A 57,671-nucleotide genomic window follows, 5' to 3' on the forward strand; every position below is an offset into this window, starting at 1 on the left:
AGGCCCGGCCGCCCGAACCTCTGGAAGTTCTCGTCATGATCAACCATGTCAATCATATTTGTCGTGATGTCATCCAGACTCTTTTCGATCATTTGAAGATTGGAGTTGACCAGATTCTGATACGATTTGGACACCTGCGCGAGCACGACATCCTTGGCATAGTAGCCCGCCGCAAAAAGCACGGCCAGAAGAGGAATCGTTATGGCGGCAAAAAGAAGTATGAGCCGAAAGCCTAATGTATTCGTTTTAATTCTCAAGTCTATCCCTCACCCTCTAATAAGAACGAACCATGCAGCTTCCAGAGTAAGCGTTTACGTTCTTCTCTATATGCTAAACCAAATCAAGAAAAATTACATCAACAAATCTCAGGCGGACACAAAAAAGAAGGCTGCGTAGTTTTGTACGCTGTGCCTTCCTGTTGGAGCAGATGCCTGTTTGCTGTGATGCGCAGGTTTTTGCAATGGCTGTGGCTGTCGCTTGATGGGAATCAGCCTACCGAAACGCTCTGATATGCGCCCCCGGTCCTGCTCAAGCTTTCCGGTCATTTGGCGCCAGCCTGGAATCCTTATCCCGATCCTAATGGCAATTACGTCTGCGGTTTAACCTCCGGCAGCTGTCTGCCTTCCCTAACCAGCTGCACGCCCTCCTGGCATACCCCGTAGGATTTCCACGGACAGGTTACACATAAATTCTCGATGTCGGAAGGCTCTACCTGCCTGGCTACATACCCGCACACCTCCTGCCACTCTCCCCGAAAACCGGGCACAAGTCCGAGCTTGGCCAATACCGCCTGATCCAGTTCATGCACGGTTCCGTCACAATGATTCTCTTTATCCGGCGGATACGCGCGGCAAATGTCATCTACGCCTTTGACAATTTCGATCCGGGTATCCGGCTTCGTTCGAAGGGTCTCATAAATCCCCGTCATGTTCACGCAAAAATCCGCGGAATATCCCATCCCGCGGTATCCCAGCAGGCAGAGCAGGTGGTGCCCGCGCAATCGTATCGTCATTCTGTCTTCCCCCTTATATATTCAGCTTACTGAAACGCTGGGGGTTCTTCAACCATGAATACCGGACTAATCATCCCACTTCAGATCATTGATTTTCCAGCCGCTGTCCGTGTATATGAGGGTAATGATTTCGTCATGGGGAGCATAAAGACCGTCTCCCACCTTGTTGGTGACCGTGACTGTTTTTCCATCTTCCGCCGTATCGATCTTAACCGCAGCTTCATCGATTTCGTTCATAAAAGTCCCCTCCAGAAATTCGCCTCCCTCATTCGCGATGACCCACCGTTCTCCTTGTTTCTTCAGGTTTCCTCCGCCGAGGATCAAACGCTCCACATAACTGCGGGTAAAATACGAATCATAATGGGAAAAGATTTCCTCTTCCGTATGTGACTTCCCGACCGTAAATTGATGATCGATCTCGTTTGCTTCAGATAAAAGCGTCAGGATTTTCTCTTTGTTTAAAGGCTCTACTTCAACTTCCGCGGGCGGCTCTTCCTTGGCGGGCTGGCTCGCCGGGGTTTGACTGCATCCGGCAATCATAAGAGCGAGAGCCAGCAAAGGAAACGTTATAAACTTTATTACTCTCATTCTGAACACCCTCCTTTGATCTGACTACTTATGAAACGTGAAGCTGGAGGGTTTTGTTGCAGATGAACGGTAAGCGTCAAATCTAACCCATCGCCACTATCAAGCCAGCGGGCAGATCATGAAAGTCTGGTGCAGTCGACACGGCTTCACCGCCCGATCCGTTAAAATACTGGCCAAAACAATTGAGTTTACTTGCGCCCTCATCTGATCACAAGGCGGGGGCAATTTGACGCTTACGTATATTAAGAGTAACTTTAAATGTTATTTTCAGTTGGTGTACCATTGGGGAGAGTTCAATATAATAGTTGATAGAAAGGTTTTGAAATGTATGATCAATACTAACTTGAAAAAGTTGCGTCAATCCCACAAATACACGCAAGAAGATGTAGCGGATCGAATCGGAGTTTCAAGACAGGCAGTTGCAAAGTGGGAGAATGGTGAGACAGTACCTGATATCAACAAATGTCTTGCTTTAGCTGAGCTTTATGATGTAACACTGGATGATTTAGTTAAACATTCGGAGGCTAAAGAGGGGATAGCAATCCAGCCTAAGGGAAAGCACATGTTTGGGTTTGTTAAAGTTGGGGAGCGAGGACAAATTGTTATTCCGAAAGGAGCCAGAGAGATTTTCAACATTTCTGCAGGAGACAGCTTAATGGTCTTAGGGGATGAAGATCAAGGGATAGCTTTATTAAAGCAAGATAGACTCATGCACTTTATTGAGAATGTTTTTATAGCCAAAGAGAGTGTGGATGAAGAGGGTGAGTAGGTTTCAATAACCGGAAAACAGTGATTAAAGAGATAAAGATCATTATGAAGGAGGTATTCCGATATTGTTGCTTGTTATGGTCATAGCAGTGGTGGTTATTGCAATCTTTCTTTCTGTATGCGCTTATAAGAATTTGCATTACGATGAGAAACCTTTGGAGAAAACGTTTAATGCTGGTTTTGAAGAAAAGCAGTTGACATTAGAGGATGGAACAAAACTAAACTATGCAGAGGGACCAGATCATGGACCGGCGCTTTTGTTAATCCACGGACAGAGTATGCAATGGGAGGACTATTCAAGAGTTTTGCCAGAACTGTCTAAGTATTATCACATCTTTGCTATTGATTGTCATGGCCACGGTGAATCCAGTCATGATGCTGTGAAGTATACGGGTGTTTCAATGGGTCAAGATTTTGTCTGGTTTATACAAAATATTATAGGCAAACCAGCGGTAGTATCGGGGCATTCTTCTGGTGGAATACTGGCAGCATGGGTTGCAGCGAATGCATCTGAGGATGTGTTAGGGGTTGTTTTAGAAGACCCGCCCTTCTTCAGTGTGGAGCCAACAGAAATGCAAAATACCTTTGTATGGAAAGATAGCTTTGAGATGATTCATAACTTTAGAAATCAAACAGAAGTGGATGATTATGTCGTGTACTATACGGAGAACAGCTATTTTTGGGGATTATTTGGGAATGTAAGATCTTTTGTAGCTAGGAGTACGCGATATTTTCGAGAAAAACATCCAGGCGAGGCTTTGAAATTATGGTATATCCCGTATTCTTGGATTCATGGAACACTCTACTTGGACAATTTTGATTTGAATTTTGCAGAAACTTTCTATATGGGTTCGTGGTTTGAAGGGTTAGATCAAGAAGAAACTTTAGCAAATATAAAATCACCTTCTGTTTATATCAAGGCCGCTACAATTTATGGTAAAGACGGGGTGCTATATGCCGCTAACAGCGATGAAGATGCCGAGAAAATGCACAGCTTAATCGAAGACAATGAAATGATTACTATTAAGTCAGGACATGATATCCATTTTGAGAAGCCAGATGAATTTATTAATATTATGGTGAAATTCTTGGATCGAATAAATTGAATGGGTATTTCAATGATCAGGGTGGGCAACAAAAATGGTTACACCCGTATTGGCGTAACCATTAGACCGTTAAGAAGATATTCGTTTACGACGCGTTCAGCTGAACCTCGGCCTGCTGTTTTTTCCGCCGTCTTTTTTTATACTGCCAGATATAAATGCCGGTAAACATCAGTATGGAAGGCATCAAACCGACGATGGAATACAAGACTTTGGTGATGATTCCTCCATAAGCGCCGGTGTGCAGAGGAAATACCCACGTTTGGTAAAAGACGTTATTGATTTTGGGGTCCCATTTCTCCAGCACCTGCCCGTTGTACGGGTCCATCCACACCTTCACATTTCCGGTATGTCCGGCTCCGGGGTCATAGGAACGGGTTAGACGAATGTCAATGTTCTTCTCTGGTTTGGCAGGCAGAATAATCAGGGTTGCTTTGCTGCTTGGCGTGGTCTGTTCGGCAAGCCGGACCAGCTCGTCCACAGGCAGCCTGCCTTCAGGCTTAACTTGAACGGCAAGCTTCTGGGCCGGCGGCGTCCAGCCTGTGCCGAACCAGCCTAATATCTTCTCGCTAAACGGATAGACGGCGCCGGTGAATGCGATGATCAAGAGGACAGGGATGGAATAAACCCCGATTAAACGGTGAAGGTCATTCTTTTTAATATACGGATTCGTGGCCTTTCTTCGTTTGAAGCCCTGCGCCATACTTTTGATTCCCGGCCACCACAGGTAAAGACCCGATATGAGAATGAACGTGAACATGAAGCCGACGATCCCGACAATTTCAAACCCGTGATATTTTTCCAGCAGTAAATTGCGATGAAACACGCTTAGCTTATTGGGAAAGGCGCTCTCATCCAGCGTTCCGAGTATGTTCCCGGTGGCAGGGTCCATGTATACATACACCCTTTCGCCGTCATTATTGATCCAGAACAGGAACGAGCCATTTGTAACCGGTTCATCGGGAGTGTAAATTCTCAGAAACTGCGCTTCGGGATATTGGGACAAAATGGACTTTTGAGCATCTTGATAAGAAATCCGCTCCCCTTGGGTCACTTTAAACAGCTCCGGATACATGGCTTGGGTAAGCTCATTTTTAAATACGAGAACGGTGCCCGTCAAGGAGAGAACGACAATGAACAGCCCGGCCAACAAGCTTAGAGTCAGATGAATGTTGAGGATTACTTTTCTAACCTGCATATAATCCCTTCCTTCTTCATTTGAGATGGTGGTCATTCGCCTTCAATGTTTCCGCTAGAAAATCTTTCACAGGAGACAACAGCTTGATACCTTCATGGGCAGCGCCCGGAACTTCATCATACCGGACGCGAATCCCATTCGATGTCCAATTATCCCTCAGCGACCGGATTCGTTCCAGCCGCGTATTACCGGCAATTTCAACGCCCGGTAGCCAAAACGGATTATCCTTGCCGCTTGGCAGAATGTTCTTATCTTCGCTTCCAATGACCAATTGGGCGGGAACACGGCGCAGCTCCTCTATCCGAAGATCCGTGCCGAATTGTTCCTTAAAGTCACGGGTTCCCGTAAACCAATCCATGGAGGGATCAAGCAGCGTAACGTTGCCCGGTGCGGCAACCGATACCCCCAGCAGCTGGTCAGGATAAAGGTAAAAGAAACGGTGAACAAATTGTCCGCCGCCAGAAAATCCGAACAGCAGGAACTGCTGCTCCGAAATTCCATATCGGGCCTTAAACTCTTCAATGATCGCCAATAACACGCGGTCGAAACGAATGTCGCGGTATTTAATCATCTTGTATGAATTCAGCTCTCCCGGCTCTCCGATGCCTGCCGGAAAGAGCGGAGCGAGGACAACGGTGCCAGTGCTGTCGGCAAAATCCTGGAATGCGTCCCTGTACCGCTGGGCGGAACGGTCCGTCCCGTGAATCACGACGAGCAGCGGGCGCTTCGTTGGACCGGGTTCGGCAGATGGGCCTGGAATATAGGCGCAGTAAGAAAACCTTTGATCGTATTGGCAGGCATATAACGAAGTTGCGCCGCTTGCTGGCGTTATCGATGGCTTCCCGTTCAATCTCATGGCCTGCTCTCCTCCGCTTACGTTGATTTCGTCCGGCGATATACTCCGGCCCAGGCTTGTCCGCCTCACTTTCGCATTTAAGAGTACAAATGACAGGCGACGTAGCGCCCCTCCACTTTCATAAGCTCCGGCTTGTCCGTCTTGCATATGTCCATACATTCGCTGCATCTCGGATGGAACGTGCAGCCCGAGGGAGGATTGGCCGGGCTTGGGACATCCCCTTGCAGCACAATCCGCTCCTTTTTGATCAACGGACTCGGCGACGGGACGGCTGACAATAAAGCCCGGGTATACGGATGCTTGGGGGAATCGAACAAGTCCCGCTTGTCCGCCAGCTCCACCAGCCTTCCCAAGTACATCACGCCGATCCGGGTGCTGATATGCTTCACCACACTTAAATCATGGGCGATAAATAAATACGTCAGATCAAATTGCTCCTGCAGATCCTGCATCAGATTGATGACCTGGGACTGAATGGATACGTCCAGGGCGGATACCGGCTCGTCGGCGACAATCAGCATGGGGTTTAGTGCAAGCGCCCGGGCAATCCCGATCCGCTGCCGCTGCCCGCCGCTGAATTCATGCACATACCGCTTGGCATGATAGCTGCTTAAACCGACGGTATTCAGCAGCTCCTCGACCCGCCGCGTTTTCTCCTTTCCTTGGGCAGCGTTGTGAATCTCCAGCGGCTCGGCGATAATATCGAAGACCGTGAGGCGGGGATCGAGGGAAGCGTACGGGTCCTGAAATACCATCTGCATATCCTTGCGGACCTTCCGGAGTTCGGCTGGAGACAGGCCCACCAGATTTCTTCCCTGATAATAGACCTGGCCTTCCGTCGGATGGAGCAGTTGGAGAAGCGTTCTTCCCGTCGTCGACTTCCCGCAGCCGCTTTCCCCTACGAGACCGAGAGTTTCCCCCTTATAAATCGTGAAATCCAGTCCGTCCACCGCTCTTACATGGCCTGCGGTCCGTCCAAAGATCCCTTTTTTTATCGGAAAATACTTCTTTAAGTTTCTGACCTCAACCAAAGACTGCTTCATTGTGATTGTTCCCCTCCCTCGGATGCATGGAGCCAGCATCTTGTGAAGTGTCCCTGCCCGATTTCCGTAAGCTGCGGCGCTTGTCTGCGGCAGACATCCATCGCGAATTCGCAGCGGGGCGCAAAATAACACCCTTCCCGCAAGCTGCCGGGAGCCGGCACGCTTCCCTTGATCGAGTAGAGCCGTTTCTCCTCCGAGTCCAGCGTCGGCATCGACTTCATCAGCCCTTGCGTATAGGGATGCTTCGGTTCGGTAAAGAGCGTAATCACGTCGCTTTCTTCCACAACCTTGCCTCCGTACATGACCACTACGCGGTCGCACATTTCCGCTACGACGCCAAGATCATGCGTAATGAGCAGGATTGCCGTACCGTGCGCCGATTTCAGCTCTTTCATCAAGTCCAGAATTTGCGCCTGAATCGTTACATCGAGTGCAGTCGTTGGCTCATCGGCGATCAGCAGCTTGGGATTGCACGCCATGGCCATCGCAATCATCACCCTCTGCCTCATCCCTCCCGATAAACGATGGGGATACTCGTCTACAATCTGTTCCGGTCTGGGAATCCCGACAAGTTTCAGCATCTCGATGGAACGGGCTCTCGCCTGCTTCTTGCCGTATTTTAAATGAATCCGAACCGCTTCCCCGATCTGCTGTCCGACCGTAAACACCGGATTCAACGAAGTCATCGGCTCTTGAAAGATCATCGCCATCTCATTGCCCCGGATATCTTGCATTTGCTGCTCGGACAGAGTGAGCAGATTTTTGCCGTCAAACTGAATGGAGCCTTCCATCACTTTCCCCGGGGTTAAGCGCATCGCCGTTAAGGAGGTGACGCTTTTTCCGGAGCCGGACTCTCCCACAACTCCAACGGTCTGACCTTCCCGGATGGTGATGTCCACACCGTCAACAGCCGGGACCACCCCTTCATCCGTATAAAAATAAGTCTTGAGCCCTTTTATCGCCAGCAGTTCACGTTCCAAAGCCTACCCTCCTTCTTGTGTACGGCATTTACAGCTTCATTTTCGGATCGAGCGCGTCCCGGATCCCGTCTCCCAGCATATTGAAGGCCAGCACCATAAACATGATAGCCAGGCCGGGGATCGTGCTGACATAAGGATCCGACCTTAAATAGTCCCGGCCCGAGCTCAGCATCGCCCCCAGCTCCGGCGTCGGCGGCTGGGCGCCCATTCCGAGAAAGCTTAGTCCGGACGCGGTAAGAATGGCTGTCGCTATACGCATCGTGGACAAGACGATAATTGGCGCAATGCTGTTAGGAATCACATGCTTGAATATGATTCGCATATGGCCGGAGCCCATCGATTTTGCCGCCTCGATATATTCCTTGCTGTTTACGGACATGACCGAACTGCGGGAAATCCTCGCAAAGGCGGGTATCGAGAAAATGCCGATCGCGATCATCACGTTCACCATACCCGGGCCGAGTACGCTGACAATAGCGAGCGCAAGCAGGAAGCTTGGAAACGCCATAAACACATCCATAATCCGCATAATCAAGATGTCGGCTTTTCCGCCGAAGTAACCGGAGACTGTGCCGAGAGCGACGCCGAATACGATGGAAATCAGCACCCCGACAACTCCAACCATCAAAGAGATTTGCGCTCCGTAAATCACCCGCGATAAAATGTCCCGGCCGTATTCATCCGTCCCGAACGGATGGCTCAGCGAAGGGGCGTTCAATATAATCTGCATATTCTGCGCAATCGGATCATACGGCGCCAGCCACCTCGCGAAAATTGCGACAAAGACAAAAATCAAAACCATCCATAATCCCACAGTGGCGCGTTTATTTTTTTTGAACCTCTGAATCATCAGCATCCATGGCGAGCGCCGCTCATATGCCGGTTCCCCTGCTTCCTGGGACATCAGAAGGATCGAAGTCTTGCTCATTGCTTACGCTCCCTCCTACTCATATCGGATTCTCGGATCCACAGCGCTGTAACACAGATCAACGACAAGATTCACAACGACGAATATCGTGGCCACGAACAGGATACAGCCCTGAACCGCCGGATAATCCCGGAACTGGATGGATTGGATAATAAACCGGCCAAGTCCGTTCATCGAGAACACCGTCTCCGTCAGAACCGCGCCCCCGAGCAAAGTGCCGAACTCCAGGCCGATGATCGTAATGATCGGGATGAGCGCATTTTTTAAGGTGTGCTTGTAGACGACGAGTCTTTCCTTAACTCCTTTGGCGCGCGCGGTACGGATAAAATCCTGATGAATCACCTCCAGAATGCTGGAGCGGGTTAACCTGGCCAGCACACCGGAGGAGGACAGCCCCAGAACGACAGACGGAAGAATGAAATGCTGGAACCCGCTGCTTCCTCCGGAAGGAAGCAGGGGCCAGTAGTAAGAGAACAACAGAATGAGCATCGTGCCGAACCAGAACACCGGCATCGATATGCCGAACAGCGAGAACATCATCGTTACATTATCCCTGATGCTGTTCGGCTTCGTCGCGGAGAGGATGCCTGCAAACAGACCGACGATCACCATAATGACAACGGAGAACACCGTCAGCAGGATCGTGTTGGGGAACCGTGTCATTATTTCCTCCAGGACCGGACGCTCGGATTGCATCGACTCGCCCAGATCGCCCTTGGCCAGATTGGACACGTAGCTGAAATACTGCTCCATTAACGGCCTGTCCAGACCCAGTTGCTCCCTTACGCTCTGCACCTGCTCGTCCGTTGCATCGACTCCCGCGATTAAATGCGCCGGATCCCCCGGAACCGAGTGGATGATGATGAAGCAGAGGAGAGATACACCCAGCAAGGTTGGAATCATTTGCAGCACCCGTTTGACGACATAGCTTAACAAAAGGATTCCTCCTTCAATTCAATGTTCTTTAGTTCTTGACCGCCTTGCGCAAATCATAGACATACGTAGGGAGGAAGGTGATTCCTTCAACCTTCCTGGACATGCCGTAGCGAGCCATATCCTCATGAAGGAAAATCCACGGCGCGTCGGTCTTGACCAGCTCCAGCACCTTCGCGTAGCTTTCCAGACGCTGCTTCGGGTCGAATTGCGCTTGCCCCGCGAGTATCAATTTGTCGACCTCCGGATTGTTGTAATGGGCATAATTCGTAGCGCTGGTCGATAACAGGGCATCCCGGAACAAGGGGTCCGCATCGCCGGTGGTCGCAAGCGCGCCTCTGACGAACAAATCGTATTTGCCGGGGTCTTTAAGCGTCTCTAAATAGGTGCCGAGCTCCAGTGTTTGCAGCTCAATATTGAATCCCAACTGCTGCAGGCTGTTCTGGACAAATTCGGCGGCCGGCTTGTCCTGGACGACATTGGCGGCCAGAATTAACCGGAACGTGTAATTCCCCGGTACGACTCCCGCGTCTTTCAGCATTTGCTTCGCTTTTTCCATATCAAAAGGATAGGATCCTACATTGCTGTACCCGATCGTTCTCGACGCGATGGCGGAGGTGGCCACGGTAACCCGGCCGTCATACAGCTTGTTCACCAGCGTTTCTTTGTCGATCGCATAGTTCATCGCCTGGCGCACCGCCGGTTGATCAAAAGGCTTGACCGTTGTATTGAACCCGATGTACGCGATCCGGTTGGCCTTGATCGGATTGATGACCAGCTCGCTGTTCTGCTTCAGCCGCTCGATTTCCGTAATCGGAACGCCTTCCATCAGGTCGGATTCTCCATTTTCGAGCATGATGACCCGGGAGGCGGTTTCGGGAACGTTTTTGTAGGTGACGGTGCTGAGCTTTGGCGCTCCGCCCCAATATTCTTTATTGGCTTCAAGCACCACCGCATCCCCGGTCGTAAACTTTTTCAATTTGAACGGTCCGGTTCCCACCGGGCTTTTGGCGATGCCTTCCTCGTTCTCTTTAATGGACTTGGGACTGAGAATACTGCTGGCAACGGAAGCCAGGTTCCCCAGGAAGGCTCCCTGCGGGGCTTTCAAGTGGAAGACAACCTCGGTCTCGCCGTTCGTGGTAATGTTATCGATAAAGGAACCCACCAGCGAATGCTGACTTAAGTTTTTGCCTTCGTCGGCTACCCGCTCGAAGCTCGTCTTTACCGCTTCCGCATTAAACGGAGTGCCATCGGTGAAGGTGACGCCCGTGTTAAGCTCGAAGGTCCAGGTTTTGCCGTCCTCCGAGGTTGTCCAGCTTTTGGCCAATTGAGGGACAATCTCCATATTTTCGTTGAAGGTAACCAGCCTGTCGTAGATTTGATAATTGATAAGGCTGGAAATGGTGTCGGTCGTATTTTGGGGATCGAAGCCGACAGGGTCACCTTTCAAGGTGATAACCATGCCCTTGCCTTCCGCTTCTTCGGCCGCTCCCTGATTCGAACCGCATGCGGATAAAATCATAGCCAACACAATTAACATTAGTCCTACTGCCTTCCCCGCCTGATTCCATCGCATACTTCATTTCCTCCTTAAGTTTGGTCATATGAACGGCAAGACGCCGTTAAGGCCTACCTCATGGACAACCTTTCATTTTGCTTCACATCGCTTAGATGGGCGGTCATTGCCCGGCTGAAGAGGAGCGTATCAATAGGAGGAACTGTGAAAAAATTGGCTCCCCATTTGGAATACTTGTCCACCTCCTCCGCCGTAAAAGCCGGAATGCCGACGCCAAGCCCGGCCTCGCGCGCCGTTCGGACAATCGCCTCGATGGCCTCTACAACGATGGGATGATCGAATTGCTCCTGACAGCCAAAGGAAGCGGCCAAATCCGCAGGACCGACAAAGAGCAAATCCAGTCCGGGGACACTGACAATATCGTCCAGATTGGTTAAAGCCGATTCATCCTCAATCATGCCGATCACGGTGACCCGTTCATTTTGGCGTTTAAGATGCTGCTGGAAAGGAGTAGTGCCATACTGCGCGGCTCTTGAAGAGCCGTCGAGTCCGCGGGAGCCGACCGGACGGTATTTGGCGGTGCCGACGATTCGTTCCGCCTGTTCCCGTGTGGTGAGATGGGGAACCATGATCGCGTCTGCTCCCGCTTCGAGAACACGCAGCATGGCGCCATAGTCATTCTGGGGAGTTCGGACCACCGAGGACACCTGCACGCATTCCGCCGCCCGGATCATATGCTCCGCCAGGCCGAAATCGATCGTCGTATGCTCCATATCAATGATGGCAAAATCATACCCGGCATGTCCCAGCATCTCCACGACGGCTGGGTCCTTCAGCGTTACGATCATCCCGTAGGCGGACTGTTGATTATGCAGCAGCTTGCTCAATTTATTCATTACAATCAGCTCCTTCCGGGATCAAATCAGGGGAATACAGCTCGGGTCTTCGCTGTTCATACGATGGCAGCTTGGTACGTACGCTTCCGATTCGGGAAAGATCGATTTCACAAGCGATCAATGCTTCGTTCTCCGGACCGGCGGCCATCAGGACGCCCATCGGATCGGCGACAAGGCTTTGTCCGCTGTAGAAATCGCTCACCTGGTTGCAGGCAATCATGAACACCGTATTTTCCAATGCCCGAACCGTGATCAAATGGCTCCAATGCCGCTCCTTCATCGGCCCGCGAACCCAGCCGGAGGGGACAATAATGATTTCCGCCCCCCGGGCCGCCTGATAGCGGGCGATCTCGGGGAAGCGAAGCTCGTAACAGACGAACAATCCAAGCTTGCCGAATGGGGTCTGAATCGGCTCGAAAAGACGGTCGCCCGGCATGATCGTATCGGATTCCTTCAGCCCGAAAGCATCATACAGATGGGTCTTCCGGTACGATCCGGCGATCGAGCCGCCGCTATCAACAATAACTACCGTGTTGTACACCCTGTCCGCCTTATGCTCATCCGTCAATTCCTTCATTCCGAATATCAGCCATACGCCATACTCGGCCGCCAGCTTCCTCATGCCGGTGACAAACGGACCCTCCAGTGTCTCGGCGTCATTCACGATGATATGCTTTGGAGTGTGTGCGGGAAAAAAGCTCATAAATATTTCGGGGAAAACAACCATTTGGGCGAAGTGGCCGCTAGCGGCTTCCCGGACGGCTTTTACTGCTTTTTCATAGTTCACCTGCTTGTCCGATGTCGATTCCAGCTGCGCCATGACTACTCGTAATTTCAAAGCATTGCCGCCTCCTGTCGTTTCAAGCGTTACAGCTTCCCTTTTTCCAAATGCTCCACCAGATGCTGAACCGCAGCGGAGAAATCCTTCCGGATGATCGCGTTCAAAATGGTTCTGTGCTCTTCTATAAAGGTCTGCAGCACATCCGGCTGATGCTTGAGCCATTTTCCGGCCCGTACCGTGAACTGCCGCTCCCTCGCGTGACGGTACATCTTGATGAATTGCGAGTTCCCGACGATCTCCAGCAGGTAGTGATGGAACAGCGCGTCCTTCTCGACCAGTTCGGCAAAATCTCCTGCATGGTAAGCCTCTTCCTGTATGCCGATGATGCGGGTAAGCTCCAGAATATCGTTGTCGGTAATCCGGTCAGCGGCTTGCCTCAGCGAATAAGTCTCAATGGCGATCCTCATATCGATCAGCTCATTGCGCTCCTCGGCGGACAGCTCGGTGAAGACGATACCCCGATTGGGCAATATTTTCAGGAATCCTTCGTACTGAAGCCGGTTTAAGGCTTCTCGGATCGGAGTCCGGCTCATGCTTAACTCCTGAACCAGCGTATTCTCCGAGGTATATTCCTCATCTCCCCGGATCATTTTTTCTTTGATCTTGTCGTATGCGGTATCTTTTAAAAGAACCTTATCGTTTTTCTCTATCAACAGAATTCACCCTTTACGGCATGCGATTGGCACGCGATACTTGTATACCAAGTTGTATACAAGTTTAATATAAAATAAACGTCCCTCCTTTTCAATGGAAAAGTTAAAATTTTATCTATTCGGCCAATCCAGGCATTCCTTCCAGCTTGGGCATGCGTACCCGAACAACCGTCTCTACCGGACATGGTTTGCAGCATTGGCTCATCTGGACGTCGCCTACGGCCCCCATCAGCAAATAGGCATCCGTCGGCGTCAGCTCCCAGCTCCGGACAATCATGCTCTGCATGTCTTCGCTCGCCTGCCGTATTGCCGCCAGAACATCGTGATCGCTTGCGATCGAATGCCAGGAATCCTTCGTTTCGACTACGGGGGCGGCAAGCGGTATGCCCTTCAGCACGGTCAGGCGAACCTCGACTTCTCCGGCGATTTCCACTCCGGTTCCGCACATTTCCCCGTCGCCCATGCGGGCGTGAAGATCGCCAAGACCAAACAGGGCGCCGGGAACGAACACCGGCAGATACACGCTTACGCCTTCAGCGATGCAGCTCGAGTCCAGATTCCCGCCGTGCCGGCCGGGATGCCCGCAAGCGACCTCGCCCTCCGAAGGAGCCACGCCTATGACCCCGACCATCGGGGCGCACTCGAACTCAATCTTCTCGGAGAACTGCACGCGCCCTTCCCGGATTTGCACCGTTTTCGACCGGATCTCCGAATGGTGAATTAACGTTCCGATGTCCGGAAGCGTCGTGATCACGCCTTGGCCGTCAAGCGAGATGCGGATAATCTCTGCCCTTAGTACGTCCCCCGGCTGCGCACCTTCCACAAAGACCGGTCCGGCCGCCGGATTGATTTTTCCATAGTCGATGGAAGTAACAAGATCCTGATCCCCCCGGATTTGTCCCGAGAAGCAGTCATTCGTCCGTAAAACAATCCGCTCTCCGCTCTGCACGGTCAATACCGGCGGGTGATTCCAGGAGAAACTGAATACGAATTGGTCACGCTCCACCACATGCATGCGGCTTCCCCCTCCCTTTTTAGAAAAAATTCGTGCCGCTCGTCTGACGCTCCAGCATCCCTCTGAGCATCGTGCCGATATGCGCCGCCGCCTCCAAAGGAGGCGTCCCGCCCCTGTGAATGTTCGAGATGACATTCCGGTCCGATTCCATCGTCCCTTTGCGGGGCTTGTAGCACATATAAGCGCTCATCGATTGGGCGGTTACCAGCCCGGGCCGTTCGCCGATCAGGAGCACCAGCGCTTCAGGCTGCAGCACCTCCCCGATGTGGTCCATGCAGGCGACCCTCCCCCCTTTCACATAAAATGAGGTGCCCCAGTTCAGATCATTGGCTCTCAAGGAATCAAGCAGGGCCGGATACACATCGGGGAGGTTCGCGTTAATCGCGTCGGCGCTCAAACCGTCGGATACGACAATTTGGATTTGCGGCTGCTTGACGCATTGTTCCCGAATAACCGCTACGCCCTCGTCGGTAATGATGCGTCCGAGATCCGGGCGTTTCAAATAGGTTTCCTTGTTCCCGTAACAGGTCTCAACGGTGAATAATCCGAGCTCACGAAGGATCGTCTCCTCCACTTCCCCGTACACGGCATCCACGGCGGCGGCATGATCTCTCCGGAATTGCAGCATCGTGTGCGTCAGCGGCCGGGTTCCCGCGCGCCCCACCCCGATCCGTGCCGGAGTGCTCTTCTTTAACGCCTCCAATTTCTCGCGGTCTTGCATGCCGCACCTCCGCAAATGTAGTTTATCCCATAAAAAGGGTCGGATCGCCGGCCGCTTCCGTCAGCCGCCCGCCCGCCATAATCCCCATCTTGACGAGCCATTCTTCGAACGCCGGTGCCGGTCGCAGGGCAAAGGTTTCCCGAAGGGCGGCGAGATCATGGAAGCTGAGAGACTGGTAGTTAAGCATACAATCGTCCGCCATCGCCACGCCGATGAGAAAGTTGACGCCCGCCGACGCCAGCAGCACGCCCAGGTTCTCCATATCGTTCTGCTCCGCCTTCATGTGGTTCGTATAGCATACGTCCACCCCCATCGGAAGCCCATGCATTTTGCCCATAAAATGGTCTTCCAATCCGGCCCGAATGACCTGCTTGCTGTCATACAGGTATTCCGGTCCGATAAAACCGACAACGGTGTTGACGAGGAACGGCTTGTATTTCCGGGCCAGCCCGTAGCATCTCGATTCGAGCGTCACTTGGTCAATCCCGAAATGAGCGTATGAGGACAGCTCCGAGCCCTGCCCGGTTTCAAAATACCAGTGATTCGGCCCCTTTGAAGCCCCCTTCATGCGCATTAGCTCATCCGCTTCGTCCAGCAGCCGGATATTTACGCCGAAGCCCTTATTGCCCTGCTCGGTTCCGGCCAGGCTTTGAAACAGCAAATCCATCGGGGCTCCTTGCTCGATCGCTCTCATCTGGGTCGTTACATGCGCCAGGACACAATTCTGGGTGGGAATGCTCCACCGGTCCATCGCCTCTTTGGTTGCGGACAAAATCGCCCGGACGCTCTCCGCCGAATCAATCACCGGATTGATCCCGATGACCGCGTCTCCGATGCCATAGCTGAGCGCTTCGTACATCGCGGCCAAAATGCCGGGAATGCTGTCCGAGGGATGATTCGGCTGCGCCCTTGTCGCAAGCACGCCCCGCTGCCCGATTTCGGTGTTGCACCGGGTAACCGTGCGGATTTTGGAGGCCGCCGCAATCAAATCCAGATTGGACATCACTTTGGCGACCGCGGCAATCATTTCACTGGTCATCCCGGTACCGATTCGTTTCAGATCATCCGGACCGGCCTTATGGGACAAAATATACTCGCGCAGCTCGGCAATGCTCCAGTTCCGAATCCCGTCATACACCGTCTCGTCGATTGCCTCTTCGATCACCCTTGACACTTCATCTTCTTCGGGCGGCAGCAGCGGATCATTCCTGATTTCACCCAGCGTCAGGTCAGCCAGCACAAATTTGGCGGCAATCCGTTCGCGGGTATCGGCTGCTCCGATTCCGGCCAGCTGATCGCCCGATTTCTCCTCATTCGCTTTGGCCAGTATTTCTTTGAGACTGTCAAAACGGTAGGTCTTCCCGAGCATGTTCATGCTCTTGATCATCCATTCGCCTCCTTTCCGCATCGGTGATGGGTTATGAAAATGCCAAGGTCTTGATTACAACAGGGACGAGAAAGCCGGGCAGCGGTTCCCCGATGTCGATATAATCGCCGCGCTCCACCCGGATTTGATCGATGCACACGATGCGGAGACGCTTCCCGCAGCGGATCCACAACGCCTGGCCCAGCGCCTTGGCCATGTCATGCTCGCAGACAACCGTCATTATTTTCGCATCGGGAAAATGACCGGTAAATGTTTCAAGCAGCGTTTGGGCCACCGTCTGCAGTTCAGCATATGAGTGAATAACCGCTCCGCTAAAAGCGATGGCGCAAGGTGCCTCGGCTTCCGGCAGAGCGTACCTTGCGGCCTCCAGCATGGCATCATCGACCGCCCGGTTCCACTCCTCGAGCTGCACTTCCGTGTACTCCAGATGGAGGACCGGCAGATTCCGGAGCGGCAGCAAAGACGGATCAATATGTACGGTCGAGCCGCTGATTTCGACGCTTTGCATACCGGCGCCGATAACGGTCGCCCGTACGGTTTGTGCGGAGGTGACGATCCGGAACGGCCACCGGTCTTCTTGCTGCCAAAGTGAGCTGGCCAGAAGCGGTCCGATGTCTCCGTACCTGGCAATGGCGGCCATGGATTCCGGAACTTCCCGGTCCGCCATCAAGGTGCTGATCCCGCCGGAAATCATAAGTTCGTCTATCTCCGGTAACGGTCCGGCGGGCGGCGATCCGGCGATTAAATGCCGAAAGGATGAGTCAACCGCTCCCTTGGCCAAATAAGCCAGCATTTCGCCGCACATCGCGGCGGCTATCCCCTGGAGCTGATCCGGGGTCGTCTTGCTTCCAGCCGTCAGCGGAGTCCCGCGTTCCTGCAGCCATTTCAGCATATGCGGGGAAACCGAATGAACATTACCCTGATCATCCAGTCGGATCAACCGCCCCCCGACATGGAAGGTGACCGTGCCAATCGCTCTCCCTTTCCGGAAATAAGCGACATTCGCGGTCCCGCCCCCGATATCGACATTGGCCACAACTCCCGGAATCTCCCTGGATCGTTGTTCGGCACCGGACCCCTTACCGGCGAGCAGGCCTTCCAGATCCGCTCCGGCGGCAGCTACGACAAAATCTCCTGAACGTTCCGCCAGGTAATGCACGACCCGCCGGGCATTCGTCTTGGTCGCCGTCTCTCCGGTGATGATGACGGCTCCCGATTTGACCTCGGATAGGCTCAAACCGATATGATCGTATTCATCCCGCAAAATCCGGGCAACTTCATCCATGTCGATTTCATCTTGGGACAGCAGCGGCGTAGAGTAGATCGGACTGGCATACTGCAGCTCCCGTTCGGCGATTTCATAGCGGGGCAAATGGAATGCGCCTGATACCCTCTCCAAACGAAGCCTGCTGACAATCAGCTTGGTTGTACTGGTTCCGATGTCGATGCCGACACTAGTAAACGACAGCTCATCCATCCATTGCCCCATCCCTCCCTATAACATGCAGCGTGCTCCAGCGAGTATGGCATTCAACTTGAATACCAACTTGTATACCAGTTTCATGTCGTCATTATAAGTCAGGTCAGCGCATTATTCAATAAAATTTTAAATATTTTTCTGAAAATTTTCAGCGCGCGAGTTCGGAAATGAAGTGCTGCATAAATAATAAAGAAAAGTATGGTAATCTTAAGGGGAGATACCATTTGTTCTTATTCTGGGAGGTCCATACCAATGAAGCCATTTGCTTTTCTCTCTGACTTTGACGGCACGCTTTCACAGCGGGATTTCTACCATCTGATGATCGACCGGTTCTTCCCGGAATGGGGGCACCAATTCTATCAGGATTGGAAAAAAACGAAAAAAATTAACGTGGAGTTTCTGAACATCATTTTTGGCAAGCTGAATCTTACGGAGGAGCAGCTGCTTGACGAGATACGCAAAATTCCGCTCACGCCGGGAGCCATCGAGTTTGTTAACGAGGTTCAGGCCCGAGGCGGCGACTTCTATATCGTAAGCGCGGGCACGTCCTGGTATATCGAGCGGCTGCTGCAGGTGCTGGAGATCCCGAATGTAACGGTTATTTCCATGCCGGCCGTGCACGAAAACGGCGCGCTGCGGATTGCTCCCGACACCGCCAACCCTTTCTTCTCGGAAGTATTCGGGCTGGACAAACGCAAGGTGCTCGAGGATATCCGGGGACGCTACCGCACCGTTTTATTTGCCGGGGACAGCGAGCCGGACCTCGAAGCGGCCAAAGCGGCCGACATCGCTTTTGCCCGCGGGGAGCTGCGTGAGCTGCTGAAGCGGGACGGCGTAAGTCATGTACCGGTTGATGATTATCACGCCATTTCCGGCTATCTGAACGATAACGGGTGGCCGAAGTGAAGCGCCAGGCCCATGAAGTATCCATCCCCGCGCTTCTGGAGGTTGGCGACCAGGTGCTCTCCCATTTTGGAGAGCTGCTTGGCAAGGCCGGGTTCTCGCGCATCGTCCTCTGCTTCGGTGAAGGCATCCGCCCGCTATGCGAGCCGCAAATCGTGCAATCGCTGACGGAGCAAACGCAGCTGGAGATTCTGGACAACCGGGATGTTCTCGACAACAGCCTGGAGGTGATTGCGAGCACGGCCTTCACGCTTCCGGCCCGCACCGAGGCCATCGTCGGTATCGGGGGAGGCAAGGGGCTGGATATTGCGAAATATATGGCGTTCCTAAACGGACTCCCGTTTATCAGTGTGCCGACCTCGGTCGCCCATGACGGTTTCGCGAGCTCCGGCTGTTCCCTTTATGTTGACGGGCGCCGCACGTCGGTTCCGGCCCGGATGCCTTACGGCATTTTGGTCGACCTTGGCCTTGTCCGGAATTCGCCGATTCAGTTCCTGTACAGCGGACTGGGTGATATCCTCTCCAAAATCCCGGCGGTCTTCGACTGGCGGTTCGAGGAATCCCGCGGCGCTACCCGGGTGAACGACTTCGCGGTGATGATGGCCAAGAAATCGGTGAACAGCATTGTGCGCATGCCCTATACCGATATTCGCGAGTTCTTTTTTATAAAAGAGATTGTGGATTCCCTTACGCTTTCCGGAATCGCCATGGAGATTGCCGGAAGCAGCGCGCCCGCAAGCGGCAGTGAGCACCTGATCTCCCACGCGCTGGATCAGCTTGTGGAGCGGCCGCAGCTGCACGGCATTCAGGTGGGCGTAGCCTCTTACCTGATGTGTCTCGTGCAGGAGCACCGGGTGGAACGGGTCCGCAAATTCCTGGGCGAAACCGGATTTTTCGATTTCGTCGCGACGCTCGGCATGAAGCGCGAGGATTTCGAACGGGCGATTGACCTGGCCCCGTCCATCAAGCCGTCCCGCCGGACATATCTGCACCTGCCGGAGATGCGCGAGAAGGCGAAGCAGCTGCTGCATAGCGACGAGACGCTGGGGCGGATTTTGAGTTGAGTAAGGAATCCGATGGAGTGGCCATTCTTTTAGAGCTGAAAGGTACGCTTTGACGATATTCGCAGCCGATGGAATTAATTAGCCAGAACGGGTCCAACTGAAGAACTCACAAGTTCCCGATTGGATGTTATAACAGCAGAACACTGCCTATGTTCTATATTCATGTAAATATCTTCCTTGTGTAGTACCCTCATGGTATAATCACAGCAGCGATAGAACGGCTTGCAAGGGCGGTCGGCTAATCTCCCGTGAAGGGAGGTGATGCCTGTGGAGGTTTATCAAGCGCTGTCTTTAATGTTCATGTTTGGCATGTTCATTATTGCTCTGCTCAATTACCTCAAAAAGAAATAGACCGCCCTAGTCCAAGGATGCGGTCTATTTCATGAGGCCTAACCTGTTAAGCCGCCGCCCTTAAAAGCGGCTATTGCTCGGGGAGTCGTGTTGCAAGCACGGCTCTCTTTGCATTGTACGCAGTTTCTGGCTTTATTATAACACGAGGAGCGAATAATTCAATGACACGAGTCGTTCCTCATGACCCTTTACTTCCTTTAACATGCGCTATGATTCTACTCCATATTGGGGTATGTACTGGATTCCCCCTGTTACTGGCATTAGTGATCATTGCCCCACTATATACTTGACTGCATCTTCATAACTTTTAACCCTCTTCACTGTAAAATACTTCATGAACTCTTTTGTCCACATATCCATCTCGTCTTCGATTTCGGTAACTTCATTTAAGATGAATACAACATGTTCGCAATCTGTATTGGCCATAGCCGGAAGCAGCACGGAAAATCCCCATTCCACATCCTCTTGTTCATCTTCAAATCCGTTTCTTGCATCCACGACAAAATTACTGCCTGGATATCTCTTAAGCAGCTCCAAAGAAAATAATGTTGGGGTTCTATAGTCATCATAGCTGCAGAATTTTTTCCATGTTAGAAATACGATATTGTCTTCAGGCATATATTCCACATGACAAAATTCCGAATCGAATTCATTTTTCTCCACATTCATATTCATAGATTCCCCCTGCTATATAAGCTGAACTAAAGATTTCCCCATCAGAACCCAGTCGCAACTACGAGAAACGTTTGGACTTCCGGCCGCTGCCCATCTCCAGATTTCTTGATTTAATCCACTCTTCGCGGTTGAAATCCGGAGACAAAGGCGATCGCTATCGCTCCTACAGTTCCAAACTTCCCCCTTCGTTACTCCTTACCCTGATGTCATATTTAAAAGTTCATCTTATATAGTTTGGATTTATGTCTACCCCATCTTCGCCCGTATCCATCAAGTATATCATTGTTACCGGAAGTCAAGCTTAAAGTATCCTCCATTCTGCAAGCCCCTACTGTACATCGCTTTGAAAATTGTACTGAAAAATTATCAAAAAGTTCTTTCAAAATATTTGTGAAATACTTCACAACTAAACAAGGGTAATGGTATACTTAATATCATGAACTAAAGAGGAACATTTTGGAGACTGGGGACGTAACTCGAAACAAGATTTGAAGTCCGAGATTAAAGTCAGGCTCGCGCTCCTTCACTTCCCATTTCGTCCGTTACTCCTTTGTTTTTTTATTTCCTTCTTTCTTTCATCTTAAAAACAGAGATTTAAATCTGGGGGGTTAACCAATGAACAAGAAAGTATTACCGGCTCTTATTCTCGTTCTCTCGGTCCTGCTTGTTATCGCGGGATGCGGCAGCGGGAATGCGGGCAACAACACGGAAAACAAAGAAGCTGCTGGAGCAACTGCGGGACCAACCGCCAAAGCAACAGCTGAAGCCACTTCGGGAGCGTCTACAGTCGAGTATACGCCGATCGATCAACTGAAAGATAAATACGATATCATCATTGTTGGCGCGGGCGGTGCCGGTATGACTGCCGCACTTGAAGCCAAAGCGAACGGCAAGAACCCGGTTATTTTTGAAAAAATGCCGGTTGCCGGCGGCAACACGACCAAATCCTCTTCGGGGATGAACGCTTCGCAGACGAAATTCCAACAAGAGCAAGGTATTCAGGACAGCAATGATTTATTTTATGAAGAGACCTTAAAAGGCGGCCATGACACCAACGATAAAGAAATGCTTCGTTTCTTCGTTGACAATTCCGCAAGTGCTATCGATTGGCTGGATTCCATCGGCATCCGATTGAACAATCTCACGATTACCGGCGGAATGAACGAAAAGCGCACACACCGTCCTGAAGACGGCTCCGCGATCGGAGGATACCTGGTCAAAGGTTTGGTGAAGAATGTAAGAGAACAAGGGATTCCGCTGTTTGTTAACGCCGACGTGAAGGAGCTTACACAAGCAGACGGCAAAGTTAACGGTGTGAAAGTCCTCTTCAACCAAACCGACGAAAAAACAATTACTTCCGACGCTGTCATTGTGACAACCGGCGGATTCGGGGCCAACAAGGAAATGATTGAAGAAGTCAGACCGGATCTCAAAGGATATGTGACCACTAACCAAGTAGGCAGCACCGGCGACGGCATTAAGATGATTCTCAGCGTTGGCGGTACAACCGTGGATATGGATCAAATTCAGGTTCACCCGACCGTACAGCAGGAAAAATCCTATCTCATCGGGGAAGCGGTTCGCGGCGAAGGCGCCATCCTCGTTGCCCAAGACGGCAAGCGTTTCGTTAACGAGCTGGACACTCGCGACAATGTCACGGCAGCCATCAATGCCCTTACCGAAAAATCCGCTTATCTGGTGTTTGATTCCGGCGTGAAATCCCGTGCTAAAGCGATTCAGCAGTATGAAAAAATGGGCTTTGTGAAAACAGCCGACACCATCGAAGCGCTGGCCAAAGAAATCAACGTCCCGGCGGATCAGCTGAAAGCGACACTGGGTACTTGGAACAGCAGTGTAAAAAATAAAAAAGATGCCGAATTCGGCAGAACCACAGGAATGGACAACGACCTGTCCGCAGCGCCTTACTACGCCATCAAGATCGGCCCCGGAGTCCACTACACCATGGGCGGCGTGAAGATCAACACGAACACCGAAGTGCTGAACAAAGAAGGCAAGCCGATCCCGGGCCTTTTCGCCGCAGGCGAAGTCACCGGCGGCCTGCACGGCCAAAACCGCATCGGCGGCAACTCCGTAGCCGAAATCATTATTTTCGGCCGTCAAGCGGGTATTAAGGCTGCTGAATCTGTAAAAGCACAATAAGATATTAGCTCTCTCTTTTCACTGAGTAAAATACAAACGCTTGGGCCATCACGGTCCAAGCGTTTGTTTGTTTTGTTATTCGGTTGGGAGACGCCTGGAAGACGGAGCTTCCACTTTTGAAGTTTCGCCGGTGCAGCTGTCTTTGAACCGGAAGTAGCTCAAGCTAAGTCCCTTGATCTCATCCAGCATTTTGACCATTTGATATAAGGCTCTGTTATAAGGAATGTCCATCCCGAAGTCATCGGCTAACCGGATGACGGCTCCGTTCAATGCCTCGATCTCCGTCTTTCTCCCTTTCAGCACATCCTGCAGCATACTGGGCAAATGATCGCTGCATGCCTCAGGTTCGCAGGCTCGCCTCAGTTGATTCATGACCTCATCGGTTCTCACGTTGATACCCAGCCGGTGCCCCACTGCCGCTACTTCCCCCACAATCGAACTCATCAGTTCTATGCCAAGCGGGTGGGTTCCCGCCTCTCCCGCGTTTAGCCGGGTCAAGGCCGTAACCGGATTGATCGAGGCATTAAACGCCAGCTTTTCCCAAATTACCTGCATCGCATCCTCTGAGACCACCGTCTGAAATCCCGCCGCGTTGAAAATAGCTTCCAGCGTATCAACAGCAGGCGAACTCCCGCCGGACAACCGGGAGAGATATGTGATGCCTGAACCGCCGATTTGTACGGCGCCCGGACCGAGCAGGTCGGAGCTGTACGTAGTGACGCCTACAAGAATACGTTCCTTCGGAATATAGCGGGGAAGAATTTCGATGCCGGCGATGCCGTTCTGAAGGGAAACCACATGGGTATCCGGCCCGATAATGTCCCTGAAGCCGGCGAGGGCCTCCTCCGTCTGGCCGCTTTTGGTCAGGAGGAGAACATAATCATACACTTCGCCGGGCAGCGGCCGGTTGGCCGCTTTAATCCTAAGTGTTCGGGCTGAATGTTCGTGTACAATGCGCAGTCCATTTCGCTGTATTTCAGCAACGTGGTCTTTCCAGGAATCGTAAAGAACAACCGCATACCTCGCTTCAAACAAGTGGGCGCCGATCCGGCTTCCCATCGCGCCCGCTCCCAGAACGGCGATTCTTGGAGAAGATTTCATAGTCCCAGCTCCTCTTTGCTCTTTTACGTAAGTTTATCTTACATAATAACAACATATCGGAAACAAACCGGTTCGAAAACGACTGAATCGTACGCTTTTCAGGTTCTGACTTATTCGATTCGCCCAGTATGGATTGTATTTTGTGAAGTATTTGTGAAATCAACTGTACGGTTCGCCCGGTAAACTTAAAAAACACTGTCCGTTTCGAATGTATTCAACCTTTTTCAATTCCGTTATGGTAGACACATGGAATATAAGATGACATAAATTATTAATTTTTCATGAACGATACGGGGGCCGGCAGGTTAGTCCGACGTTCAAAAGTCCGCTTCTATTCCATCCGGATACTGAAACAAGGAGGAACGAAGGCATGTTAAAGACGGAAGACAATGAATTGCTGACACGTACCGGTCCGGGAACCCCAATGGGCGAAATGTTCCGGCGTTACTGGATTCCCGTTCTGAAATCGGATGAACTGCTTTCGGACGGGGAGCCGAAGAAAATCAAAATCCTCGGCGAAGATTTACTGGCTTTCCGGGATACGGACGGGAAGGTCGGCTTAGTCGACGAGAAATGTCCGCACCGCGGCACCTCCCTGAGTCTTGGCAATAACAGCGGCTGCGGATTGACCTGTATTTACCACGGCTGGAAGTTCAACACCCAAGGGGAATGCGTCGATCTGCCGTCCGAGCCGAAGGACAGCAAGCTCAAGAAAGGCATTCACCTTAAAGCCTACGAGACGACCGAGAAGAACGGCATCGTATGGGGGTATCTGGGGCCCAAGGAGCATCAACCTCCTTTTCCGGACTTTTACTGGATGAACTTGCCTGATTCCCGGCTCGTATCCGAACGGGTATGGCAGGAATGCAACTATTTGCAGGTTATGGAGAATGACCTGGATTACGTCCACGCCGCTTTTCTGCACAAGGCGCTTCAGAAGCAGAACATCAAGGACGGGCTGCTAAGCAGCAAGCTCGGTATTAATCCCGATCATCCCCTGGTTAAGAATCCGCCGGTCAAACAGGCCGTCGAAACGACCAGCTACGGCAAACGCTGCATCGCCGTAGGCAGCGAGGACGAGACGACCGATGTGTTTATGGAAATCCACTACATTTTCCCTTTTTATACGTACCCTCCAAGAATGAAGGGCGAGGACGGCATGTGGCACGCCTTTATCCCCCGGGACGATCACAGCACATGGAGCTGGGACGTACAATTCGCCCATTACAGCGACATCGATGCGGAAGCCCAGCGTGAACGGCGGGGCATCCTTGTAGACGAGCAGTTCCGCAAGCTTAACAATATAACGAACAACTACAAGCAAGACCGGGAATTGATGACCTACGCCAACTATTCCGGGATCGAAGGGATCGCAAATCAGGATCATGCCGTCACGGAAACGATGGGCCCGATTGTGGACCGTTCCAGGGAGCATCTGGGGACGAGCGACCTTCCGATTATCCAGATGCGGCGCATGCTGCTTGATAACGTGAAGGCGCACATGCGGGAAGAGCCCACCGTACGGCTGCAGGACATCCCCCTCGGTAAACTGTACAGCTGCGGACTTGTAGGACCCAAAGGCCGGAAATGGAGCGAAGTAATTCCGCTGGACGGCGAGTTTGTCTACAAGGACGGCAGCTTTATGGAAGAAACCGAAGGCCCTCATTCCTATGAAAAGGTTTGACGGGTACCGGTCATTTCAGTACCTTCGCCAAGATGCCGATTACCGGTTCTATCCGCTCGCGGAGCGGTCCGATCCGGAGAAAGCGTGTGAAGAAACGCTGACCGAACCGGAGCGGAGGCGATACGAAGCTTTGATGAGCGGCCATCCCATTCTCTCCCTGCGCGATCATGGCTTCACCATGCCTAAGCACAGTGAAGATATTCTCGCGTACTGCCGCCAGGGGTATACCGCATTCGACTATGAAGGCCTTGCATTGTCCAGGCTTGACGGCCTGTTCGAAAACTTCATGGACGGCGTCATGAATGTGACGTCCAAAGCCGGACTGAAATGGGACGATGTCCTGTGGAACCTCGGGATGCGGTACTGCGATATGGCTCATCAGGATACAGTGCGCATCGCTTCAAGCGTGAACGATATCCTCACAGCCAAAGCAAACGGTCAAATCGCCATTATCCCTTCACTTGAGGCGGCTACCGCCCTTGAGAACGAAATCGAACGCGTGGATATTCTCTATGGCTTCGGGATCCGCTGTATGGGAATCACCTATAACGATGCGAATACGCTCGGTTCGGGACTGTCGGAGACGCATGACGGCGGACTGACCCGTTTCGGCAGGCGGGTAGTGGAGCGCATGAACCGCCTCCGCATGGTGATTGACATTTCTCATTGCGGCGACCGCACGAGCATGGAGGTGATCGAGGCGAGCGAACAGCCCGTGCTGATTACCCACGCGGGAGCCAGAGCGCTGTGGAACACTCCCCGGATGAAGCCGGACGAGATTCTGCTCGCCTGCAAGGAACGGGGCGGCCTCATCGGAATCCTGGCCGCTCCGAATACGACCATGACGCGAAACCACCCGCACCACTGCCTGGAATCGGTCATGGAGCATTTCGAATATGTCGCAAATCTCGTCGGAATCGACCATGTTGCCTTTGGACCCGACACGTTCTTCGGCGATCACACGGCGCTGCAGCGTGCGGTAGATAATCAGCTCTCGATTGGAGCGTCGCACAGCGGAGAGCATTTTACCGAAGCGGACTATGTAAGGGGAGCCGAGAATCCGGTGGAGGCGGTGCCCAATATGGTCCGGTGGCTGATCCGGCACGGATACAGCGACAGTGATATCGCCAAGGCAGCCGGCGGTAACGTCTTGCGCGTCCTTCGTCAGCTGTGGGACTAAGGCGGAACTACACTTCCAGAAAGGAGACTACATATGGATGTCTCGGAACACCGGACCGTTATCGTTACCGGCTCCTCACAGGGAATCGGGCTCGCCATCGCCGGCTATTTCCTTGATAACGGCTGGCGCGTGGCATTTGTCAGCTTGGACCTGGAGCAAATCCGTTCCCGGTTTCAGGCGAAGCTGGACAGCGGGGAGGCTTTGTTCTTTGAAATGGATGTTACCGACAACGCCAAGATCGCCGAATGCGTGAGCGTTGTGATGGAGCGCTGGGGACGGGTCGACGCGCTGGTGAACAATGCCGGCATCCGGACGGGAACCTCCATTGCCGATACGACGCCGGAAGAGTGGAACCGGATCATGTCCGTCAATTTGGGAAGCACCTTCTTCTTCTCCCAGGCTATCGTTCCCGTCATGAAACAACAGCGCCAAGGCCGGATCATCAATATGTCCTCCTTCGGCGGGCAGTTCGGACCCATGACTTCAAGCGCGGCCTATTCCGCTTCCAAGGCCGGGCAGCTCGCGTTAACCAAGGTGTTCGCACGCGAGCTTGCTCCTTACAGCGTAACCGTGAACGCCGTCGCTCCGGCTTCCGTAAGGACGCCGGAAATGGACAAGATGGATCCCGCCTTTATTGAAAAAATGGTTGAGACGATCCCCGTGGGGCGTGTCGGAGAATCGGAAGAGGTGGCGGAGCTGGTCTACTATTTGGCTGCCGGTTCCACCGGCTTCATAACCGGAGCGACCTTCGACGTTAACGGCGGAAGGCTGATGCGGTAATCCGCGTGTGCTAAACCGTAAGTTGCGCGAACCAAATTTTATGAATGAGGTGATTGCTATGGCCATGGAGCACGGTGCCCCGAAAATTCCCGAGAAGCTTCGCGTCCTGATCATGTTCGAATCGACAGGCTGGTTCGATACAACCCCCGAGGAGAAGAAGGATCATGTATTGCCTGCTCTGAATGAGGTTATTACCGCCTGGAAGCAATACGAAATTACGCTTCTTGGCACGATCGACCGGGACATTCTAACTGCCGGACATGCCGGAGATAAAGGCTTTCACGCCCTTTTTCTCTACGACGTTCCGGATCTGCAGACCGTAACAAACATGACCCACGCTTTTCGCGCGACCGGACTGGACCGTTATTTCCGTCTTGAAGCGATTATCGGACGCCCCTTTTTCTTGCTGGAAGCCTGATTATTTCATACCCGGGAGGTAATGACGATGAAGTTTGGTATTTATGTGGAAATGCAAAACCCGAAGTCGAACCCAAAGCCCCACGCGCAGTTATACCGCGAGGTTCTGGAGCAGATTGAGCATGCCGACAAGAACGGTTTCAACTCCTTCTCTACGCTTGAGCATCACTGGTTTGAAGAGTTCTCCATCTCCGCGAATCCGCTGGCGCTTTATTCGGCGGCGGCGCAGCGGACGAACCATATCCGCTTCCGCACCTGCTCCCACGTCCTTCCGCTTCACAATCCGATGGTCTTCGCCGGTCAGCTGGCGGTCGCGGATATCCTGACGGGCGGCCGGGTCGAAGTTGCCTTCGGGCGGGGCCATTCGTGGGTATTCCCGAAAGCGTCCATTCCGCTGGAGCAAAGTCGCGGCCGGTTTATGGAATCGCTGGAAATTCTGAAGCTGGCCTGGTCGCAGGAATCCTTCTCCTATGACGGCGAGTATTACAAGGTAAACAACGTTTCGATCGTTCCGAAGCCGGTGCAGCTGCCGCATCCGAAAATTTATACCGGCGGCGCGAGCAACCACAACTACGAGCTGGCCGGCAAGGAAGGCTGGGGCGTCCTGATTACTCCAATGCTGCCGTTCAGCAAAGTGAAGCAGCACCTGGATATCTACCGCGAAACCTGCGAGAAGTACGGCAACAAGCCGGATATTGTATACGTTCAGGCAGTCTACCTGGATGAAGACGAGCAGCGGGCAATCGGCGAGGCGGAGCCTTACATCAAGCAGTTTATGGCAGGCAATGTCTCTCCGACCAAGGAGATGCCTTCCCGGGAAGAAATGCTGGCCAAGGATTTCGCATTCTACGCGTCCGGCGCGTTGGAAGAGCTTGTGAAAATCCCCTATAAGACGCTTGTGGAAGAGGAATACGTATGGGTGGGCACTCCGGAGACGATTAAGGAAAAGGTCCAGCAGATCGTTGATGAATGCCCGGGACTAACGGAAATCAGCCTCTTATGCACCTATGGCGGGATGGAGCACTGGCGCACGATTCGCACCCAGCAGCTGTTCAGCGAGCGTATTATGCCGCACATTCACGAGAAAGCACCGGTTATACCCGGTTAATATTCCTTCACCCGGGAGGTTGATCGACGCCATGAGTTTAAGCGAATATATCGCAAGCCTGTTCGGCGAAGAGGCAGGCGCGCTGCTTGAGGAGGAACCGGCCTTTATCGGCCCGCTCTTTGAAGAAGGTGATGCCGAATGAACGAGTCGGTTCACAGCCTTACGCTTTCTGCGCTGTTCCCGTTAATCAAGGACAAGCAGATTTCGCCCGCCTGGCTGACGGAGCAGACGCTCCGGCGCATCGAATCACTGGAGCCCGGGCTTCGCGCCTTTATCCGGGTACTGCCCGAGGAAGCGATGGAGCAGGCCAGGACGCTTGAGGCCGAGGCCGTGCAGGGACGCATTCGCGGTCCCCTGCACGGCATTCCCGTCGCCGTCAAGGACGTGCTGCAGACTGGCGGAATCCCGACAACGGCCGGCTCCAAAGTACTGGAGCACTGGATCCCCGATCGGGACGCAACCGCCGTCGCCAGACTCAAGCAGGCCGGGGCGATTGTGATCGGGAAAGCGAATCTGCACGAATTCGCCATGGGAGCTACGACGGAGAATCCCCATTACGGCACGACCCGGAATCCCTGGGACCGGGACAAAATCGCCGGCGGCTCCAGCGGCGGCAGCGCAGCGGCTTTGGCTGCCGGGATGTGCTTCGGGGCGCTCGGCACCGATACGGCGGGCTCCATCCGGCTGCCCTCCGCCTTGTGCGGAACAGTCGGCCTTAAGCCGACTTACGGGGCGGTCAGCCGCTTCGGCTGCGTCCCCTTCAGCTGGTCGCTGGACCATGTCGGCCCGATGGCACGCACCGTTGAAGATACCGCGATCCTGTTCGAATCCATAAGCGGATTCGACCCGAAGGATGCCGCCTCGTCCCGGCGGCCACTTGCTCCAGGCCCAATCGAGAAGCGGGAAGATTTAAAGGGCTTTACGCTCGGACTCTGTAGGGAGTATTTCTTTGAAGGCATGCATCCGGAGATCGCCGGGATCGTGGACCGGGCAATGGAACGCTTACAGAGCCTCGGGGCGGAGATACGGGAAATCAGCCTCTCCCGTCTAAGCGAGGCTCAGGGGGCGGCGAGAATTATCGCCCAGTCGGAGGGCTATTCCTTTCATAAGCCGATGCTTCAGCATGCGTCCGGGCAATACAGCGAAGATGTGCGCTTCCGGCTCGAGTTCGGGCGGCAGGTGTCCGCGGACGATTATTTGCAGGCGCAAAAATTCCGCCGGAAATTTATCGCGGACACGGCTGCGGCCATGGCATCCGTTGACGCGCTGATCTCTCCGATGAACCACAATCCGCCGTTTCCTATTGGCTCGGTCTCTCCGGAGCAGGCCATCCACAACATGTTCCGCCTGGCCAAAGCGCCGCTGGCGAATTTTCTCGGCTTTCCGGCGCTATCTGTCCCCTGCGGATTCGTGGAAGACCGGCTGCCGGTAGGGCTGCAGCTCATTGGAAAGCCGTTCGACGACTGCAAGCTCCTGCTTATCGGAGACGTGTATGAACGTTCTGAATCGTGGTCGGAGCGGCTCGCCCGGCATATTGCCGAACTGCTGTAAAACTTTAAAAGGCCTGTGACCTTCAGATCCCCAATGGATGACCGGTCACAGGCCTTTATATGCTACAAAACGGATGAAACCCGAAGGAACGTTCCGGTTGTGACACTTAACACTTCCCGCTGCTCATTCTCCACCCTGCACTCCAGAAACAGAGCCTTATATCCATCCTTCACAAAGCGGGCATCGGCGATCAACCGGCCGCCGGCGGCCGACTTCATGTACGAGGTTTTCGTTTCCAGCGATACATAAGGGACATCCTTAAATTTTATCGTCAGAAAACCGAAAGCCGTATCGGCCAGATAAGCATGAATACCTCCATGAACAATGCCAAGCGGATTCAGCATGAGCGGTTGGACGGGGCATTCGATCCGGCATGCTTTGTTATCCTCGTCATAGGAAACGGCAAATCCCAGGAGAGCGAATAAAGGCGTTTGCTCAGTATCCACGTTCTTTTCTCCTTTCGCCTTCCGGTACTTTTTTATTCAAAAAGGCTTCAATCCCCGCAATATAATCCGGGCCGTCGAAGGATGAGAGGACAAGCGCGGAGATTTCCTCATCTTCCTCGGTCATTCCGTTCATAATCTCGTGAATGATTCTCTTCGTTCCTTGAATGGAAAGCTGCGAATTTTGCGACAGCATGCGGGCGTAGGCATAGACTTCATCCTCCAGCCGGTCCGGTTCAAACAAACGGTCGATCAGACCCATCCGAAGCGCTTCCTCGGCCCCCACCCTCCGGGCTGAATATAAAATATCCTTGGCATTCGACGGTCCGACCTGCCGGACCAGATATTTCATGCCGAACAAATTATAGACCATCCCCAGTTTGGCGGGCGTAATGGCGAATGCCGCCGAGGTATCGGCAAACCGGAAATCACAAACCAGAGACAGCTCGCAGCCCGCCCCGATGCAGTGCCCGCGAATCATCGCGATAGTCGGTTTGCTTAGCCGCGCCAGGACGTCCTCTGCCCGATGGGCCGCTGCGTTGTACAGCTTGGCGGACGCGGAGCTTGCCCGGACGGAAGTGAATTCACCGATGTCCGCTCCCGCCGAAAACGCCTTGTCGTCATCGCTCCGGATAATAACAATTTTGACCGCCTCGTCCCGCTCCACTTCGATCAGCCGCTCATGCAGGGTGTGCCACATGTCCAGTGAAATGGCGTTTCGCCGCTCGGGCCGGTTGAGCACGATTGTGGCGATATCCCCATCTTTTCTAACATATATCTGTTGATCCTCCCGCATCCAATCCCCCCTAAATCACATCTTGCCGGCGAAGCATTTCAATCTCTTCCTTGGACATTCCCAAATAGCTGCCCAGGACCTCTTCCGTATGTTCACCCAAAAGAGGGGCGGCAGACCGGATCTTTCCCGGCGTTCTGGACATTTTGGCCGGAATGCCAAGCATCCGGGTCTTACCCGCGACGGGATGCTCCGCCTCAAGCACCATTTCGCGCTCAAGGACATGCGGATCGTTCATCGCCTGATCGAATGTATTGATGGGCCCGCCGGGCACCCCTGCCTGCTCAAGCTTGCTGACCCAGTAATCCTTTGTTTCACAGACAAAGATGTCTTCAATGCATCGCTCCAGAATGTCGACATTGTGAATGCGGTCCTTCGGCCGGGCGAATCGTTCGTCCTCTATCCATTCGGGCTTATCGATCACATCCGTGCAGAATCGTTCCCAGGTGCTCTGATTGGCCCCGCCGACCAGAACATAGCCGTCTTTCGCCCTGAACGCCTGGTATGGAGCCATGACCCGGTGCCGGGAACCGTTCGGCTTCGGAACCGTGCCGTCCGCAAAAAAAGCCGCCGCTTCCCAAAAGGTCCATGCCAGTCCCGATTCCATGATGGACACATCGATATACTGCCCTTCGCCGGTTTTGAGTTTATGCACATAAGCCGCCAGGATTGAATACAGCGCCGTAACGCCCCCCGTTAGATCATTGATGGCTATGCCCAGCTTAACCGGACGCCCGCCGGGTTCGCCGGTCATGCTCATCAGACCCGTCATCCCCTGGGCGACGATATCAAAGCCCCTTTTGTCCCGGTAAGGCCCCGTTTGTCCGTATCCCGAAATCGAGCAGTAAATAATGCCGGGATTGATTCGGCAGACCGCTTCATAATCCAGACCCAGTTTACTCATTACACCGGGTTTGAAGTTCTCGACAATGACATCCGACTCCGCCGCCAGCTGGAAAAAGATTTCCTTGCCCCTCGCAGACTTAACGTTCAGAGTCACGCTTTTCTTATTGCGGTTGATCTGCATGAAATTGGCGCTTTCCCCGTGAATAAACGGCGGCGTAGACCGGGTATCGTCTCCGCTCTGAATCTTTTCAATTTTGATCACCTCCGCGCCCAGATCTCCAAGCACCATCGTACAATAAGGCCCGGCCATAACCCGGGTTAAATCCAGAACCTTCAATCCTTCAAGCGGCTGCATCTTGGTTGCCTCCCGTCAATTTTTAGCAGGTTCGGAGCGCTTAAACCAGAACCATTATGATATAATTGTAGGAACAATTGGCGGTGTGAAGTGATAGCAAAAAGGAATCACCCTGTCCGGCTGACGCCCCTCAAGGGAGGATCACGCAATGAACTTGTCCGATATGGAGCTCATCATGACGGTGTCCAGAACGAAAAGCATGCGGAAAGCGGCCAAGCTCGTCCATTTGTCGCAGTCCGCCATCAGCAAGAAGATTCAGCTGATCGAAGATGAGTACGGGATTACGCTGTTTCATCGCACAGCCGCGGGAGTGGAGCTTACAGCCGACGGACAGCTGTTTATTCAGTATGCGGGCAGCGCGCTGCACACCCTGAGAACCGGGATCGAGCAGACCCGGATGAAGAACGCCGAACGCAAAGTGACGAGACTTGGGGTAGCCTCGCCCTTGATATCGGAGCTGCACCGGTTCTCCGGGTATTTCCAATCCCACGGCGGGCCTCTGGAAATCGTTACATCGAACTCGCCTGAAATCGTGAGAAAGCTGCAGGAAGGAACGCTGGATTTCGGCCTGTTCGGGTATGAATCCATACCCGGGGACATCAGCGCCATCCCCCTGTACCGGCAGGATTTTCATCTTTACGCCTCCGACAGATATCTTCCGGCTTTCCTTCCGTTTGCGGACAGAACCGTCTCTTATGTCCGCGCCTCTTTTATTCAGGCCTTGCGCGAGCTGCCGCTGATCCTGCCTAAACAGGGAATTCATGTCCGGCAAATGATTGACCGAATCATGGAGAAGGAGTTCGGCGGCGAGCCACTTATCGCGGTTGAGACCGATACGCTTGAGCTGATGGAACAATTGGCGGAGAGGGAGTTCGGCTGCACGTTTATCACCCAATCCGTGTACGAACCGTCTACGGGGCGTTCGCCCGCCGATTTCTCCGGTGAGACGTTCCGGATTGAAGCGCTCGGCAGGGGCATGTTCCGGATTCCGCTCCCCTTCCTGTTCCCTTCCCGGCAGGTCTTCTTCGCCCAGTCGCCCCACCGATCGGACGGGCTGGACGGTATCGCCGGCCGGACGTCCGGATGGCCGGAACCTCCCCTTGGTCCAGGCAGTCCAGAGGCAGAATAACCGTTCTTTGTGTAAAAGGGCGAAACAAAAAGGGTTATTACATCCGGGCAGGGGTTCCTCCGCAGCAGGGCACTTGCCTCATGTAAAGGACTGGACCAAAAGCGGTGGTTGTCACACAAAACTTCATCCTAGTGCGCTTTGGCATTTATAAAATTTCCTGCTGCGCGGTTCAATAGTTATCTAAATTCCTGCGAATGTACATCAATTAGTGGCAGATGGCTTACTCTCATAAGAATTCCTCCAAATATGCAGGAATTTCGGCCACGATCAGTGTGGTGAGTCTCCATACGTTAAAAATACTGCATAATCGCAGGAGTTCTCTCAAAGCAACCGATAATCCCTATAAATTCCTGCACATCCTCAAGCTTTTCTTCAACGACAACGCCGCTGCTGCTGCTAATTATTCCATTCTTCATTATTGAGATGATAATAAACGTATGGAATGCTTTTACGCAGTACTATTTCACTCCCTCCAAGTTACATAAGGTCTCTCAACGCAGGGTCTGCTGCACACAAAACAGCAAGGAAGGCAATCCGCGCTCTGCCTGGAGGTAGAGCGCGTTGGCCGAGGTAGGCCGCGTTCGAAAGAGTCTGTAGGTAATGAAGGACAACCGGGGATTCCGGCGGTCCTGCCGCGAGTCCTGCGAGGCCTTGAAACAGTGAGCATGAGGCCGGTGCCAGGTGGCTTTTCTTGCCACAATCGGATGAAAAAGCATGCTGCGGAGCACAAAACCTGGTTACCTCTTTATTTAGCCGCCTTGTTAAGAGCGATATTCTACTTTTGGACCCTGCCGTTTCCCCCGAGATCCTGCTATTAATAATCGATCTTCCCGAGCACGAGGAATATTTCCAAGGCCAATTGCACCTCGAACCGGGTCAGCGAATTGGATAAATCGAAATCGGACAGCTGTTTAATCCGGTCCAGGCGATATCGCATACCGCTGATGGAGATATTCATCGTTCTGGCGGTTTTATGCAGATTGCATTCATTGTCGAAATAGTAGTAGATCGTTTTCAGCAGCTCCGTTGCGTACTTTTGGTCGTATTCCTGCAGCGCTCCGAGCAAATTAGAGGCGTACTGCTCCAGCTCTTCGGGGCGTCTCGCGTCCAGCAAAATCGACAGATGCTTGATATCCGTGGACAGGACAACCCGCTCGGTTTTCCCTTTGATCCTTCCGATATCGATCGCTTTGACCGCTTCATTGAACGCCTTGGAAAAAGAGGTGCGGTTGTGGCATACGCCGCTGATTCCCAGCACCGTTGTAACAGCTTCGTCGCCCAGTCCTTCGATCAGGGATTCGCCGTAATCCCGCACCTTCATATTCAGCTTTTCGATATAGGCCTGCGGAATCAGGGCATGAACGCGTTCCAGCTTGGTGGACATCAGGATATGGAATCCGTTTTGCTCGGCCCTCCTTTTTAAACGGTCCATGATTTTTTCACGCAGGGCGGTGGAACGCGCATCCTGAATCGACCCTTTTTTACCGGACGTTTCGAATTGAAAAACAAAGACATAGTGAGGCTGGCTGAGGTCATGGTCCAGATAGGCCAGCCGCCTGGATACGGCGGAGATATCGGCGGAAGGATTAAACAGCTCGTCCAGCAGTTCGCCCTTCAGGCGCTGTTCCGTCTCGACAACCGTCCGTTCATTCAGCAGCTGGATGGCGCAAATATTGGCGGACCGCTCAAGCAGAACCGATTCCAGCTCGCCGAACCGGCCCTCCGGTTTGAGGATGGAGATATAGCCGAGCACTTGATTGCGAAGCATAATGGGGGTAACGAGCCGAACGTGGGGAAAGAAAAAGGGCTCGGGGATTTCAAATTGCACCGTGCAGTGTTCTTTGAGCATAGTGTTAATTTTGCTGTATTGCTGATTTCCTTTATCGTGAGCAAGATGCTCCATTACTTTATTCAACGAGCTGTCCAAGACCTGGCCGTAGCCCGTGATCATATCCAGGTGCTGATTTTCGATAATAACGTTGCAGTTCAGGCTTTTTCCGAGAATCTCGGCCATATCGTCCAGCCCTTTACCCTGCAGGATCATACGGGTGAGTTCCTGGCTGACCGTCGTTACCCGGTTCAATATTTCTTTCTGTTTCTCAATCCGCTTATAAGCCCGGTCGAGCTCATCTTCCAGCTTCTCCTGGCCATCATCGATAAGATCCTCAGGAAGGCCGTCACCCCACTGTTCCAGGGTCTTGCCGACATACTTGCATCTTGGATCTCCTTTGGCAACGCATTCTACTTCTTTAAAAATAATTTTGGTGCCTACTGTTTCCGTGCAATACCCGCTGGCATAACCTACCAAAAAATGGCATACGGGCTCATGGTGTTTATTAAAATGCATCAAAAATTGCTTCGCTTCATTGGAATCGATCCAATACCCTTCCACATCGAACAAGCCTTCACTCTTGTTGATGTTCATCCGGATGGGGGTCGAGAACACGCGCCCCGCAATATTGTGCATTTTGGACCCGGCCAAAATCCATTCCAGATCGTCATCCCAGCTGAACATATCGTTCAGATAGCGCGCTTCGCTTACGCCGAATTGCCATCCGTAGCGCTGCAAAAAGCGTTTCGCCCTTTCCAATCCGAGAGCGACGATCAAATCCCTGCACAGCATACCAAAGGCATCTGAGCTGATCAGCATCATTCTCCGGTCCCTCAGGAAAAAATCGCCTTCCTCCTTGCTGAAATGAACCAAATCTTTCAGTGACATCGTACTCGCTTTTGTCATCTGACCGTCCCTCCTTTGACTGCGTTCTAAAGGATTTTTCAGAATGGAAATATGACTACTTTGAAACAATTTTAAATTTTAACATGTTAGCCAGTCAACCATAAGTTGAATGATAAAAGCCCCGTGAACAAGGAACATTTTCGGCTCCTCGTGTTCATCAGGGCAATATAGGTACACTTTATATCGAAGTTTTGATTTATTTCGAATAGGAGGCCTTCAATTCATCCAGCCGCTTCTTGAATTGTTCGGCAGGCAAGCCCTGTGCTTCGAGATCGGCGACCGCTTGATCCTGAAGCGGCTTCAGCTTCGCATCCCACGCCTGTTTCTCCTCCGGCGTCAGCGTAATGACCTTCAGACCTTCTTCCTTCATGGACCAGTCCATTGCTTCCTTCACATGATTATCGAGATATTCCCCGGCCCAGGCGGCCATCTCCGGCCCTAACTCCTCGATCACCTGCTGAACGTCCGGGGGAAGCGAATTCCAGGTATCCATGTTCATTACTGCGGCGAAGGTCGAAACGCTCAGCGGGTAGTCCGTCACAAATTTGGCCATTTCTGCAAGCTTCAAATCCATCAGCACTTCGCGCGATGACACGTAGCCTTCGATAACGCCGGTTTGCATCGCTTCGACGGATTCCGCCTGCGACATCCCGACGGGTGAGGCGCCCAACTCCTTTAGCAGCGGCGCAAGCGCGCCGGAAATCCGGATCTGTTTGCCTTTGATGTCGTTTAAGGACGCGACAGCGGCTTTGGTCTGGATATAAGCCGGTTCGGTTGCAAAGGCGGTGATGACCTTCAGGTCTTTAAAAGAATCCTGCGGGTATTCCTTCAGCAGATCAAATATGACCTGGCTGGCTACCTTGCCGCTTGGAAATCCCGAAGGCAGCTCGGCGATCGTAAGCAGGGGGAATTTTCCCGGCTCGTATGTCATAACCGACAGGCCGATGTCCGCGACCTTGCTTTTGACCCCGTCATACATATTGTTGGCGGCCAGCAGGGTGCCGCCCGGGAATAGGTTCACCACAACCTTTCCGTTCGTCCGTTTCTCCACTTCTTCCTTCCATTTCTCCATCTGCTTCGCCGGAAATGTGCTGGCCGGGGCAAAGAACGCGTAGTTCAGCTCGATCGGTTTATCACTGGATGCCGCCGCATTGGCCGCGCCCGTCTCTTCCGGCGCGTTGGCGGTGTTCGCATTGCCTCCGCATGCAGCCAGCACGACAACCATGAGCACAGACATGACGCCAATCCAAAATCTTCTCATGAGCTTCTCTCCATCCGTTATTTATTTATGTAGGCTTGGGCTGATTCCCCGCAAAGACGGCTCGCCCGGAGGCGACCAATACCCCAGGTGCTGCAGCAGATCAACGAATTTCCGCATCGTTTCCCGTTGGTAGGCGGTGACGTCCCTGCCACTGAAATCGTAAAAGCCCTTCCCGGATTTCATGCCGGTCCGGCCGTTCGCCATATTCTCCGAGATAATGTCCGGGGGAGCGTAGCGATCCGTAGACAGCTCCTGCTCCAAATAGCGGTCGGCGTAATAGAGGATGTCGCCGCCTCCCCAATCTATAAATTCCAGCAGCCCCAGAACGGCAAACCGAAGACCGAAGCCCACCCGGGAGGCAGTGTCGATCGCCTCGGGTGTAGCCACCCCTTCCTGAACGAGCCGGGCTGCCTCGTTCATCGCCAGCGCCTGAATTCTCGGCACAATGAATCCGGGCGAAGCGGCGCACTGGACCGGCACTTTTCCAACGCCGGACAGCAGCTCCATCATACCGGCCAGCACTCCGGAAGCGGTCTGTGCGCCGGGACTTACTTCAACCAGCGGGATAAGATAGGCAGGGTTAAGCCAATGCGTGTTCACGAACCGCTTAGGCTTGTCCAGAAAGGAAGCCAGCGTATCCACCATAAACGTCGAGGTTGTGGAGGCGATCCAGGCATCGTCCCGGGCCGAAGCGCCGATCCGGTCAAATGTGTCCTTTTTGACCTCCAAAATTTCGGGAGCCGCTTCAAACACAACATCCGCCCTGGGCAGCACCGCTTCCATCTCATCCAGGGAATGGTAATCGATTTGCCCGAGAATCTTCTCCGCGAGCGATGGATCGAACAGTTCGAGAGACGCCAAAAAATAGAGATTGTTCTCCATTTGTCCGGCCGCTTCCTTCAGGACCCGTTCCGTCTCCGTCTTGCTTCTTTCTTTGCTGTCGATCAGTTCGACCTTGTGGCCCGCATAAGCAAACACATGGGCAATCCCAATTCCCATACGACCCGCGCCGACAACAGCGATTACGGGCTTGTTCATACCCATTGCCGCACACCCTGCTGCAGCATCATTCGCATGCCATTAACGGACAGGCCGCTCAGCTGAAGGTTTTCCAGCGTCCTGCCCGTCTCGCGCAAATCCTCGCCGGTCACGGCCGAGGCGATCGCGAGCAACCCCTTGGCGACAGGAGCGGGCATACCCGCCCAATCCGCCAGAGAGACGAGGAAGGCTAAACCGCAGGCGACATCTTCGCGCATGTACCGGTGCGTCATCAGATCCAGATGCTCGCGCCAATCCGAGCTATCCACCAGCTTCTCATGGGCGGCATTTCCGTACATCCATTCATCGCCGTCCTTGCTGTAATGGTCCGCGAGCGGAAAATGCGGCGCCCGGTAGCCCAATGCTTCCCGGACGGCAATTCTTTCAGCATCCAGCGCATTATGCACCCTCCGTACAGACGGCTGCGTTCCTTCATTATGAATATCCCAGTGTTCAAAATGCTCGATCGGACCGGCGTTCATGAGAATAAGGGGCGGATGGATAATCGGTCCCGCGTTCATCAACGCGCCGTCCAGCGCGTCCTGCAGCCGTTCGACTGCCGGAAAGGCTTCCTCCAGGACGGCAAAAGCTTGCTCCGCCAGCTCGCCCGGAAATACGCCGGTCGGGAGGCGGGTCGCCCGTCCGCTGACGGCTACCGTGTCAGCTCCGTGTTTGCGGGCCAGATAGGGAAGCGTGCCCGTTTCGGCAAACGCAACCTTGGCCCGGCTGCCCGCTTCGGCCAGCGCCTTCGCCATCACATAGCTGCCGAAGGTTCCGGGGGGCAGGAAGATCACCTGCCCGTCCTGCAGGTGAGGCGCAAGCTCTGAGGCTACAGAAGCCTGGGCAAAAGCGGGCAGGGGGAGCACAATCAACGCGGCGCCCTTCATGACCGCGGACAGATCCGTGCTCGCGAGCGACAAGCTTACCTTCCGGACGCCGCCGGCGTCCTTCAATATTAGGGACTGGCTTTCCAATACAGGCTGAAAAGCCTCTTTATCCCGCCTCCACAGCCGCACACGGTGGCCCTTGTCGGAAAGGTCCGCCGCCGCCGCATAACAACCGTGTCCGCCGCCTATCACTGCAATTTCCATGCTGTGTCCTCCACTCGTTGTTTTGGGGAATGCTTAATCCAGAAAATCGGGCTGCAGCCGGAGAATTTTATCCCACAGCGGCTGGAAGCAGCACCAGCCGGCCGTTTCGGACCCTACATGCTGCATGGTCGCCAGAGCGGCTTCGTGAGCAACCGGTATCGGGGAAGTTGACGCGCCTTCGGCAAGCAATTGGGCGTGGCAGGAACGCTCCATCGTAATGTACCACCAAGCCGCCGATTCCACGGAATGCCCGACAGTCAACAGACCGTGATTTTGCAGGATAACCGCCTTCTTGCCGCCCAGGCACTCCGCGATCCGCTCCCCTTCTTCTGTTTCGTACACTACGCCGGAATAGTCGTTGTACAGGCCGTGATCGTTGTAAAAAATACAGGCGTCCTGGGTAAGCGGGTCGAGCAGGCGGCCGAGGCTGGAGAACGTCTTTCCGTAAAAGGAATGGGCATGTGCGGCGGCAACGGCGTCAGGACGGGCTTTATGGACACTTGAGTGAATGGCGAAAGCCGCGCGGTTGAGCATATTGCTGTTGCCCTCAACTACCTTCCCTTCATCGTTCACCAGCAGCAAATCGGAAACGCGAACCTGGCTGAAATGCATGCCGAACGGGTTCACCCAGAAATGATCGGGAAATTCCGGGTCCCGGGCGGTAATATGACCGGCGACACCTTCATCGAAGCCAAACAGGGAAAACAAACGGAAAGAGGCGGCGAGACGTTGCTTGCGGTGCAGCCGTTCTTCCTCAAAGCTGCCGAATTTCATCGGATACTTATCCTGCATCAATTCCAGGTTTGTGCTCAATTCTGTGCTCATATCCCATACCTCCCGATATTTTTGGTTTGTGCTTTTAGTTCTGTACACTTTCCTTAAATTCGCGGATTAAGAACGGAGGGGTTTCCCCTTTTAGAGCCGCCACCAGGTTTCGGGCTGCTGACATGACCATGTTGAAGCGGGTCTTTGCCGTTGCCGAACCAACATGCGGAAGTGTGATCACATTGTCCATGTTCAAAAGGGGGTGATCCGGGTTAACCGGTTCGAATTCGTAGACGTCCAGGGCGGCTGCGCTTATTTTGCGCGCCCGAAGCGCTTCGACCAGCGCCCGCTCGTTCACAATGCTGCCGCGCGAAGCGTTGATCAGGACGGCGGAGGGCTTCATCAGGTCGAAATGCCGGCCTCCAATCAAATGCTCCGTTTGTGCAGTGAGCGGCAGCATCACGACGATAAAATCCGACTGTATCAGCAGCTCCTCCAGGGAACAATACTCCGCGCCCAGCCGGTGCTCGACCTCAGGCCTTCGGCTGCGGTTGTAGTACAGCACCTTCATGTCGAAGCCGGCTTTGGCGCGTTTGGCAACCTCCTGCCCGATGCCGCCCATGCCGATGATTCCGATCGTGGAATGATGGACATCAAGGCCGTACCAAGACGAGTCGATTCCCCGGGTCCAGCACCCTTCCTTTACATAGCGGTCCAGCTTGACGATTTTTCTGGCGGCTGCAAGCGCCAATCCAAGTACCAGATCTGCGACCGATTCGTTCGAAATACCGGGATTATTCGTCCCGATTACGCTGCGGTGTTTCATCGCTTCGATATCCAAGTTGTTGTATCCGGCGCTAATCGTGCTGACGACCCGTAAATGGGGAGCCTGCTCCAATAATTCGGCGTCGATTTTGCCCTCTCCGAGAAGCAGCCCTTCGGCATCCTTCAGTTCGTCTTTCAGCTCCTCGTACCGGATCGGAGCTTCCCCCTTCCACTTTCGAAGGCTGCAATGCTCAGCCAGGTAAGCCTCGATTTCATCCGGGATGGGCCAGGCAATATATACTTTGGGCCGCATTTCGATATCACCTCCACTATAGGGCCAACCGTTGTCCGCCCTCCCTGCTGCTTACAGAATAAAAGTCATGAGAGCCGGAAATGCCGTCAACAGGATGATGCATATCAGATAGGCATACACATAATACATGGAGCCTCTGAATATTTTCGTAATGGGCACGTCGGGCGCAAGGCCTTTGACAACGAACACGTTGATCCCGACAGGGGGCGTAATGGCTCCCAAGCTGGTAATAATGCACATCATAAGCGCAAACCATACCGGATCATAGCCGAGCTGAAGAGCCGTCGGAAAAAAGATCGGGATGGAAATGATCAGGAAGCCGAAGGCGTCCATAATCGCGCCGCCAATTGCAAATACAATGAAGATCCCGGCCATAATCCAGACAGGCTCCAAAGGCAAGGACGTCACCCAATCCGCCACTTCATACGGAAGCCTGGTAATCGTCAGGAAGCGGCCGAATATCAACGCTCCAACGACCAGCATGATGACCATAGCGGAGGACCGCAGCGAATCGGAGACGGCCAGCTTGAAATTCGCCCAACTTAGACTTCGTGTCGCCAAGGCATACACCAAAGCTCCGATTACGCCGACGGCCCCCGATTCGGTAGGAGTGAACCATCCGAGAAACAGACCGCCGATAACAAACACCAGAAGCAGAAGCGTCGGCAGAACGCCGCTAATGGCCTTCAGCTTCTCCACCAGGGCCACATTCTCACTCGCGGGGCCGATATTCGGGTTTCGCTGGCAGATGTACCATACGATGAGCAGGAACAGCACCACCAATAAAATGCTGGGAATAATACTGGCGGCGAACAAATCTTTTATCGAGAGCTGTGCCTGTATGGCAATGACCAGGAGCACGGTGCTTGGCGGAATGATAATCCCGAGCGATCCCCCTCCGGCAACGCTGCCGGTGCTTAATTCATCGTCATACCGGTATTTCTTCAGCTCCGGCAGCGCCATGGAGCCGATCGTTGCCGAGGTGGCCGAATTGGAGCCGCAGATCGATCCGAAGCCGGCGCTTGCCAATATAACCGTCCAGATCATGCCGCCTCTATAGTGGCCGACCCATTTGTAGGCCGCCTGGAACAGCTTTCCGGTAATACCGGAGCGATAGACGATCTCTCCCATTAATACATACATTGGAATGACGCTGAGGGAAAAGCTGGAGAACTGCGACCACAAATCGCCGCTGATGACGGCATAAGCCGCATTGGGAGAGGCGACGACAAGCAAGCCGAGGAAACCGACGATAAACATGCTGAAGCTGATGGGCATTCGCAAAAACATGAGCACGAACATGACCCCGATGCCGATCAGCGCGTAGGCCGTTAAGCTCACCGGCGATCCCCCCTTACGAGGTATTTGAGGGAATCGGTCAACAGGGATAGCGTTAAGCCGAAGAACCCGATAGCGAGGAGGTAAATATACGGATAATAAATGACGGCCAGCGTTTCCGAAAGACCGCCGCTTTTCATCGTCTCGTAGGCATAGATAGCGAGGCGGTAAGAGATCAGACCGAAAAACAGCATGCTGATGAGCAGCATCAGCCCCTGAACAGGGCCTCTTATCCGGGCTGGAAACTTCTCCAAAATAACGTCGATATCGACATGACCCCGATGAATTTGGGTATAGCCCAGCGCGAATGCAGCCGTGATCGCGGACAGCCATCCGGAGATTTCCCCAACACCGGGAATCGGCACGTAAAAGACCCGGATAATGACATTGGCGACGATCAGGAGCGCGATCAACAACATGGCCAAACCTGCAATAACGGCCAGAAACTGATTGACACGGAGACTGATTTTCTCCAGGGCATTCAAAATGGAGGCTGCACCTTCTTTCCAATCGCTGCGTGTGCTTTCCTTTCGAACCGCCTTAAGCTCATTCACCCTCTCCAATCGTCTCACCTTCCCTTTCGGCAGTTCCGCCGTGATGGCCGCCGATTCGAAACGCCGGCGATCACGGACGGTCCGCGGATATTATTTCGAGTATTCCGCCTTCAGCTCATCGAGTCGTTTCTTGAATTGTTCGGCGGGAAGACCCTTTGCTTTCAAATCAGCAATTGTTTTCTCCTGAAGCGGATGCATTTTTGAATCCCAAACCGCTTTTTCTTCCGGTGAAAGAGTTACAACCTCCAACCCCTGCTCGTTTACCGACCAATCCATCGATTCCTTCACATGATTGTCCAGATAGTCTCCAGTCCAGGCCGACATCTCAGGGCCTAATTCGTCGATAACCTTCTGCACATCGGGAGGCAGCGAGTTCCACGTATCCATGTTCATGACCGCGGCATGAATGGATACCGTCAGCGGATAATCGGTCACGTACTTGACCATCTCGGCAAATTTCAAATCCATCAGTACTTCGCGGGAGGAAACATACCCCTCGACGACTCCAGTTTGCAGAGCTTCAACCGCTTCGCTCTGCGACATGCCGACCGGAGAAGCGCCAAGCTCTTTTAATACCGGGGCCAGGCCGCCCGGAATACGCACTTGCTTGCCTCTCAAATCCTTCAGGCTGGCCACCGGCTCTTTCATCTGTATAAATGAGGGTTCGGAAGCGAATGCGGTGATCAGCTTGACGTCCTTAAACGTATCCGGCGGAAATTCTTTGATCAGATTATAGATAACCTGACTCGCAACTTTGGAGTTCTGAAATACAGTGGGCGCTTCGGCAATCGTCAGCAAGGGGAATTTACCGGGTTCGTAGGTCGTTACCGATGAGCCGATGTCGGCCACCCCGCTCTTGACGCCATCGTACATGTTCTTGTCGGTCAGGAGCGTCCCCCCGAAAAACAGCTTGACGGATACCTTGCCGTTCGTCCGCTTCTCCAGCTCTTCCTTCCACTTCTCCATCTGTTTGGCCGGAAACGTACTGGCCGGGGCAAAAAAAGCGTAGTTGAGTTCAATCGGTTTATCGGTTGACGCCTTTGTTTCCCCCGTCCCGCTCCCTTCCGCAGTCTCAGCCTTTGAAGTACCGGAATTATTGCCGCAAGCGATCAGCATGAGCAGCATGCTTACGGATAAGAAGCTCATCCACATTCTTCTCATAGAACCACCTCCATCCTTAATCGTTGGCTGATTATTCGGCAACCGCTGCTGCTTCTCTCCTCAACTCTCGATTCCTGTCCTAACGAATCCATTCCGGGCCGGTTAAACCTAAAGGAGGGTGACGGCTAATAGAGATTGAATTATGTAAATGCCGCACGTTGTCCTGTAACTTAAAGCCCGTTTCGGGGTAGCAAAGACCTTCTTGTGGAATCACGGAATTCTCCAAATGCCCGGCATGCGTATTGCCGTCGGCTAACATCTCCTTCCCGCTCACTGCACCCCCTTAGATGTTATTATAATGTAATGTAATCTACCGTCTCATCTTAACTTTTCTTTTTGTATGTGATATTTTATACCACAAATTAAACACTATATGAATTTTGTGTGAAATAAAACAACCGATTCGTATGGTATTATACCTCAAATTTAATATGATTCATCTACGATTGCAGAAAGTTGCAGAAAAAACCTGCCAGAGCATGGAAAAAACCATGAAATTCGTGTTTTTTCACATCCTAAGCGTAGGGTAGATCAGAGGAACTTCACTGAGGATATTTAGGATTGGGAAATATTCGATTTTTATAGAAACAGGGGGAGATTGAAAATGGTGATAAGCTTGTTCGAAACTTTGGAATCGGTGCGTGTTCCATGAGGATGTTAATTACATTAAACGGCTTAAGCGGATGGGATAATTTGAAAAGCGGCAACATGATCATCAATCATTGGACGCAAAGGTGGAGTCCTTAATTCATTTTTCGATCTATCCAGTTCCTTGGCCCTTTGAACAGTTTTAAGCAACAATTGCTCAATCCTTATACGGATCAAACTCATCCGCTCCCGCCATACAAACACCAATCGGTTTAAGCACATGCATAACCTCAATCGTTTCGGCATGCGCATCCAGCACATCTTGAAGCTTCCGGTAAACAAACGGACTCTCATCCGTTCCTGCGCCGCGCAACTCTACACCGAAGGCCCGAACGGCGTCCAGCATTTGCTCCGTAGTGATTTGACCACCGCTTCTTGTGCGAGTCTTCCAGTTCATTTTTCCTGCCGCTTGCGTCCGGCTCATGATCCGTCCGGCTCCATGTACGGTGCTGTAGTAAGCCTCCCGGTTCTCTATGCTGCCCTTGCCTTTTACGATAACGGATATGTCCCCCATACTCCCGCCGATAAATCCGGTCTGGCCCGGCGCGGACGGAGTCGCTCCTTTACGGACGACAACGACTTCCTTCCCGCTGTGCGTCTCTTTCCAGGCGTAGTTATGATGATTATGCACTTCAAGGTCTGCTTCCGTTCCGAGAATCGCCAAGACCTGCCTCATCACATAATCCCGTCCCGCATATGCGTAACGTCCAGCCAGCTTCATCGCCCGATAATACATATCGCCAAGCTCGCTGCTCAGATCAAGCAGTACAGGCGGCTGGTCCATCTTCTCACCGGGAGCTTTCGCTAGAAACTCCCTACCTCCCGCCAGATTAATAAAGCCGCTCGCCGTTTTGTGCCCAAACCCTCTACTCCCAAAATGATTTGCTATCCACACACGGCCTGTTCCGGCTTCCTCAAACAAGTCAACAAAATGGTTGCCGCTGCCGACCGTACCCAGCTGATCACGCGCCAATGTCTTCAGCTTGTCGTGTTCCTGCCTGCCTACTGTCTTGTAAACGTCCCAATCGGGATCGTCAAAAAGGTCATGATCGACTTTTTCCTGGTTGACACGGCCCACCCCGAAGGAAATCCTCCGGGCGATCTCATCCATAATCTTTGCCAATCTGGGCTTTATGTCCCCGGCGGCCAAGTTTGTTCGTACCGCTTTATTCCCGCATGCAATATCATATCCAACGCCGGAAGGGGAGATTTGCCGGTCATAAACAACAACTCCGCCGATCGGTTGACTGTACCCTTTATGATGATCCGCCATTAGCAGCGTTTGGACCACATTACCGGTTTCCGAACAAGTCCTCGCTTGAGCAAGCGCACCCTCGTCGGGGTTGCCCCAGACAAGTACGCCGTTTATATTCTGATAAGCCATAACATTATTTCACTCCTGTTATAAGAATTCCTTTCCAATCTTACTCATCCCCTTTTCCTCAAACTTCTTTCAGCACCGATCGAAACAACTCGTCAAGCCTCTGATCCTGGTTTCCGTCGCCAGGCCGCATTCCTGGTGCCGTCCGCTCGTAATACGCTATTCTCTCTTCCAAGTACTCGTTGATCGGGGTGATTCTTGGTTCAAAATCCATCTCGTCGCCCGCTCTTTTACGGACCAGCAGCCCGTCAATAACCGCCTTTAATTCGCTTCCCGCTGGCACAAGCTCCTGGGCCAGACGGTTAAATTCAATCGGGGGCATGGTGACGTATTTCTCGATCCATTCACATGCCAATATCGGGCGGAGAACATAGAAGTACTTTTTGATCTTGACCTGATCCCCCTGGAGGTAGTCGCGGTAATTTCCCTTGGCCATATGCAGATAGTGATGGATACATGATTTTGGAGAAAAGGTTAAGGATGCGATCCCCCGGATTTGCTCGGTTATCCCGTGGTTCTCCCTGTATACAATCGGAGATTGGAGCCACTCGAGCAGCGGCGGATTCGACTTGCGGAACAAGTTCAAGGCTTTACGCAGATCCCAGCCATTGATGTCCAGCATGTCACTTATCGGCCGTTCGATGACATCCCGCTTCTCAAAGATTGATAAGTACCAATCTACCGGCCGCACATAGATAAATCTTACGTCGTAGTCGCTGTCCTTTGAAGGGAACCCCCACGCGCGGCTACCTGATTCGCAAGCATACAGGATCCGAACGTTCTCTTCACGCTCGATGCGCTCAAGCACAGTCAAGATATGTTGATGGTAACTGCTCATATGAAAACCTCCTTAGGGCACGGTTCGTTATTTGCCTTCCGCCTTTTTCTCACCAATAAGTGAACTCAACCGTTCCAACAGGTCTCCGCCGCCCGTTAAAGAGATGGACCCGATTTTCTCGCAAATTTTCTCCAGGAACTCTAGCTCTTTCAGCCGGAATAACGTCTGGTTCTCGTCCATCAGCTTCGCGGTGTTAAGCAGACTTCGGGTCGATGCCGTTTCTTCGCGACGAGTGATTAGATTCGCCTGTGCCTTCTTCTCAGCCAGCAGGACGGTGTTTAGGATATCTTTCATTTCACCCGGTAAAATAACATCCTTAACCCCCGCACTCAGGAATTGTACTCCGAACTCTTCACCCTTCTCACGTAAGCGGGACAGTATGAACGACGCAACGTCCTCTTTCCGTTTCAAAAGATCGTCTAATTTAAGAGTTCCGACATATTCCCGAAGCATGAGCTGAAGCTGGATATGAATTTGCTCATCGAACGATTTCATTTCCAAAGCACGTAATGGCTGTACGATCTTGTATTGGCAAACGAAATTCAACCGCAGCGTAACTTTGTCTTCCGTCATGATTTCCTGGCCGATGAGATCCATTTGTTGTTGTCTTAAATCAATCGTCTTGACCATAACCGAAACGGGACCTCGCCAGAAGTAGTACTTGCCAGGAGAAAGCTCTCGTTGTAAGACGTGATCATAAAACAAAAATCCGGATTCATAACTCGTGATTTCATAGGACTGCGTATTGGCTGTGAGTTTCGGTATGATCGAACGGTCTACCTCGGCAGGCAATTCGGGTTGTCTGATATCCGTATGTAAAAAAGTATGTTTCTTGAGTATACTCCAATAGGCGTAGATACCAGGCTTAAGCAGTTGTACGAATTGACCGTCCTCGTAATGCAGGACGTATTCGTGGTCTTGCACTCGTACGATATCGAGCTCTCGCAAGAGGTCTTCATCCTGAAGGAACAACTGCAAATCTTTACCCTCTACAACGAACGGTTTCGCGATATTCATCACCACAACTGCGGGTTGTAACCACAAAAAATAGTGATAGGTCCCCGGATTGAGCTTTTTCACATAACTTCCTTTATGAAAGAGCAAACCGCGCTGGTCAGCTTGTATCGTTACTTTTTTAAACATATTCGTTACCCCCTTAATGGTTCGACCATTGGATGTAGAATCCCACTGCGGTTCCGGCGGAATCTCGTTTTAGATAAGCGATCTACCAAGGATTTTTAAGGACATATGATTCAGGAGGGTGACCCTGCTTCAGCCATCCTTCTTCCTCTTCCATCCTAAAAAGCCTCCCGGAATTTCGCTCCATCGGTATCCACGGATTGCAAGGCCTTACTGCAGTGCGCTCAAACTAGCCGCCAGGGATTCTATCCTTTGGTCTTTGTACAAATTCTCGCTCGATTGAAAGTCGAGTATTCTGCCAGAATCGCGTCACAGGCGATTGGGGAATCGAACCCCAAATAGTGGTTTCTTACCGATCCGACCGTACAGGATACCGCAACATACCATGCACGGCACTGCGGGATAAACCGATATCCCCGCCTCGTTACGACCGTCCGAATAAGAACCGATGTGTCTTACACAGGTTCTATAATCGCTCATTTCAACCAGAACGAACATGGTAAAAGTATTACGACCGAACATAAACTTTTCCATTTGACCCAAATCCCGCCCCTGCTACAATGAATGAAGAGGTCTCATTTGAACGGGGGATTATTTTGGCTAAAGAGAGCTTTGATAAAGAGATCCAATTCCTGCGTATGCTTGTGCTGACAAGCGGCGCATTTAGCAGACAGCAGTTTGCCGAACGACTGGGTATTTCCGTACATACCTTTGATAAAACGATCCGGCGGCTCAAGGACGTGATAAGTTCCATGCACCAGCATTTACCGCAGGAACAGAGCAAGGAGTTTTCCGAGACGATTCGCTTCAGCTATTACGACTCCACCGATCCTCTACTGCTGTTTCTGTTTCGGGCTAAATCGGTCAAAGAATCCGAAAGTCAAAGAATCTCGCTGCTTTTGGCCGCGATGAATGAGCAGGCTTTGACTGCGATGGAACTCTTGGATATGTGCTGCGACAGTCTGTCCCCAGGCCTTCCGCTGCCCGACGAGAAGACCATTCGGTCGGACCTCAAATACCTGGAAGAGGTTGGCGTCATCCTTAAAGAGCCGGGACCCCGCCCCTACCGGTATCGCATTCAAGATGACCTGGTCCGGAGCTTGTCGGAAGAGGAGCTTATCGATTTGTATGATTTTGTGGATGTGATGGCGAACACGCAGGTGCCTTCCGTTCAGGGCTATCTGCTGCGCGATGGGCTGAAGAAACATCTTCTGCGGGGGGAATTTGAGCAGCACGCGATCGAGCCATTTTTATATAAGTATCACTATTACTCCCGGATTTTGGATGAAGCGCATCTGTTCACACTCCTTCATGCCATCCGTCACCGCCGCAGAGTCCGGTTTCTCTATTTCTCGCCAAAGTCTGAAAAAAGCTACGCCTCCAAAAACACCAATCCCTTATTTGAACGGGATACGGCAGGTAAAGCCCAGAAGACGCTTCCGCTAAAGATTGTGTACGATCATCAATATGGAAGATGGTATCTGCTGTCCCACGGCAGAGAGGGAATCCGGAAATACCGGATGGAAGGAATCACTCAAATTGAAGAGGATGAATCTGTGGACGAGGCTTGGTATGAGGAGAAGAAGAACGAGCTGGAAGAAAAGCTGCGGTACAGCTGGCTGATCGATACAGGCAAGCCGGTGACGGTTAGGGTGAGATTTTACAATCCCGGCGATTCTGAGCCTAACTTCGTAAAAGAAAGGGTTCTGCTGCAGGGGCAATGGGGCCAGATTGTGTTTGAAGACGAGTATTCTTTTTTATACGAAATCACGGTAAACGGGACGACCGAGATCAAACCGTGGCTGCGAAGCTTCGGGTCAAGCTGCGAGGTTCTAGAGCCCATTCGATTCCGCAGGGAAATGATCTCCGAATGGAAGGAGATTAAGTCTTACTATGAATCTGTTTGAGAAAATCTTTAATCACCAGATCATCTCCCGGCTGGAGGATTCCGGTACCTTTATGGTCACCTCACATGAGCGGGCATGGCTGAAGACCATGCTGGAGCATCCGGCCGCAGCCGAGGCTTTCACCCCGGACACCTTGAATAAGCTGCGTACGATTCTCGAGCCCGACCCGCTGATGGACACCTCCAGCCATCTGATTGAAAAAGCCCGCAGTATGGAGAAGCAGGTCTATCACCCGCTCCTGCGTACGCTGCGCCGGCATATTTTAAATAAGACCGGGGTTCGTTTAACCTACGCAATTAAGAGCGGGCGCGTGAACGAGGATCAACCGGGCGTTCCTTATAAACTGGAATATTCCATGGTCAAAAGAGAATGGTACCTGCTCTGGTATCATCTCCGGCATCGCGCCTTCATGATCACCAGGCTGAAGAAAATCCATTCTGTCATGGCCGAGCCTATTGAGCCCTCGATGGCCGACGGTATCTTCCGAAAGATCGGAAGGATGCTGGATTCGCGCAAATCGGAAGCAGTTATCGAAATCGTCCGCGATTATAACGAAGAGCTGTCCCGGATCCTGTACGCCTTCTCCAGCTTCGAAAAAGATGTGGAGTATGATTCGGAGAAGGATACATACACAGTCAGAGTCTACTTGCTGGGGGATGACTTCGAGTATCTGCTCTCCAAAATCCGTTTCCTGGGGAAGCGGGTTCGGGTAGTCGAAGGCGATTATTTAAAAAAGCGGATGCTGGAAGCCTCGACGAAGGCTTTGGAGCGATATGGGGTTGTAGCGGAGGGCGAGGAGTTATCTTCGTAATTAGGTACAAGGAGGCCGTTTATGATGAATCTATCCGAGTTATCCTGCTGCTATCGCTCCACTCGATTTGCGCAGCTGCCACAAGGATTCTCAGCCTTTCCAACTCCCTAATCCCTATTCCTTCGAGCAATTAAAGTTTGCCTTAGAACTGGGGAAAAACAGGGATGGATACCTGAATTTCACTGAATTTTACTCGGCCAGTAGGCAAAATTTTTAGGTTTAGGCAGACTTTTTAGTCTTGAGGTAAACCATATTCGAGAATACGACATGGATCTTTGAAAAGCCGCTAGGCCTGGTAAGAACAATCTGAACATTTCACCTTTGGTTTCTGGCAGACGGGCGCCCATTCATTTTGGCATACAGGGGAATACCCTGTGAAAGAAATATGTTGTTTTTCAAGATGAGACAGTTGAGATAATAACTTAATTCATCCGTGGTCATCCGTCCTTTGGTCTTGATTTGATTCCACAATGTATATGATGATTTCATCATTATCACGGCGGTGACAAAAAGAGCCGCCTCAAAATTTTAGTTTTAAGGCAGCCCCTTCTTTAACTATATGCAAAAATACATCATTATTGAACTTTTTCTACTGAATAATTTCCGCCATATTCTATAGCATTAGCACCCGAAAAAGTTGCATACCCAGTTCCATCTACTGTTGCATAATATGTAGCTGAAGCATTTTGGTCTGTTATGCTAAAGTTAGTAGCATAGTTCGTTCCCCTGCTGGTTTGAGAAGAAATGTAATTACCATAGTAAGTAATCTTAACCGTATCACCTGGTTGAATTTGCTTAGCCTGTGATAAGCCTGATGTCAGACTTACTACATCAAATTTATAGCTCCAATCCTCCCAAAAGGTATCGAAGTTTCCCTTGTAAGGGAATGCCATGCGTAAATCCCCTGTTGAAGTATCGAATACCGTCCACGCTGGAAATCTGAAGGCATAGGTCCATGTTCCATCCCATACAGAAGTCGCATTTTGCCCTAAATCAAAGTTATAAGAACTAATCAGTTCTCCTTCCGTTGTATTTCCGGTAAACTGTTCAAAAGTCACAGCAAATGTTCCGACGCCGTTGGGTTGTGAAGAATCCCCCCAAAATTGGCTAGGTGCAGTGAATGCCCCCGTTCCTGAGGCTGTACCTGTTGTAATTATCCTATATGGATCTGCTGTAGTTCCTGTACCTGCAAATTTACTTGCAGTAACGCTACCCATTGCAGAGCTAATTGCTGTCGCTGCCCATACAGTACTGCTAAATAAGAAAAAAACCATAATCATAACCATCAGCTTGGCTGACAGAAGACGTTTTAATATCGTATTTTTCATTTTAAACCTCCACTACATCGCTTTTCGATGACTTATATTTTTATTAATATAATTTCCTGAAAAGAAAGCGTCCAAATCTAAAAATACATAGGATGTTTTTGTAAATTCGCAAAGCTGTTCAAGGATTTATCCGATGGATTAATGAAACGCCTGCCGCCACGGTAGAACGTTTATGCCTGCAACTCTAAGTATTAAATGCCGAATAAATGTTCATCAGAGCACTAAACAAATTAAACACGTTATAGCTAATCATATCTTTCTATAACAATTTATGAAATTTTATATTATTATCACGTGATATCGACATTATACTGTTTGCTTTTGTTTATTTATGTAACGTTACGTTATGTTTTATTATAATTAGTTTGATTTAGTGAAATCAACTATAAATTTCATTGTTATTTCAAAAAGCTTCATATCTGGATAATTAACGACAAATCACCACCCAAACCGGAACTTTATTCTAAATAGGCTTGCTCTTTCATGATCCGACCAATTCGCCGTCTGGACACGACGAATCCGCGCTCATAGGCTTTACGATTCTTGTGAAAAATCTCCACCACAGCTTCAGTGACATTGTCTTGTTTCAGTTGTTCTTTCACTTCATAATAGAATGTACTTCTTGCCATTTATAGGATGGATTAAGAGCGGGTTGAAGCAACCCGCTCTTATCTCATTTATATATATGATCTCGCTTTCAACTGCTCCAGAATGTGCGGATCTTTGATTTTGGAATCCTACGCCAGCATTACGACATTGGCACCCTGACCAGTGCAGGTATCTATAGGCTTAATCACCTTGCGTATACTGCACCTCCACTACCTTCCCTAAATCCACGTAATGATCATGATCTAATTTAACTTTAACTCTGCCCCTTCTGCGCTTCTCACGCCATTCACGAAGGTCTTCCTCCGTTTCTAGTCGAAGCTCCGCAATTTCAATGGCTCGGTCTAGAATGTATTTGCTTGTATACAGAACCGTATATATCCCTTGTCCTCCTAGCGCAACGGGGGTTTCTCTCCTCATCCATTTCTCAACTGTAAATCTCACATATAGCTCTTCACCTGTACCGGGGCGAAATGGGATTTCCCTGATTTCCTTACGCCGCAGCACCTTCCAATCCGCAGTTTTACCTACCCAGTGTATTCCCGCTTTTGCAGGATCATTAAACTTTCTTCTAGATTGGCACATGGCTACATATTCGATTTGAGTTAGTATCTTTACGTCAGAAAGATTCTTTAGCGGTACGTGATAGAAGGAGTGCTTCAATGCTATCTCCACTTGGTCAGGTCCTCGAACGGAACCAACCAATACATTTTTACCTGCGAGCTTATTGGCATAGTATTCTTTAGTTCCACGCGGACGTGTTGATCGTTCAAAGGCTTTTTCCGGACTATCTTGGATAATCTCCTCTAAGAATTGCTCCACCAGGCTTGTAGAATTAGGCAAAAAGGGCAATGCTCCAATATTCAATAGTTCGATGCTTTTATAGAAACGGTGGCTCTTGAACCGCTCTTCATCAGGATAAGGAAATAACACGTAAGCACCAAACATGCTTCGTTCATATTCCCCTGAGCCTTTTTCCTGATAGACAATGGCGTCTCGGTACCTGTGCATCGTATTGATATCGTCTTCTTCAGGTCCAGGCTGGCCGTAAACTTTGTGGTAGGGGGTTCCCTCATACGCTGGATTCAGTCGGTATTTCGCATCGAACACATACTTGTATTCTTTTACTTTGCCAGCATCCTTCTTCTTTAGAGTAAGGACATTATCCGGACGCTGACTCAGAGTCGGGGTCTGTTCCGAGCTAGGAATCGCATTATAGTACAAAATAAACTGTTCTCCGTTCGTAGGATTCTCATAGACCATCTGAGCACTCCGCGAGCGATCCAAGGTCACGAAAATCCCATTGCGATTCACCTTGATGATGTCCTGCTTCACCAGCTTATACTTCTGTCCTAGCAATTGATTCAGCTTTAAGAAGCACCAATACTCATAGAGCTGAGCCACATCCTTCATGGATAAGCGGAACAAATCACTTTGAATAGACAAGCCCTTTAAGAGCATCAAATAACAGCGATACACTTCCCGATAACCTGGTGCCATTTGGAGAACAAGTGTGACGGACATCTGTTTCAGTGCCCCGACCTCTCGCAAAAAATCCACCTTCATTAACCGCTCCAACTGGGCGATCATCGTGTCGATTCTCTTCAACAGCAGCGGGTCTTGAGTGCGGTTTCTCTCTTTCCAGCGGGCCTTCAGATCCTTCAGCTTCCCATGAATTCGTTCCAGCATCCAGCGGATGAACCGGTTCTCATTCGTATCATAGGAGAGACGTCTACGCGTCTCCATTAAATGAGTAGCTGTGTATTTTCGATCTCCGATAGACAGGAATCCATAAGTCATGTCTTCTTTTAAGCGTTCAGGATGCTTCGCAAGCTCCCTTATATTCTCTCTTCCGGCTTTCTTCACCCGATTAACGTCAACTAAACGGCGGTCTTGAAGAAGGGCGTGATTGGGATTGTTTTTAATTCGCTCAACTGCATCTAATAGCTGCCTAAATACGTGCTGTAGAATGGTAAAAAACTCCGTCAAACTCTGATGCTGCGTCTCCCGAAGGCCTGTCATTTGGTAGGTTTTACGCAAAAAATCAAACGCCAGATTGTAAATCTGCTCATTCACTTCATTCAAAATATTCTGGTAATCCTGCTTATAATCCATCTTTGAGGGGAAAATCTCCATCTCCACCCGCAGCAGCGTCTGCCCCTCACCCCGGATTTCCCATTCCGTCAGGCCAACCTCATTGCCAAAATTCAGAACACCCGCAAGAATAGACTCGCCTAAAGGTTTAATGGCTTGCCGAAGCAATACATTTTCATGATAAAAAGAAAGGTTGCAAGGAGTTTTCTTCTGTATAACTAACTCATACGATTGAGTCTCATAAAAGCAAGGAAAGGTAGACTCTCCTGGCTGCCAATCCACCATCCCACCTACGTTAGGCGAAAAGACTTTGATCTGAGCTTCACCAACTTTTTCGGAACAATAGAGACTAAGCTGAGCGTTCACCCACTCCTGATCAGAGGACCGATGAAGCTGTAGCGTCTCCACTGTAGGATGATAAGGACGACCTTGTAGATATAGTGTAAAAAGCTCCGTGTCTACACGGAGCAATTCAACCGCCTGATTAAGAGAGCCAGTATGAGGTAAATCCATCTTCCTCCAGCCTCCTTAGCATAAAAGCCAATTTGCGCGCACTTTGCGGATGCTTAGCTATAGGTGGTGTTTGACCTGCGTTCCATCTCGAGTACAGTGGGGAGGCATCCTCCATTAACTCTTGAATATTTACGGTAACGCCGCTTTCATTGCCTAGCGCTCCTTTAATCAAGTTCAACAATACTCGGCGAACCGATGAGTGACTCCCCTGGATACGCGGCAAAATCTTTTGAAGTAACTGCCAATCAAAGGCCTCTTCTTCGCTCATCAGCTTGTACCGTTCGTTATAGATCATATAGAAGCAAATCGCATCACGTACCCGAAAGCCTACATTAGCGTGGATATCCTCGAGCAGGGCATTGATCTTGACCAATCTTTCCGTTGTACGAATAATCAGTTCTTTATTAGCATCGTAAGCGTCAACCAACTGCAAATAATCCGACCGCAGAAACAGGTGATTCAGTTCAGCAAGATCGGGTTCATCACTCGGGCTCTCCACTTCATTTAACTCCGGATACTGCTCAAGGTTGATATAGTTGAACTCTAACGTATTGGCTCGATCCAGCACTTTTTTGCTAAACGGATGCGTCGTTTCGTCCATGTTCACGGTCCCGATCAAGAACACATTCTCCGGTATCCCCAGGCTGCCGAACTTCACCTGATCCTCAGGCGTATCCAGCATGGTGGGAGAAATCAGATCCTGCGTCCGAATCTCCCCCTCCTGCCAGTCCTGCGTTTCCAACACACTTAACAGTTCGCTAAAGTAATGCTCTACCCGGGCCAAGTTCATTTCATCCAGGCAAATAAAATAAGGCTTATGCTGATTCTCCGGCCTACGTGCCTCCACTAACACCTCGGTAAGAGGGCCGGGTTTCAACCTACCTGAAAGGTCTTTGTACCCGAGCAGATCAGAAGGGTCACTCC

Annotated in this window: 52 protein-coding genes (2 of these 52 running past the window's edge); 15 read left to right on the top strand and 37 right to left on the bottom strand. The window is 51.7% G+C overall.

Annotated features, from left to right (window positions below):
* From G5B47_RS15900 to G5B47_RS15910, 3 genes are all read right to left on the bottom strand, one after another.
* Positions 1-257, bottom strand: partial view of a sensor histidine kinase gene (locus tag G5B47_RS15900; protein WP_165099889.1) — the start only. The gene continues 1,483 nt to the left of window position 1, outside the view; the window shows 257 of its 1,740 coding nt (coding positions 1-257); the start codon lies at positions 255-257; its stop codon lies off the left edge, out of view.
* 329 nt (positions 258-586) lie between these two features.
* Complete coding sequence (locus tag G5B47_RS15905) at positions 587-1,012, bottom strand: DUF1284 domain-containing protein (RefSeq protein WP_165099891.1); 426 nt, start codon at positions 1,010-1,012, stop codon at positions 587-589.
* A gap of 66 nt (positions 1,013-1,078) precedes the next feature.
* A complete protein-coding gene (locus tag G5B47_RS15910) occupies positions 1,079-1,600 on the bottom strand; it encodes a hypothetical protein (RefSeq protein ID WP_165099893.1) in 522 nt (173 codons plus the stop codon).
* A gap of 328 nt (positions 1,601-1,928) precedes the next feature.
* Between G5B47_RS15910 and G5B47_RS15915 the strand changes: the two genes are divergently transcribed.
* A complete protein-coding gene (locus tag G5B47_RS15915; protein ID WP_165099895.1) occupies positions 1,929-2,369 on the top strand; it encodes a helix-turn-helix domain-containing protein in 441 nt (146 codons plus the stop codon).
* Between the two features lie 64 nt (positions 2,370-2,433).
* Entirely contained in the window at positions 2,434-3,474 is a 1,041-nt protein-coding gene (locus tag G5B47_RS15920; RefSeq protein WP_206107390.1) for an alpha/beta fold hydrolase, read from the top strand.
* Between the two features lie 85 nt (positions 3,475-3,559).
* Here the strand turns inward: G5B47_RS15920 and G5B47_RS15925 are convergent, their stop codons facing one another.
* From G5B47_RS15925 to G5B47_RS15990, 14 genes are all read right to left on the bottom strand, one after another.
* Entirely contained in the window at positions 3,560-4,669 is a 1,110-nt protein-coding gene (locus G5B47_RS15925) for a PepSY-associated TM helix domain-containing protein (protein WP_165099897.1), read from the bottom strand.
* 16 nt (positions 4,670-4,685) lie between these two features.
* Positions 4,686-5,525 (bottom strand): alpha/beta hydrolase, encoded by an 840-nt coding sequence (locus G5B47_RS15930; RefSeq protein WP_165099899.1) that lies wholly within the window; start codon positions 5,523-5,525, stop codon positions 4,686-4,688.
* A gap of 77 nt (positions 5,526-5,602) precedes the next feature.
* A complete protein-coding gene (locus G5B47_RS15935) occupies positions 5,603-6,568 on the bottom strand; it encodes an ABC transporter ATP-binding protein (RefSeq protein ID WP_165099901.1) in 966 nt (321 codons plus the stop codon).
* Positions 6,565-7,548 (bottom strand): ABC transporter ATP-binding protein, encoded by a 984-nt coding sequence (locus tag G5B47_RS15940; protein WP_165099904.1) that lies wholly within the window; start codon positions 7,546-7,548, stop codon positions 6,565-6,567. The genes G5B47_RS15935 and G5B47_RS15940 overlap by 4 nt, the downstream gene beginning before the upstream one ends.
* A gap of 28 nt (positions 7,549-7,576) precedes the next feature.
* Positions 7,577-8,476, bottom strand: coding sequence for a nickel transporter permease (gene nikC / locus G5B47_RS15945; RefSeq protein WP_206107391.1), 900 nt, complete (start codon positions 8,474-8,476; stop codon positions 7,577-7,579).
* A gap of 15 nt (positions 8,477-8,491) precedes the next feature.
* Positions 8,492-9,412: a nickel ABC transporter permease gene (gene nikB / locus G5B47_RS15950; protein WP_165099906.1), complete on the bottom strand. Its 921-nt coding sequence runs from the start codon at positions 9,410-9,412 to the stop codon at positions 8,492-8,494.
* 28 nt (positions 9,413-9,440) lie between these two features.
* Positions 9,441-10,985, bottom strand: a complete 1,545-nt coding sequence (locus G5B47_RS15955; protein ID WP_165099909.1) for an ABC transporter substrate-binding protein — start codon at positions 10,983-10,985, stop codon at positions 9,441-9,443.
* A gap of 53 nt (positions 10,986-11,038) precedes the next feature.
* Positions 11,039-11,821, bottom strand: coding sequence for an HpcH/HpaI aldolase family protein (locus G5B47_RS15960; protein WP_165099911.1), 783 nt, complete (start codon positions 11,819-11,821; stop codon positions 11,039-11,041).
* Complete coding sequence (locus tag G5B47_RS15965; protein WP_165099914.1) at positions 11,814-12,659, bottom strand: carbon-nitrogen hydrolase family protein; 846 nt, start codon at positions 12,657-12,659, stop codon at positions 11,814-11,816. The genes G5B47_RS15960 and G5B47_RS15965 overlap by 8 nt, the downstream gene beginning before the upstream one ends.
* A gap of 29 nt (positions 12,660-12,688) precedes the next feature.
* The gene (locus G5B47_RS15970; RefSeq protein WP_165099916.1) at positions 12,689-13,315 is read right to left on the bottom strand and encodes a GntR family transcriptional regulator; all 627 of its coding nucleotides are present in this window, start codon (positions 13,313-13,315) and stop codon (positions 12,689-12,691) included.
* 115 nt (positions 13,316-13,430) lie between these two features.
* Positions 13,431-14,330, bottom strand: a complete 900-nt coding sequence (locus G5B47_RS15975; protein ID WP_206107392.1) for an acetamidase/formamidase family protein — start codon at positions 14,328-14,330, stop codon at positions 13,431-13,433.
* Between the two features lie 19 nt (positions 14,331-14,349).
* A complete protein-coding gene (gene eutC / locus G5B47_RS15980; RefSeq protein ID WP_165099919.1) occupies positions 14,350-15,051 on the bottom strand; it encodes an ethanolamine ammonia-lyase subunit EutC in 702 nt (233 codons plus the stop codon).
* A 22-nt stretch (positions 15,052-15,073) separates the two neighbouring features.
* On the bottom strand, positions 15,074-16,438 hold the full coding sequence (locus G5B47_RS15985) for an ethanolamine ammonia-lyase subunit EutB (RefSeq protein ID WP_165099921.1): 1,365 nt from the start codon (positions 16,436-16,438) through the stop codon (positions 15,074-15,076).
* A 31-nt stretch (positions 16,439-16,469) separates the two neighbouring features.
* A complete protein-coding gene (locus tag G5B47_RS15990; RefSeq protein WP_235957192.1) occupies positions 16,470-17,927 on the bottom strand; it encodes an ethanolamine ammonia-lyase reactivating factor EutA in 1,458 nt (485 codons plus the stop codon).
* 243 nt (positions 17,928-18,170) lie between these two features.
* Here G5B47_RS15990 and G5B47_RS15995 point away from each other — a divergent pair, with 243 nt between their 5' ends.
* The 3 genes from G5B47_RS15995 (at position 18,171) to G5B47_RS25945 (ending at position 20,236) form a co-directional block, all read left to right on the top strand.
* A complete protein-coding gene (locus tag G5B47_RS15995; protein WP_165099923.1) occupies positions 18,171-18,824 on the top strand; it encodes an MtnX-like HAD-IB family phosphatase in 654 nt (217 codons plus the stop codon).
* On the top strand, positions 18,821-19,885 hold the full coding sequence (locus G5B47_RS16000) for an iron-containing alcohol dehydrogenase family protein (RefSeq protein ID WP_165099926.1): 1,065 nt from the start codon (positions 18,821-18,823) through the stop codon (positions 19,883-19,885). The genes G5B47_RS15995 and G5B47_RS16000 overlap by 4 nt, the downstream gene beginning before the upstream one ends.
* Positions 19,886-20,146: 261 nt before the next feature.
* Positions 20,147-20,236 (top strand): putative holin-like toxin, encoded by a 90-nt coding sequence (locus tag G5B47_RS25945; RefSeq protein ID WP_268958508.1) that lies wholly within the window; start codon positions 20,147-20,149, stop codon positions 20,234-20,236.
* A gap of 267 nt (positions 20,237-20,503) precedes the next feature.
* Here the strand turns inward: G5B47_RS25945 and G5B47_RS16005 are convergent, their stop codons facing one another.
* Positions 20,504-20,905, bottom strand: coding sequence for a hypothetical protein (locus G5B47_RS16005; protein ID WP_206107393.1), 402 nt, complete (start codon positions 20,903-20,905; stop codon positions 20,504-20,506).
* 621 nt (positions 20,906-21,526) lie between these two features.
* Here G5B47_RS16005 and G5B47_RS16010 point away from each other — a divergent pair.
* Complete coding sequence (locus tag G5B47_RS16010) at positions 21,527-23,071, top strand: flavocytochrome c (protein ID WP_165099931.1); 1,545 nt, start codon at positions 21,527-21,529, stop codon at positions 23,069-23,071.
* 75 nt (positions 23,072-23,146) lie between these two features.
* Here the strand turns inward: G5B47_RS16010 and G5B47_RS16015 are convergent, their stop codons facing one another.
* Entirely contained in the window at positions 23,147-24,172 is a 1,026-nt protein-coding gene (locus tag G5B47_RS16015; RefSeq protein WP_165099932.1) for a ketopantoate reductase family protein, read from the bottom strand.
* 370 nt (positions 24,173-24,542) lie between these two features.
* On the opposite strand from G5B47_RS16015, the gene G5B47_RS16020 reads away from it, so the two are divergent.
* From G5B47_RS16020 to G5B47_RS16045, 6 genes are all read left to right on the top strand, one after another.
* Complete coding sequence (locus tag G5B47_RS16020; protein ID WP_165099935.1) at positions 24,543-25,856, top strand: Rieske 2Fe-2S domain-containing protein; 1,314 nt, start codon at positions 24,543-24,545, stop codon at positions 25,854-25,856.
* Positions 25,843-27,036 (top strand): dipeptidase, encoded by a 1,194-nt coding sequence (locus tag G5B47_RS16025; RefSeq protein ID WP_206107394.1) that lies wholly within the window; start codon positions 25,843-25,845, stop codon positions 27,034-27,036. The genes G5B47_RS16020 and G5B47_RS16025 overlap by 14 nt, the downstream gene beginning before the upstream one ends.
* Before the next feature lie 33 nt (positions 27,037-27,069).
* A complete protein-coding gene (locus G5B47_RS16030; RefSeq protein ID WP_165099936.1) occupies positions 27,070-27,816 on the top strand; it encodes an SDR family NAD(P)-dependent oxidoreductase in 747 nt (248 codons plus the stop codon).
* 58 nt (positions 27,817-27,874) lie between these two features.
* A complete protein-coding gene (locus G5B47_RS16035) occupies positions 27,875-28,234 on the top strand; it encodes a hypothetical protein (protein WP_168129827.1) in 360 nt (119 codons plus the stop codon).
* 27 nt (positions 28,235-28,261) lie between these two features.
* Positions 28,262-29,341, top strand: a complete 1,080-nt coding sequence (locus tag G5B47_RS16040; RefSeq protein ID WP_165099941.1) for an LLM class flavin-dependent oxidoreductase — start codon at positions 28,262-28,264, stop codon at positions 29,339-29,341.
* A 138-nt stretch (positions 29,342-29,479) separates the two neighbouring features.
* The gene (locus tag G5B47_RS16045; protein ID WP_165099944.1) at positions 29,480-30,892 is read left to right on the top strand and encodes an amidase; all 1,413 of its coding nucleotides are present in this window, start codon (positions 29,480-29,482) and stop codon (positions 30,890-30,892) included.
* 62 nt (positions 30,893-30,954) lie between these two features.
* Here G5B47_RS16045 and G5B47_RS16050 read toward each other — a convergent pair whose 3' ends face one another.
* Genes G5B47_RS16050 through G5B47_RS16060 form a run of 3 tightly spaced genes read right to left on the bottom strand, consistent with a single transcriptional unit; the run spans position 30,955 to position 33,329 of the window.
* Positions 30,955-31,338 carry a PaaI family thioesterase gene (locus G5B47_RS16050; protein ID WP_165099946.1) on the bottom strand — a complete coding sequence of 128 codons (384 nt, stop codon included), beginning with the start codon at positions 31,336-31,338 and terminating at the stop codon, positions 30,955-30,957.
* On the bottom strand, positions 31,328-32,131 hold the full coding sequence (locus G5B47_RS16055) for an enoyl-CoA hydratase/isomerase family protein (protein WP_165099948.1): 804 nt from the start codon (positions 32,129-32,131) through the stop codon (positions 31,328-31,330). Before G5B47_RS16055 ends, G5B47_RS16050 begins: the two co-directional genes overlap by 11 nt.
* Positions 32,132-32,141: 10 nt before the next feature.
* A complete protein-coding gene (locus tag G5B47_RS16060; protein ID WP_124696321.1) occupies positions 32,142-33,329 on the bottom strand; it encodes a CaiB/BaiF CoA transferase family protein in 1,188 nt (395 codons plus the stop codon).
* A 148-nt stretch (positions 33,330-33,477) separates the two neighbouring features.
* Between G5B47_RS16060 and G5B47_RS16065 the strand changes: the two genes are divergently transcribed.
* Positions 33,478-34,458, top strand: a complete 981-nt coding sequence (locus G5B47_RS16065) for a LysR family transcriptional regulator (RefSeq protein ID WP_165099950.1) — start codon at positions 33,478-33,480, stop codon at positions 34,456-34,458.
* Positions 34,459-35,272: 814 nt separating this feature from the next.
* Here G5B47_RS16065 and G5B47_RS16070 read toward each other — a convergent pair.
* The 12 genes from G5B47_RS16070 to G5B47_RS16125 form a co-directional block, all read right to left on the bottom strand.
* On the bottom strand, positions 35,273-37,195 hold the full coding sequence (locus tag G5B47_RS16070) for a XylR N-terminal domain-containing protein (RefSeq protein WP_165099953.1): 1,923 nt from the start codon (positions 37,193-37,195) through the stop codon (positions 35,273-35,275).
* Positions 37,196-37,391: 196 nt separating this feature from the next.
* Entirely contained in the window at positions 37,392-38,456 is a 1,065-nt protein-coding gene (locus G5B47_RS16075; protein ID WP_165099956.1) for a TRAP transporter substrate-binding protein, read from the bottom strand.
* 21 nt (positions 38,457-38,477) lie between these two features.
* Entirely contained in the window at positions 38,478-39,500 is a 1,023-nt protein-coding gene (locus G5B47_RS16080) for a 3-hydroxybutyryl-CoA dehydrogenase (protein ID WP_165099959.1), read from the bottom strand.
* On the bottom strand, positions 39,491-40,585 hold the full coding sequence (locus G5B47_RS16085) for an NAD/NADP-dependent octopine/nopaline dehydrogenase family protein (RefSeq protein ID WP_165099962.1): 1,095 nt from the start codon (positions 40,583-40,585) through the stop codon (positions 39,491-39,493). Before G5B47_RS16085 ends, G5B47_RS16080 begins: the two co-directional genes overlap by 10 nt.
* A gap of 33 nt (positions 40,586-40,618) precedes the next feature.
* Positions 40,619-41,410, bottom strand: a complete 792-nt coding sequence (locus tag G5B47_RS16090; RefSeq protein WP_165099965.1) for a class II aldolase/adducin family protein — start codon at positions 41,408-41,410, stop codon at positions 40,619-40,621.
* 34 nt (positions 41,411-41,444) lie between these two features.
* Entirely contained in the window at positions 41,445-42,428 is a 984-nt protein-coding gene (locus G5B47_RS16095; RefSeq protein ID WP_165099968.1) for a 2-hydroxyacid dehydrogenase, read from the bottom strand.
* A 51-nt stretch (positions 42,429-42,479) separates the two neighbouring features.
* Positions 42,480-43,769, bottom strand: coding sequence for a TRAP transporter large permease (locus G5B47_RS16100; RefSeq protein ID WP_328804553.1), 1,290 nt, complete (start codon positions 43,767-43,769; stop codon positions 42,480-42,482).
* Positions 43,766-44,320 (bottom strand): TRAP transporter small permease, encoded by a 555-nt coding sequence (locus G5B47_RS16105; protein WP_328804557.1) that lies wholly within the window; start codon positions 44,318-44,320, stop codon positions 43,766-43,768. Before G5B47_RS16105 ends, G5B47_RS16100 begins: the two co-directional genes overlap by 4 nt.
* Before the next feature lie 90 nt (positions 44,321-44,410).
* Positions 44,411-45,481 carry a TRAP transporter substrate-binding protein gene (locus tag G5B47_RS16110; protein WP_165099974.1) on the bottom strand — a complete coding sequence of 357 codons (1,071 nt, stop codon included), beginning with the start codon at positions 45,479-45,481 and terminating at the stop codon, positions 44,411-44,413.
* Positions 45,482-46,286: 805 nt separating this feature from the next.
* Positions 46,287-47,513, bottom strand: coding sequence for an RtcB family protein (locus G5B47_RS16115; RefSeq protein ID WP_165099977.1), 1,227 nt, complete (start codon positions 47,511-47,513; stop codon positions 46,287-46,289).
* Positions 47,514-47,571: 58 nt separating this feature from the next.
* Positions 47,572-48,348 carry a nucleotidyltransferase domain-containing protein gene (locus G5B47_RS16120; protein ID WP_165099980.1) on the bottom strand — a complete coding sequence of 259 codons (777 nt, stop codon included), beginning with the start codon at positions 48,346-48,348 and terminating at the stop codon, positions 47,572-47,574.
* Between the two features lie 27 nt (positions 48,349-48,375).
* Positions 48,376-49,491, bottom strand: coding sequence for a slipin family protein (locus G5B47_RS16125; RefSeq protein WP_165099983.1), 1,116 nt, complete (start codon positions 49,489-49,491; stop codon positions 48,376-48,378).
* A gap of 593 nt (positions 49,492-50,084) precedes the next feature.
* Here G5B47_RS16125 and G5B47_RS16130 point away from each other — a divergent pair.
* Complete coding sequence (locus G5B47_RS16130; RefSeq protein ID WP_165099986.1) at positions 50,085-51,395, top strand: helix-turn-helix transcriptional regulator; 1,311 nt, start codon at positions 50,085-50,087, stop codon at positions 51,393-51,395.
* Positions 51,382-52,206 carry a WYL domain-containing protein gene (locus G5B47_RS16135; protein ID WP_165099988.1) on the top strand — a complete coding sequence of 275 codons (825 nt, stop codon included), beginning with the start codon at positions 51,382-51,384 and terminating at the stop codon, positions 52,204-52,206. Before G5B47_RS16130 ends, G5B47_RS16135 begins: the two co-directional genes overlap by 14 nt.
* Before the next feature lie 575 nt (positions 52,207-52,781).
* Here G5B47_RS16135 and G5B47_RS16140 read toward each other — a convergent pair.
* The 3 genes from G5B47_RS16140 to G5B47_RS16150 form a co-directional block, all read right to left on the bottom strand.
* Positions 52,782-53,534 (bottom strand): hypothetical protein, encoded by a 753-nt coding sequence (locus G5B47_RS16140; RefSeq protein ID WP_165099990.1) that lies wholly within the window; start codon positions 53,532-53,534, stop codon positions 52,782-52,784.
* 789 nt (positions 53,535-54,323) lie between these two features.
* Complete coding sequence (locus G5B47_RS16145) at positions 54,324-56,747, bottom strand: restriction endonuclease-like protein (RefSeq protein ID WP_165099992.1); 2,424 nt, start codon at positions 56,745-56,747, stop codon at positions 54,324-54,326.
* Positions 56,719-57,671, bottom strand: partial view of an McrB family protein gene (locus G5B47_RS16150; RefSeq protein ID WP_165099995.1) — the 3' end only. The gene runs 1,237 nt beyond the window's last position; only the last 953 of its 2,190 coding nucleotides appear in the window; its start codon lies beyond the right edge, outside the window; it ends in the stop codon at positions 56,719-56,721. Before G5B47_RS16150 ends, G5B47_RS16145 begins: the two co-directional genes overlap by 29 nt.

Source organism: Paenibacillus apii, assembly GCF_011043685.1.
Classification (GTDB): Bacteria; Bacillota; Bacilli; order Paenibacillales; family Paenibacillaceae; genus Paenibacillus_AQ; species Paenibacillus_AQ sabinae.

Excerpts from the sequence above, each read along its gene's own strand:
- G5B47_RS15905 (WP_165099891.1), bottom strand. The coding sequence starts at position 1,012 with ATGACGATACGATTGCGCGGGCACCACCTGCTCTGCCTGCTGGGATAC.
- G5B47_RS15910 (WP_165099893.1), bottom strand. The coding sequence starts at position 1,600 with ATGAGAGTAATAAAGTTTATAACGTTTCCTTTGCTGGCTCTCGCTCTT.
- G5B47_RS15915 (WP_165099895.1), top strand. The coding sequence starts at position 1,929 with ATGATCAATACTAACTTGAAAAAGTTGCGTCAATCCCACAAATACACG.
- G5B47_RS15925 (WP_165099897.1), bottom strand. The coding sequence starts at position 4,669 with ATGCAGGTTAGAAAAGTAATCCTCAACATTCATCTGACTCTAAGCTTG.
- G5B47_RS15930 (WP_165099899.1), bottom strand. The coding sequence starts at position 5,525 with ATGAGATTGAACGGGAAGCCATCGATAACGCCAGCAAGCGGCGCAACT.
- G5B47_RS15935 (WP_165099901.1), bottom strand. The coding sequence starts at position 6,568 with ATGAAGCAGTCTTTGGTTGAGGTCAGAAACTTAAAGAAGTATTTTCCG.
- nikC (WP_206107391.1), bottom strand. The coding sequence starts at position 8,476 with ATGAGCAAGACTTCGATCCTTCTGATGTCCCAGGAAGCAGGGGAACCG.
- G5B47_RS15955 (WP_165099909.1), bottom strand. The coding sequence starts at position 10,985 with ATGCGATGGAATCAGGCGGGGAAGGCAGTAGGACTAATGTTAATTGTG.
- G5B47_RS15960 (WP_165099911.1), bottom strand. The coding sequence starts at position 11,821 with ATGAATAAATTGAGCAAGCTGCTGCATAATCAACAGTCCGCCTACGGG.
- G5B47_RS15975 (WP_206107392.1), bottom strand. The coding sequence starts at position 14,330 with ATGCATGTGGTGGAGCGTGACCAATTCGTATTCAGTTTCTCCTGGAAT.
- eutC (WP_165099919.1), bottom strand. The coding sequence starts at position 15,051 with ATGCAAGACCGCGAGAAATTGGAGGCGTTAAAGAAGAGCACTCCGGCA.
- G5B47_RS15985 (WP_165099921.1), bottom strand. The coding sequence starts at position 16,438 with ATGATCAAGAGCATGAACATGCTCGGGAAGACCTACCGTTTTGACAGT.
- G5B47_RS15990 (WP_235957192.1), bottom strand. The coding sequence starts at position 17,927 with ATGGGGCAATGGATGGATGAGCTGTCGTTTACTAGTGTCGGCATCGAC.
- G5B47_RS15995 (WP_165099923.1), top strand. The coding sequence starts at position 18,171 with ATGAAGCCATTTGCTTTTCTCTCTGACTTTGACGGCACGCTTTCACAG.
- G5B47_RS25945 (WP_268958508.1), top strand. The coding sequence starts at position 20,147 with ATGCCTGTGGAGGTTTATCAAGCGCTGTCTTTAATGTTCATGTTTGGC.
- G5B47_RS16005 (WP_206107393.1), bottom strand. The coding sequence starts at position 20,905 with ATGAATGTGGAGAAAAATGAATTCGATTCGGAATTTTGTCATGTGGAA.
- G5B47_RS16010 (WP_165099931.1), top strand. The coding sequence starts at position 21,527 with ATGAACAAGAAAGTATTACCGGCTCTTATTCTCGTTCTCTCGGTCCTG.
- G5B47_RS16015 (WP_165099932.1), bottom strand. The coding sequence starts at position 24,172 with ATGAAATCTTCTCCAAGAATCGCCGTTCTGGGAGCGGGCGCGATGGGA.
- G5B47_RS16020 (WP_165099935.1), top strand. The coding sequence starts at position 24,543 with ATGTTAAAGACGGAAGACAATGAATTGCTGACACGTACCGGTCCGGGA.
- G5B47_RS16025 (WP_206107394.1), top strand. The coding sequence starts at position 25,843 with ATGAAAAGGTTTGACGGGTACCGGTCATTTCAGTACCTTCGCCAAGAT.
- G5B47_RS16030 (WP_165099936.1), top strand. The coding sequence starts at position 27,070 with ATGGATGTCTCGGAACACCGGACCGTTATCGTTACCGGCTCCTCACAG.
- G5B47_RS16035 (WP_168129827.1), top strand. The coding sequence starts at position 27,875 with ATGGCCATGGAGCACGGTGCCCCGAAAATTCCCGAGAAGCTTCGCGTC.
- G5B47_RS16040 (WP_165099941.1), top strand. The coding sequence starts at position 28,262 with ATGAAGTTTGGTATTTATGTGGAAATGCAAAACCCGAAGTCGAACCCA.
- G5B47_RS16045 (WP_165099944.1), top strand. The coding sequence starts at position 29,480 with ATGAACGAGTCGGTTCACAGCCTTACGCTTTCTGCGCTGTTCCCGTTA.
- G5B47_RS16055 (WP_165099948.1), bottom strand. The coding sequence starts at position 32,131 with ATGCGGGAGGATCAACAGATATATGTTAGAAAAGATGGGGATATCGCC.
- G5B47_RS16060 (WP_124696321.1), bottom strand. The coding sequence starts at position 33,329 with ATGCAGCCGCTTGAAGGATTGAAGGTTCTGGATTTAACCCGGGTTATG.
- G5B47_RS16065 (WP_165099950.1), top strand. The coding sequence starts at position 33,478 with ATGAACTTGTCCGATATGGAGCTCATCATGACGGTGTCCAGAACGAAA.
- G5B47_RS16070 (WP_165099953.1), bottom strand. The coding sequence starts at position 37,195 with ATGACAAAAGCGAGTACGATGTCACTGAAAGATTTGGTTCATTTCAGC.
- G5B47_RS16075 (WP_165099956.1), bottom strand. The coding sequence starts at position 38,456 with ATGAGAAGATTTTGGATTGGCGTCATGTCTGTGCTCATGGTTGTCGTG.
- G5B47_RS16080 (WP_165099959.1), bottom strand. The coding sequence starts at position 39,500 with ATGGGTATGAACAAGCCCGTAATCGCTGTTGTCGGCGCGGGTCGTATG.
- G5B47_RS16085 (WP_165099962.1), bottom strand. The coding sequence starts at position 40,585 with ATGGAAATTGCAGTGATAGGCGGCGGACACGGTTGTTATGCGGCGGCG.
- G5B47_RS16090 (WP_165099965.1), bottom strand. The coding sequence starts at position 41,410 with ATGAGCACAGAATTGAGCACAAACCTGGAATTGATGCAGGATAAGTAT.
- G5B47_RS16095 (WP_165099968.1), bottom strand. The coding sequence starts at position 42,428 with ATGCGGCCCAAAGTATATATTGCCTGGCCCATCCCGGATGAAATCGAG.
- G5B47_RS16110 (WP_165099974.1), bottom strand. The coding sequence starts at position 45,481 with ATGAGAAGAATGTGGATGAGCTTCTTATCCGTAAGCATGCTGCTCATG.
- G5B47_RS16115 (WP_165099977.1), bottom strand. The coding sequence starts at position 47,513 with ATGGCTTATCAGAATATAAACGGCGTACTTGTCTGGGGCAACCCCGAC.
- G5B47_RS16120 (WP_165099980.1), bottom strand. The coding sequence starts at position 48,348 with ATGAGCAGTTACCATCAACATATCTTGACTGTGCTTGAGCGCATCGAG.
- G5B47_RS16125 (WP_165099983.1), bottom strand. The coding sequence starts at position 49,491 with ATGTTTAAAAAAGTAACGATACAAGCTGACCAGCGCGGTTTGCTCTTT.
- G5B47_RS16135 (WP_165099988.1), top strand. The coding sequence starts at position 51,382 with ATGAATCTGTTTGAGAAAATCTTTAATCACCAGATCATCTCCCGGCTG.
- G5B47_RS16140 (WP_165099990.1), bottom strand. The coding sequence starts at position 53,534 with ATGAAAAATACGATATTAAAACGTCTTCTGTCAGCCAAGCTGATGGTT.
- G5B47_RS16145 (WP_165099992.1), bottom strand. The coding sequence starts at position 56,747 with ATGGATTTACCTCATACTGGCTCTCTTAATCAGGCGGTTGAATTGCTC.